At 69.6% G+C, this 57,671-nt stretch carries 46 protein-coding genes and 7 pseudogenes (1 of these 53 running past the window's edge); 25 read left to right on the top strand and 28 right to left on the bottom strand.

The features are described 5' to 3' along the window. On the bottom strand, positions 1–491 hold the start of the coding sequence (locus tag PV410_RS38985) for a LacI family DNA-binding transcriptional regulator (RefSeq protein ID WP_500331099.1). The gene continues 529 nt to the left of window position 1, outside the view; only the first 491 of its 1,020 coding nucleotides appear in the window; the start codon lies at positions 489–491; the stop codon falls past the left edge of the window. A gap of 385 nt (positions 492–876) precedes the next feature. On the opposite strand from PV410_RS38985, the gene PV410_RS38980 reads away from it, so the two are divergent. The 5 genes from PV410_RS38980 (at position 877) to PV410_RS38960 (ending at position 8,481) form a co-directional block, all read left to right on the top strand. Continuing rightward, positions 877–2,163, top strand: a complete 1,287-nt coding sequence (locus PV410_RS38980; protein ID WP_500331082.1) for an ABC transporter substrate-binding protein — start codon at positions 877–879, stop codon at positions 2,161–2,163. A gap of 12 nt (positions 2,164–2,175) precedes the next feature. After that, on the top strand, positions 2,176–3,138 hold the full coding sequence (locus PV410_RS38975; RefSeq protein WP_500331080.1) for a carbohydrate ABC transporter permease: 963 nt from the start codon (positions 2,176–2,178) through the stop codon (positions 3,136–3,138). Next, a complete protein-coding gene (locus PV410_RS38970) occupies positions 3,135–4,052 on the top strand; it encodes a carbohydrate ABC transporter permease (RefSeq protein ID WP_500331079.1) in 918 nt (305 codons plus the stop codon). The genes PV410_RS38975 and PV410_RS38970 overlap by 4 nt, the downstream gene beginning before the upstream one ends. Positions 4,053–4,141: 89 nt before the next feature. Then, entirely contained in the window at positions 4,142–5,395 is a 1,254-nt protein-coding gene (locus PV410_RS38965) for a glycoside hydrolase 5 family protein (protein ID WP_500331077.1), read from the top strand. A gap of 59 nt (positions 5,396–5,454) precedes the next feature. Next, positions 5,455–8,481, top strand: a complete 3,027-nt coding sequence (locus PV410_RS38960; protein WP_500331075.1) for an alpha-mannosidase — start codon at positions 5,455–5,457, stop codon at positions 8,479–8,481. A gap of 687 nt (positions 8,482–9,168) precedes the next feature. Here PV410_RS38960 and PV410_RS38955 read toward each other — a convergent pair. Then, on the bottom strand, positions 9,169–9,567 hold the full coding sequence (locus PV410_RS38955; protein WP_500331074.1) for a VOC family protein: 399 nt from the start codon (positions 9,565–9,567) through the stop codon (positions 9,169–9,171). Positions 9,568–9,660: 93 nt separating this feature from the next. Here PV410_RS38955 and PV410_RS38950 point away from each other — a divergent pair, with 93 nt between their 5' ends. Then, positions 9,661–10,653, top strand: coding sequence for a helix-turn-helix transcriptional regulator (locus PV410_RS38950; protein WP_500331072.1), 993 nt, complete (start codon positions 9,661–9,663; stop codon positions 10,651–10,653). Positions 10,654–10,737: 84 nt separating this feature from the next. On the opposite strand, the gene PV410_RS38945 is transcribed toward PV410_RS38950, so the two are convergent. Further along, complete coding sequence (locus tag PV410_RS38945) at positions 10,738–10,857, bottom strand: substrate-binding domain-containing protein (protein WP_500331070.1); 120 nt, start codon at positions 10,855–10,857, stop codon at positions 10,738–10,740. A 62-nt stretch (positions 10,858–10,919) separates the two neighbouring features. On the opposite strand from PV410_RS38945, the pseudogene PV410_RS38940 reads away from it, so the two are divergent. Then, a pseudogene (locus PV410_RS38940) lies at positions 10,920–11,390 on the top strand (transposase); the annotation flags it as partial. Between the two features lie 38 nt (positions 11,391–11,428). Here the strand turns inward: PV410_RS38940 and PV410_RS38935 are convergent. Further along, entirely contained in the window at positions 11,429–12,331 is a 903-nt protein-coding gene (locus tag PV410_RS38935) for a LysR family transcriptional regulator (RefSeq protein WP_500331068.1), read from the bottom strand. 122 nt (positions 12,332–12,453) lie between these two features. On the opposite strand from PV410_RS38935, the gene PV410_RS38930 reads away from it, so the two are divergent. The 11 genes and pseudogenes from PV410_RS38930 (at position 12,454) to PV410_RS38880 (ending at position 28,012) form a co-directional block, all read left to right on the top strand. Beyond that, positions 12,454–13,335, top strand: coding sequence for an NmrA family NAD(P)-binding protein (locus tag PV410_RS38930; RefSeq protein ID WP_500331067.1), 882 nt, complete (start codon positions 12,454–12,456; stop codon positions 13,333–13,335). Between the two features lie 264 nt (positions 13,336–13,599). Continuing rightward, positions 13,600–13,801, top strand: a pseudogene (locus tag PV410_RS38925) (IS481 family transposase); the annotation flags it as partial. Between the two features lie 773 nt (positions 13,802–14,574). Then, positions 14,575–15,036: a hypothetical protein gene (locus tag PV410_RS38920; protein ID WP_500331066.1), complete on the top strand. Its 462-nt coding sequence runs from the start codon at positions 14,575–14,577 to the stop codon at positions 15,034–15,036. Between the two features lie 105 nt (positions 15,037–15,141). After that, positions 15,142–15,439, top strand: a pseudogene (locus PV410_RS38915) (helix-turn-helix domain-containing protein); the annotation flags it as partial. Between the two features lie 47 nt (positions 15,440–15,486). Further along, a complete protein-coding gene (locus PV410_RS38910; protein ID WP_500331064.1) occupies positions 15,487–15,738 on the top strand; it encodes a hypothetical protein in 252 nt (83 codons plus the stop codon). A 115-nt stretch (positions 15,739–15,853) separates the two neighbouring features. Next, a pseudogene (locus PV410_RS38905) lies at positions 15,854–16,000 on the top strand (copper resistance protein CopC); the annotation flags it as partial. Between the two features lie 90 nt (positions 16,001–16,090). Further along, a pseudogene (locus PV410_RS38900) lies at positions 16,091–16,285 on the top strand (ABC transporter ATP-binding protein); the annotation flags it as partial. A 551-nt stretch (positions 16,286–16,836) separates the two neighbouring features. Further along, positions 16,837–20,163: an FtsX-like permease family protein gene (locus tag PV410_RS38895; protein ID WP_500331098.1), complete on the top strand. Its 3,327-nt coding sequence runs from the start codon at positions 16,837–16,839 to the stop codon at positions 20,161–20,163. 1 nt (position 20,164) lies between these two features. After that, complete coding sequence (locus PV410_RS38890; RefSeq protein ID WP_500331063.1) at positions 20,165–22,939, top strand: hypothetical protein; 2,775 nt, start codon at positions 20,165–20,167, stop codon at positions 22,937–22,939. After that, the gene (locus tag PV410_RS38885; protein WP_500331061.1) at positions 22,936–23,931 is read left to right on the top strand and encodes an ABC transporter ATP-binding protein; all 996 of its coding nucleotides are present in this window, start codon (positions 22,936–22,938) and stop codon (positions 23,929–23,931) included. The genes PV410_RS38890 and PV410_RS38885 overlap by 4 nt, the downstream gene beginning before the upstream one ends. Before the next feature lie 415 nt (positions 23,932–24,346). Beyond that, a complete protein-coding gene (locus PV410_RS38880) occupies positions 24,347–28,012 on the top strand; it encodes a S8 family serine peptidase (protein ID WP_500331060.1) in 3,666 nt (1,221 codons plus the stop codon). A 619-nt stretch (positions 28,013–28,631) separates the two neighbouring features. Here PV410_RS38880 and PV410_RS38875 read toward each other — a convergent pair. The 5 genes and pseudogenes from PV410_RS38875 to PV410_RS38855 form a co-directional block, all read right to left on the bottom strand. Further along, positions 28,632–29,109, bottom strand: a pseudogene (locus PV410_RS38875) (transposase); the annotation flags it as partial. Next, entirely contained in the window at positions 29,103–29,306 is a 204-nt protein-coding gene (locus PV410_RS38870) for a hypothetical protein (RefSeq protein ID WP_500331058.1), read from the bottom strand. The pseudogene PV410_RS38875 and the gene PV410_RS38870, both read right to left, overlap by 7 nt. A 197-nt stretch (positions 29,307–29,503) precedes the next feature. Then, positions 29,504–30,742 (bottom strand): acyl-CoA dehydrogenase family protein, encoded by a 1,239-nt coding sequence (locus tag PV410_RS38865; protein WP_500331056.1) that lies wholly within the window; start codon positions 30,740–30,742, stop codon positions 29,504–29,506. A gap of 441 nt (positions 30,743–31,183) precedes the next feature. After that, positions 31,184–32,263, bottom strand: a complete 1,080-nt coding sequence (locus PV410_RS38860) for a Gfo/Idh/MocA family protein (protein ID WP_500331054.1) — start codon at positions 32,261–32,263, stop codon at positions 31,184–31,186. A 52-nt stretch (positions 32,264–32,315) separates the two neighbouring features. Next, positions 32,316–32,927 (bottom strand): nuclear transport factor 2 family protein, encoded by a 612-nt coding sequence (locus PV410_RS38855; protein ID WP_500331052.1) that lies wholly within the window; start codon positions 32,925–32,927, stop codon positions 32,316–32,318. 408 nt (positions 32,928–33,335) lie between these two features. Between PV410_RS38855 and PV410_RS38850 the strand changes: the two genes are divergently transcribed. After that, complete coding sequence (locus PV410_RS38850) at positions 33,336–33,521, top strand: hypothetical protein (RefSeq protein WP_500331051.1); 186 nt, start codon at positions 33,336–33,338, stop codon at positions 33,519–33,521. 242 nt (positions 33,522–33,763) lie between these two features. Here the strand turns inward: PV410_RS38850 and PV410_RS38845 are convergent, their stop codons facing one another. The 3 genes and pseudogenes from PV410_RS38845 to PV410_RS38835 all read right to left on the bottom strand — a co-directional run. Beyond that, positions 33,764–34,150 (bottom strand): winged helix-turn-helix transcriptional regulator, encoded by a 387-nt coding sequence (locus tag PV410_RS38845; protein ID WP_500331049.1) that lies wholly within the window; start codon positions 34,148–34,150, stop codon positions 33,764–33,766. A gap of 259 nt (positions 34,151–34,409) precedes the next feature. Next, positions 34,410–34,607, bottom strand: a complete 198-nt coding sequence (locus PV410_RS38840) for a BBE domain-containing protein (RefSeq protein WP_500331096.1) — start codon at positions 34,605–34,607, stop codon at positions 34,410–34,412. 715 nt (positions 34,608–35,322) lie between these two features. After that, positions 35,323–36,351, bottom strand: a pseudogene (locus PV410_RS38835) (LLM class flavin-dependent oxidoreductase); the annotation flags it as partial. A 601-nt stretch (positions 36,352–36,952) separates the two neighbouring features. Here PV410_RS38835 and PV410_RS38830 point away from each other — a divergent pair. Together PV410_RS38830 and PV410_RS38825 are read left to right on the top strand one after the other, a co-directional pair. Further along, positions 36,953–37,339 carry a hypothetical protein gene (locus tag PV410_RS38830; protein ID WP_500331047.1) on the top strand — a complete coding sequence of 129 codons (387 nt, stop codon included), beginning with the start codon at positions 36,953–36,955 and terminating at the stop codon, positions 37,337–37,339. Then, positions 37,297–38,082, top strand: coding sequence for an MFS transporter (locus PV410_RS38825; RefSeq protein WP_500331045.1), 786 nt, complete (start codon positions 37,297–37,299; stop codon positions 38,080–38,082). The genes PV410_RS38830 and PV410_RS38825 overlap by 43 nt, the downstream gene beginning before the upstream one ends. On the opposite strand, the gene PV410_RS38820 is transcribed toward PV410_RS38825, so the two are convergent. The 8 genes from PV410_RS38820 to PV410_RS38785 all read right to left on the bottom strand — a co-directional run bounded on the left by PV410_RS38820 (position 37,984) and on the right by PV410_RS38785 (position 44,862). Beyond that, positions 37,984–38,901 carry an NADP-dependent oxidoreductase gene (locus PV410_RS38820; RefSeq protein ID WP_500331094.1) on the bottom strand — a complete coding sequence of 306 codons (918 nt, stop codon included), beginning with the start codon at positions 38,899–38,901 and terminating at the stop codon, positions 37,984–37,986. The genes PV410_RS38825 and PV410_RS38820 overlap by 99 nt on opposite strands. A gap of 354 nt (positions 38,902–39,255) precedes the next feature. Beyond that, positions 39,256–39,693 carry a hypothetical protein gene (locus tag PV410_RS38815; protein WP_500331043.1) on the bottom strand — a complete coding sequence of 146 codons (438 nt, stop codon included), beginning with the start codon at positions 39,691–39,693 and terminating at the stop codon, positions 39,256–39,258. 74 nt (positions 39,694–39,767) lie between these two features. Next, positions 39,768–40,433, bottom strand: coding sequence for a 3-oxoacid CoA-transferase subunit B (locus tag PV410_RS38810; RefSeq protein ID WP_500331042.1), 666 nt, complete (start codon positions 40,431–40,433; stop codon positions 39,768–39,770). Positions 40,434–40,483: 50 nt separating this feature from the next. Beyond that, on the bottom strand, positions 40,484–41,242 hold the full coding sequence (locus tag PV410_RS38805; RefSeq protein WP_500331040.1) for a CoA transferase subunit A: 759 nt from the start codon (positions 41,240–41,242) through the stop codon (positions 40,484–40,486). Between the two features lie 107 nt (positions 41,243–41,349). Then, complete coding sequence (locus PV410_RS38800; protein WP_500331038.1) at positions 41,350–42,204, bottom strand: fumarylacetoacetate hydrolase family protein; 855 nt, start codon at positions 42,202–42,204, stop codon at positions 41,350–41,352. A gap of 2 nt (positions 42,205–42,206) precedes the next feature. Beyond that, positions 42,207–42,671 carry a nuclear transport factor 2 family protein gene (locus PV410_RS38795; protein ID WP_500331036.1) on the bottom strand — a complete coding sequence of 155 codons (465 nt, stop codon included), beginning with the start codon at positions 42,669–42,671 and terminating at the stop codon, positions 42,207–42,209. A gap of 167 nt (positions 42,672–42,838) precedes the next feature. Next, on the bottom strand, positions 42,839–43,969 hold the full coding sequence (locus PV410_RS38790) for an NAD(P)/FAD-dependent oxidoreductase (protein ID WP_500331035.1): 1,131 nt from the start codon (positions 43,967–43,969) through the stop codon (positions 42,839–42,841). Positions 43,970–44,259: 290 nt separating this feature from the next. Then, complete coding sequence (locus tag PV410_RS38785; protein WP_500331033.1) at positions 44,260–44,862, bottom strand: VOC family protein; 603 nt, start codon at positions 44,860–44,862, stop codon at positions 44,260–44,262. A gap of 1,138 nt (positions 44,863–46,000) precedes the next feature. Between PV410_RS38785 and PV410_RS38780 the strand changes: the two genes are divergently transcribed. Together PV410_RS38780 and PV410_RS38775 are read left to right on the top strand one after the other, a co-directional pair. After that, positions 46,001–46,582: a TetR/AcrR family transcriptional regulator gene (locus PV410_RS38780; protein ID WP_500331032.1), complete on the top strand. Its 582-nt coding sequence runs from the start codon at positions 46,001–46,003 to the stop codon at positions 46,580–46,582. A gap of 543 nt (positions 46,583–47,125) precedes the next feature. Next, the gene (locus PV410_RS38775) at positions 47,126–48,610 is read left to right on the top strand and encodes a DHA2 family efflux MFS transporter permease subunit (protein ID WP_500331031.1); all 1,485 of its coding nucleotides are present in this window, start codon (positions 47,126–47,128) and stop codon (positions 48,608–48,610) included. A 782-nt stretch (positions 48,611–49,392) separates the two neighbouring features. Here PV410_RS38775 and PV410_RS38770 read toward each other — a convergent pair. Both PV410_RS38770 and PV410_RS38765 read right to left on the bottom strand, forming a co-directional pair. After that, complete coding sequence (locus tag PV410_RS38770) at positions 49,393–49,965, bottom strand: MarR family winged helix-turn-helix transcriptional regulator (protein ID WP_500331029.1); 573 nt, start codon at positions 49,963–49,965, stop codon at positions 49,393–49,395. Positions 49,966–50,521: 556 nt separating this feature from the next. Then, entirely contained in the window at positions 50,522–50,686 is a 165-nt protein-coding gene (locus PV410_RS38765) for a hypothetical protein (protein WP_500331027.1), read from the bottom strand. A gap of 254 nt (positions 50,687–50,940) precedes the next feature. Here PV410_RS38765 and PV410_RS38760 point away from each other — a divergent pair, with 254 nt between their 5' ends. Continuing rightward, a complete protein-coding gene (locus PV410_RS38760) occupies positions 50,941–51,159 on the top strand; it encodes a hypothetical protein (protein ID WP_500331026.1) in 219 nt (72 codons plus the stop codon). A 668-nt stretch (positions 51,160–51,827) separates the two neighbouring features. Here the strand turns inward: PV410_RS38760 and PV410_RS38755 are convergent. Together PV410_RS38755 and PV410_RS38750 are read right to left on the bottom strand one after the other, a co-directional pair. Next, complete coding sequence (locus PV410_RS38755) at positions 51,828–52,982, bottom strand: NAD(P)-binding domain-containing protein (protein ID WP_500331024.1); 1,155 nt, start codon at positions 52,980–52,982, stop codon at positions 51,828–51,830. 26 nt (positions 52,983–53,008) lie between these two features. Beyond that, on the bottom strand, positions 53,009–53,782 hold the full coding sequence (locus PV410_RS38750) for an enoyl-CoA hydratase-related protein (RefSeq protein ID WP_500331023.1): 774 nt from the start codon (positions 53,780–53,782) through the stop codon (positions 53,009–53,011). A 102-nt stretch (positions 53,783–53,884) separates the two neighbouring features. Here PV410_RS38750 and PV410_RS38745 point away from each other — a divergent pair, with 102 nt between their 5' ends. Then, positions 53,885–54,700: a copper resistance CopC family protein gene (locus tag PV410_RS38745; RefSeq protein ID WP_500331022.1), complete on the top strand. Its 816-nt coding sequence runs from the start codon at positions 53,885–53,887 to the stop codon at positions 54,698–54,700. A gap of 441 nt (positions 54,701–55,141) precedes the next feature. Here PV410_RS38745 and PV410_RS38740 read toward each other — a convergent pair whose 3' ends face one another. The 4 genes from PV410_RS38740 to PV410_RS38725 all read right to left on the bottom strand — a co-directional run bounded on the left by PV410_RS38740 (position 55,142) and on the right by PV410_RS38725 (position 57,207). After that, positions 55,142–55,714 carry a GNAT family N-acetyltransferase gene (locus tag PV410_RS38740; protein WP_500331020.1) on the bottom strand — a complete coding sequence of 191 codons (573 nt, stop codon included), beginning with the start codon at positions 55,712–55,714 and terminating at the stop codon, positions 55,142–55,144. Between the two features lie 295 nt (positions 55,715–56,009). Next, positions 56,010–56,342 (bottom strand): helicase associated domain-containing protein, encoded by a 333-nt coding sequence (locus PV410_RS38735; RefSeq protein ID WP_500331018.1) that lies wholly within the window; start codon positions 56,340–56,342, stop codon positions 56,010–56,012. A 349-nt stretch (positions 56,343–56,691) separates the two neighbouring features. Beyond that, entirely contained in the window at positions 56,692–56,823 is a 132-nt protein-coding gene (locus tag PV410_RS38730) for a helicase associated domain-containing protein (protein WP_500331092.1), read from the bottom strand. A 57-nt stretch (positions 56,824–56,880) separates the two neighbouring features. Beyond that, a complete protein-coding gene (locus PV410_RS38725; RefSeq protein WP_500331017.1) occupies positions 56,881–57,207 on the bottom strand; it encodes a hypothetical protein in 327 nt (108 codons plus the stop codon). Positions 57,208–57,671: the final 464 nt, after the last annotated feature.

Below are 57,671 nucleotides of genomic sequence, written 5' to 3'. Positions count from 1 at the left end.
CGCACCTGTGACAGACGGCGGTGCGCACCGGGGTCGGACTCGGGAAGGGCGCCGATCACCACGCCGGGGAGGCCGAGTTCATCGAGCAGGGCTGGGCGCGGATCGTCAGTGCGCGGGTCGACGACCAGTACCCCGTCGACGCGGTGCTCGGCCCACCAGCGACGGTAGACACCGCACTCGGCTTCGGTGTCCTCCACTACCTGGAGCAGCAGGCCCAGATGCCGCGGGGCCAGCACCTCCTGGATGCCCGAGACCAGTTGCAGGAAGAACGAGTCGACGCCCAGGGTCTCGGCGGGCCGGGCCAGTACGAGGCCCACCGTCGCCGCCCCTTCGCCGGACAGGGCCCGTGCCGCGGCGCTGGGTCGCCAGCCGAGCTGCTCGGCGACGCGGCGCACACGGTCGCGCGTTGCCTCGGAGACGCCGGGACGGCCGTTGAGCGCGAACGAAGCAGCGCTCTCGGACACCCCCGCCCGCTGGGCGATGTTCTTGATCGTGGGACGGCGGCGCCCGGCCGGACGGCCGTGCCCCGGCGCATCGGCCCCGCCTCTGGCCTGCTGCTCGTCTGCCACCGCGAGTGGTCCCCTTCCGTGCATGTGAGCACACATCGTACGGCCCCGCGCATGTTTCTCCGACCAGGGTGGACGGACGGAACTAAAGCGCTTCAGCGAACTTGCCCTAAAGCGCATTAGTTGCGAGCGCAAGACGCCTCTCACACTCGCTCTGACCTGCTCATATGCATCGACCAGGAAGAAACCTTCAGGGAATTCGTTGACTTTCCCCGCGACGGCTGGAATGGTCTCCTCCACGTGCGCACCCGGCCGGCCCAGCCCCGGGGCGTCATCCACGCGCAAGGTCCGAGCAAAGGAGCCGTCCACCGTGCGTTCCTCCTACAAGGCGGTAGCCACCGCCGTCGTCGCCGCCGCGACGTTCTCCCTCGCCGCCTGCGGGAGCGGCGGGGGAGATGCGTCCACCGACTCGTCAGGCAAGGTGACGGGCACGATCACCTTCCAGACCTGGAACCTGAAGGCCAACTTCGCGGGCTACTTCGACGGCGTCATCGCCGACTTCGAGAAGAAGTACCCGGGCACTCACGTCAAGTGGGTCGACCAGCCGGCCGACGGCTATGCGGAGAAGCTCAGTGCCGACGCGTCCGGTGGGACCCTCCCCGACGTCGTCAACGTCACCCCCGACTTGCTGGCGCCGCTCGCCAAGGCCGGTCTGGCCCTGGACCTCGACAAGGACGCGGCGGAGTACAAGTCCGAGTACCTTCCCGGTGCCTGGTCCGCCGACGTAGTCCCGGGCCTGGAGGGCACCTACGCCTTCCCGTGGTATCTCAACACCGGTCCGCTGTTCTACAACAAGGCGCTGTTCAAGGAGGCCGGGCTGGATCCGGAGAAGCCGCCGAAGACCTACGACGACCTGTTCGCCGACGCCCTTGCCATCTCCGAGAACAGCAAGGGCAAGGTGGCCACCCTGTCCAACGTGCCCACCATCGAGGACTTCGGCCGTTACGGGGCCCAGCTGGTCAACAAGGACGGCACCGCGTTCACCTTCAACGACGCCAAGGGCGTTGAACTGCTCACGCACTACAAGAAGCTGTACGACGCGCACGCACTGGACCCGCAGGCTCTGACCGCCACCCCCGAGTCGGCCGGCCACAAGTTCCTCACCGGCGCGGTCGCCATGAACCCCGGTAGCGCGCTGGACCTCAAGAACTTCAAGACACAGGCGCCGACGCTCTACAAGAACATCGGGATCACCGACCAGATAACCAACACCGGCAAGGTCAACGTCTACGTGCAGAGCATGATGGTGAACTCCAAGGCCAAGCAGAAGGCTGCCGCCATCGCCTTCGCCCACTTCGTCACCGACAACACACGGCAGATGGCCTTCGCCAAGCAGGTCGCGATCTTCCCGAGCACGGCCGGAGCTCTGAAGGACCCGTACTTCACGAAGGAGGACGGCACGGACGAGACCCGGGTGCGGATCGCGGCGGCCAGCTCCCTCGCCAACGCCGTGAACTACACCCCGGTGCAGTTCAGCGACCAGATGAAGACCGCCCTCGGCAACCAGGTGGCCAAGGCGCTGCAGGGCAAGGAGAGCCCCAAGGAAGCGCTTGACAACGCTGTCAAGGAAGCCAACCAGCTCCTCGCCCAGAGCTGACCGGGATACGCCATGACGTCCTCGACCGCCCCTGGCACGATCGCCGGCGGTCCGCGGGCAACGGCCGTCCGGAGCTCCGGCTCCGGCCGGCCGCGCCCCCGCGGGATCCGCCGCCACCGCTGGTGGAGTCCGTGGCTGTTCGCCGCGCCGGGCCTGATCGTGGTGTGCGCGTTCAGCCTCTGGCCGTTCTGCAGCACCTTGTACAACTCGCTGACCGACCGCCGGACGCTCGTCGGCGGCAGCTTCGTCGGGTTCGAGAACTACCGGGCCCTGGTCCACGACGACGCGTTCTGGATCGGGCTGCGCAACAGCTCCCTGTACGTGGCGGGCGTGGTCCCGGCGCTGGTGGTCCTGCCGCTGCTGCTGGCCCTGCTCGTACAGCGCCGCATCCCCGGTATCGCCTTCTTTCGCGCCGCCTTCTACACGCCTGTCGTCGCCTCGGTGGTCGTGGTCGGCCTGATCTGGGTGTGGTTGCTCGACGACCGCGGCCTGCTCAACTCCATCGTCACGGCGGTGGGCGGGAGCCCGGTCAACTTCCTGGGCGAGCAGTGGACCCTGCTGCTGAGCGCCATGGCCCTGACGATCTGGAAGGGTCTGGGCTACTACATGATCATCTACTTGGCGGCGCTCGCCGACGTCCCGCGCGAGCTGCACGAGGCGGCCGCGGTCGACGGCGCGGGAGCCCTGCGCCGCTTCCTCACCGTCACCGTTCCGGCCGTCCGCTCCACGATGGTGCTGGTCGCGGCACTCTCCGCGGTCTCCGCCTTCAAGGTCTTCACCGAGGTGTACGTCCTCGCCGGGCCGAACGGCGGCCCCGCAGGCGAGGACACCACGCTGGTGATGCTCGTCCAGCGCACCGGCACCGGACTGACCGGGCGGGTCGGGTACTCCTCGGCCATCTCCGTCGTCATCTTCGTGGTGGTGGTCGCGCTGATGCTGCTGACCCTGCGCGCCGACCGGAAGGAGGACGCGTGACCAGCGCCACCGACACCCCCAACGCTCCCGCCACCACGCCGGCCGCCGGTCGTCGGCCGCGACGCGGAGTGCTGGACGCCGACGGCCGCCGCGTGCGGGTCCCCGAGCTCGTACTGCGCTACCTGCTGCTGCTCGCCGTCCTCGCCATCAGCGTGGGACCGTTCCTGTGGCAGCTGTCGACGTCGCTGAAGGGCCCGCACGAGGACATCTTCAGTACGCCCCCTTCGTTCCTGCCGCAGCAGCCCACCCTGCACAACTTCGGGCGCGTCTCCGAGACCATCCCGGTGTGGGACTACGCGCTCAACTCACTGACCGTGGCGGTGTCCAGCGTCGTCACCAACTGCGTCGGCGCGGCGCTCGCGGGTTACGCCCTGGCCCGGCTTCAGCACCGCGGACGGCGCGCGGTCCTCCTGGCGTTCGTGCTGGCGATGCTGGTGCCCGTGGAGGGCCTGATCATCGCCCAGTTCACCTTCGTACGCGACCTCGGCCTGAACAACACCTTGATCGGCGTATTGCTCCCCGGCTCCGTCGGCGCGCTGAACGTGTTGCTGATGCGCAACGCCTTCCGCAACCTGCCCAACGAGGTGGAGGAAGCCGCATACATGGACGGCGCCAACGTCTGGCAACGCTTCTGGAGCATCGCCCTGCCATCCGCGCGGGGCACCCTGGCCGTCGTGGCGATCTTCGCCTTCATGGGCGCCTGGGACGACTTCCTGTGGCCCCTGGTGGTGCTGAGCGACCCCTCGAAGTACACCCTGACGGTCGGCCTGAACTACCTGCACGGCACCTTCGCCAACGACGAACGCCTGGTGGCCGCCGGGACCATCATCGCGGTGGCCCCCCTGATCGTGCTCTTCGGCGCCCTGCAGCGGTACTTCTTCCGCGGCGTCGGGGAGGGAGCCGTCAAGGGCTGACCGTACGACCCCGCCCAGCACACCGGCACCGCCCCATCCCACTGCTCCGCCCCCGGCGGAACAGGGCCCCACGAGAGTCAGGACACCCGATGCCCGCCCAAGGACCGCGCTTCGGCGCCAACTACACGCCCAGCCAGGGCTGGTTCCACCACTGGCTCGACTTCGACCTCGATGCCGTGCGCAGGGACCTCGACGCGATCGCGGACCTCGGCCTGGACCACGTCCGGGTCTTCCCGCTGTGGCCGGTCTTCCAGCCCAACCGCTCCCTGATCCGGCCCCGGGCCGTCGAGCAGCTCGTCGCGCTCGCCGAGGCCGCCGGCGAACGCGGCCTCGACGTCAACGTGGACGGACTGCAGGGGCACCTGTCCAGCTTCGACTTCCTGCCCTCCTGGACCCAGACCTGGCACCGGCGCAACATTTTCACCGACCCCGACGTCGTCGCCGGCCAGACCGCCTACCTGAGCACGCTGGCCGCCGCCCTGGACAGCCTGCCCAACTTCATCGGCATGACCATCGGCAACGAGATCAACCAATTCTCCGGGCCGCCCCATCCGGACCCCGACCCGATCACCCCGGCCCAGGCCGCCGCCTGGCTGCGGACCGTGCTCGCCGCATGCGAGGACGCCGCCCCCGGCAGGCAGCACCTGCACGCCGCCTACGACGCCGCCTGGTACCTGGACGGGCACCCCTTCACCCCCGCGCACGCGGCGAACCTGGGGGCGATGACCGCAGTGCACTCATGGGTCTTCAACGGCACGGCCCAGCGGCACGGCCGCACCGGAACGGCCACCGAACACCACGCCGCCTACCTCATCGAGCTGTCCAAGGCATGGGCCGGCGACCCGCACCGCCCGGTCTGGCTCCAGGAGGTCGGCGCGCCCGCACCCCTGATACCCGCCGAACACGCCGCCGACTTCACCGAGGCCACCGTCGCGAACGCCCTGGACTGCGAAGACGTATGGGGCATCACCTGGTGGTGCTCGCACGATGTCTCCCGAGACCTCGCCGACTTCCCCGAACTCGAGTACTCCCTCGGCCTGCTGACCAACGAGGGCAAGGTCAAGCCGGCCGGCGAGGCCATCCGGAGGATCGTGGGGGAGCGCCGCGCCGAACCGCGCCGGCCCGCCCCCCGGACCACCGCGCTCGCCGTCAACGTCGGCGACGACGATGCGGCCCCCGACCGCTCCGTGTGTGCGCCCGGAGGCGCGTTCTACGAGGCGTTCGTCCGACTCACCGCCGACGGTGTCCGCCCCGCCGCCGTGCTCGCCTCCCGCGCAGACGACGCCGCCCACCTTGCCGCACGCGGCATCACCGAAGTCGTCCGGCCCGACCAGGTGCACTGACCCGCGGCACTCCTACCTGACGTCACTCCTTCCGCACCACCCGCACAGGAGCCATCCCAATGCACGACGACCGCAAGCTGGTCGAAGCCCGCCTCAAGCGCGTCCTCGACGAACGCATCCGTCCCGCCCTCTACCCGGACTCGACACCGCTCGAGGTCGCCGTGTGGACCGCCCCGGGAGAGCCGGTACCCGTTGCCGAGGGCCTGACCGCCCCCGCAGAGCCGATCGCCGTCGGCGATCGCTGGGGCGCCCCCTGGGGCACCAGCTGGTTCCGTGTCTCAGGCACCGTGCCAGAGGCGTGGGCCGGGCGGACCGTCGAGGTGGTCCTGGACCTCGGCTTCGACGAGAACATGCCCGGGTTCCAGTGCGAGGGCCTGGTCTACCGGCCCGACGGCACCCCGGTGAAGGGTCTCAACCCCCGCAACCAGTGGGTCCGGATCGCCTCCCCCGCCAGCGGCGGTGAGCAGGTGCTGCTCCACATCGAGGCTGCCTCCAACCCGGTCCTGCTCGACTACCACCCCTTCCTGCCGACCCAGCTCGGCGACAAGGACACCGCGGGCAACGACCCCCAGTACACCCTGACCCGCATGGACCTGGCCGTTCTCGATGAGACCGTCTGGGAGCTGGTGCAGGACCTGGAGGTGCTCGGCGAGCTCATGGCAGAGCTCCCCGAGGACTCCGACCGCCGCCACGACATCCTGCGCGCCATCAGCCGCGCCCTGGACGCCATCGACCTGCAGGACGTCAACAGCACCGCGGCCGCCGCCCGCGAGCGGCTGGCCGGCGTCCTCGCCGTACCCGCCCGGCCCACCGCGCACCGCATCAGCGCGGTCGGGCACGCGCACATCGACTCCGCCTGGCTGTGGCCGCTGCGCGAGACCGTGCGGAAGGTCGCCCGTACCACGTCCAACATGACCGCCCTGCTCGAGGACGAGGGCGACTTCATCTACACCATGTCCCAGGCCCAGCAGTACGCGTGGATCAAGGAGCACCGCCCCGAGGTGTACGCGAAGGTCAAGAAGGCCGTCGCGGAGGGACGCTTCGTGCCGGCGGGTGGCATGTGGGTGGAGTCCGACACCAACATGCCCGGCTCCGAGGCGATGGCCCGCCAGTTCGTTCACGGCAAGCGCTTCTTCCTCGAGGAATTCGGCATCGAGAACGAGGAGGCGTGGCTGCCCGACACCTTCGGCTTCGCCGCCGGCCTCCCTCAGATCATCAAGGCCGCCGGGTCGAAGTGGCTGCTCACCCAGAAGATCTCCTGGAGCACCATCAACAAGTTCCCGCACCACACCTTCACCTGGGAAGGAATCGACGGCACGCGGATCTTCACCCACTTCCCGCCCGTCGACACCTACAACTGCTCGATGAAGGGCAGCGAGATCGCGCACGCCGCGCGGAACTTCAAGGAGAAGGGCAGGGCCCGGCACTCCCTCGCGCCGACCGGCTGGGGAGACGGGGGCGGCGGCACCACCCGCGAGATGATCGCCAAGGCCGCCCGGATGCGCGACCTCGACGGCTCTGCGACGGTCCACTGGGAGACGCCCCGCGAGTTCTTCACCAAGGCCGAGACCGAGTACCCCGACCCGCCGGTGTGGGTGGGCGAGCTCTACCTCGAACTGCACCGTGCCACGCTGACCAGCCAGGCCCAGACCAAGCAGGGCAACCGGCGCAGCGAACACCTGCTGCGCGAGGCCGAACTGTGGGCGGCCACCGCCGCCGTGCGGACCGGCTTCAGCTACCCCTACGAGCAGCTGGACCGGCTCTGGAAGACGGTGCTGCTGCACCAGTTCCACGACATCCTGCCCGGCTCGTCGATCGCCTGGGTGCACCGCGAGGCCCGCGCCACGTACGCCGCCGTCGCCGAGGAACTGCTCGGCATCATCGACGCCGCGCAGCGTGCCCTCGCGGGCCCGGCCACGGGCGGCGAACTGGTCTTCAACGCTGCGCCGCACACCCGTGCCGGCGTGCCCGCCGGCGCCGCCGCCCCCGTGGCCCCGGCTGCGGCCACGGCACCGCTTCCCCGCGACGGCGGCGGATTCGTCCTCGACAACGGCCTGCTCCGGGTGGAGATCGACGGGCGCGGCCTGGTCGTCTCCGCGTTCGACCTCAGCGCACGCCGCGAGGCCGTGGCCCCAGGAACGGCGGCCAACCTGCTGCAGCTCCACCCCGACTTCCCCAACCAGTGGGATGCCTGGGACGTCGACGAGTTCTACCGCAACACCGTCACCGACCTGACCGACCTGGAGGAGATGGCCCCGGCCGGCGACGGCACCGCGTCGGTACGCGTGGTGCGCCGCTTCGGCTCCTCCTCGGTCACCCAGCTGCTGTCCTTGGCTCCGGGCGCCAAGCGCCTCGACATCGACACGGAGGTGGACTGGCAGGAGACGGAGAAGTTCCTCAAGGCCGCCTTCCCGCTGGACGTGCACGCCGAGCGATACGCCTCCGAGACTCAGTTCGGACACGTCTTCCGGTCCACCCACACCAACACCAGCTGGGACGCGGCCAAATTCGAGGCGTGCAACCACCGTTTCGTCCACGTCGAGGAGCCGGGCTGGGGGGTCGCCCTGGTCAACGACTCCACCTACGGGCACGACGTGACGCGCACCGTGCGTAACGAGGACGGCGGGACCACCACCACTGTGCGGGTCTCGCTGCTGCGCGCGCCGCGCTTCCCCGACCCGGAGACCGACCAGGGGGTGCACCGCTTCCGGCACGCCCTGGTGCCCGGGGCCTCGATCGGCGACGCGGTCGCCGAGGGCTACGGCATCAACCTCCCCGAGCGCCGCGTGCCGGGCACAGCAGCGGTCGAGCCTCTGGTCGTCCTGGACAACGACGCGGTGGTCGTGAGCGCGGTCAAGCTCGCGGACGACGAGAGCGGCGATGTGATTGTCCGGGTGTACGAGTCGCGGGGCGGGAGGGCGACCACGCGGCTGCGGCCGGACTTCACGGCGGCCGAAGTCACCGCGACCGACCTGCTGGAGCGGCCGCTGCCCAGCGTGGCTAGCCCGGAGTTGGTCGACGGCGCCGTAGAACTCCTGCTGCGACCCTTCCAGATGGTGACTCTCAGGCTGACCCGTAGCAACTGATGACGGCACGAACGCGATGCCCGGAAGCCGTGCTCGGCTTCCGGGCAACGCCGACAGGGACTGAGCCGGGCACCGACCCGGAACACACAAGCGGCGGAGGACGGGCGGTCGCTGCACTCCTCGTGCCGGCCCGGTCACCGGCCCGATGGACAACATGCGGGTGTACGTGCTGGACGTCGGTCTGACGCCGGTGCCGACAGGGGCTTGCGTACTGGCTAGGCGACCGTGATCATTACCTCGGGCGAGACGTGGGCCCAGGCTCGCTTTCCTCGCCTACTCCCCACTGCGAGGCATGGCCACCTCAAGTCCACGGCGCGCTCGCGTGCTCGAAGAGCTGGCGGCGCACTATGACGCCACCACCGCACAGATCGCCCTCGCTGGCTGCTCGCCCGGTCCCCGTCCCTCATTGCGGTCTCCGGGGCGACCCGGCCGGAAACCGTGCGGAATTCGGCGGCGGCCGCGACGATCACCATGAGGCCCGAACACCTTGAAGAACTGGACAAAAGCATGGACCGCTGAGATCGCCGCGAGCCCTGGTCAGCCCGGCTCCTGATGCCACGGTCCGCTGTGGTCCGGCTCAGCGAAGGCCTCGGGGTGGGTGTGCGATCGGACGTCCGGCGTCAATCCGCAGGCACGAGCGCAGTCATCCTTCGGGGCTCAGCGGCGCGTGAGCGGCTGTGCCTGGCATCAACGTGCGAACTTCTCGATGGCCGCTGGGGTGACGGGGGTGAAGAAGTTGACGAGGTTGCCGTCGGGGTCGCGGAACAGCAGTGACCGGTTGCCCCAGGGCATCGTGGTGGGCCCGCTGACGAAGTCGGTGACGAAGTCGGTCAGGTTCTGGTGAACGCGGTCCACGTCGTCGACGAGGAACTCGGTGATCACGCTGTGGTTGTCCGCCGGTCGGGCAGAGCCGGGGGCGAACATCGGGACGGTGCGGGTGCCGGCGATCGCGAGAGTGGCGCCCGCGGTCTCGAGCTCGGCGAAGTCCGCGGTGGCCCACGTCGCCCGCGCCCCTGTGGCTCGCTCGTAGAACTCGACGAGGCGGGCCACGTCGCTGGTGATGATGCGGATGGAGACGAAATCCACGGGATCTCCTTGGCTGTGCTGAAGGGCGTGCACTCGGCAGGCTAGGAGAAATAGTGGACAGAATCGGTCCTGTATAGACCATAGACTGTGACCATGTCTCGCCCTACCGGCCGCGTGCTGACACTCCTGGAGCTGCTGCAGTCGGGCGGCACCCGGACGGTGGCGGAACTGGCCGACCGGCTCGGCGTCGAAGGGCGCACTGTGCGGCGATACGTGGACCAGCTGATCGACCTGAACGTGCCCGTGGAATCGGTGCGCGGCCGCTACGGCGGGTACCGGCTCGCCCCCGGGTACCGCCTGCCTCCGCTCATGCTCAGCGACGACGAGGCGCTGGCCGTACTGCTCGGCCTGGTCGCCGGGCGCCGCGCAGGGCTGACCACGACGGAGCGCACGGCGAACGAGACGGCATCGGCGAAGATCCGGCGGGTGCTGCCCAGGCACGTCGCCCGTCGGCTCGACGCCCTCCTGGAGGCTCTCGCCTTCACGGATCAGCCGGGCGAGTTCGCGACTCCGGACGCTGCGGTGCTGCTCGCCATCGCCGACGCGGTGCGCCACCGCCGACCGCTGTCGATCCGCTACGCCGACCGCGACGGACGGCGCAGGGAACGCACGCTGCACGCGCACGGGATCGTCGCCCATTCGGGCCGGTGGTACGTCACGGGCGTGGATGCCCGGATCGGCGAGGACAGGACCTTCCGGCTCGACCGCATCGCAGACGTGCGCACCCTGCCCGGCTCTTTCGAAGCGCCCGTGGGTCCCGATCCGGCGCAGCGCGTGTTGGCAGGCTTCGCCACGGCCGAGTACCAGCATGAGGTGACCTTGCGGATCCACGGGACAGTTGATCAGATCCGTGCTCACCTTCCCGCCGGCATCGCGAGCCTGGAGGAGCACCCCGAGCCCGCGGCGGCCCAGGACACGGAGACCGAGCGCTGGCTGCGCGTCGAACTACGGGCGGAGCGGCTCGACTGGTTGCCTCGGGTGCTCGCAACCCTCGACCGGCCGTTCGTCATCGAGCGCCCCCATGAACTGCGCGACCTCGTCATCGCGTTCGCCGATCGCCTCGCTTCCCACGCCCGACGAGTCTGACGGAGGGCGAGGTACCCCCATCATGGGATGGCGCAGCCAGCACGTCGCGCTGGCCGGTGCAGATGACGGTGACGGGGGGATGGGTCAGTTGGGTGGGGAAGCGGTGGGGCCGAGGGTGGCGAAGGTGGTGTTGTCGTAGTCGGCGATGGAGATGTCGTCGGGGACTTCGAGTCCGGCTTCGCAGACGGCGTGGAGGACACCCATGGCACGACGTCCGCGCAGGCGAAGATGGCGGTGGGGCGCGGGGCCTCGGCCCCTATGGCGTCGCCGGCAGGCAAGGGCTGGGCCGCAAGCGGAGCGTCATCACGGACACCCCCGGTCTCCTGCTGGCGGTCCTGGTCACCGCAGCCAGCGTCCAGGACTCCACCGCAGGTCAGACTCTCCTCGACCGGGTGGCCGCGGCCCACCCCACCATCCGCAAGGTCTGGGTCGACGGCGGCTACCGCAAGCACTTCGTCGAGCATGCCGCCACCCTCGGAATCGACCTCGAAATCGTCCAACGTGCTCCCGGAGCCAGGGGATTCACTCCCATCCCGAAACGCTGGACGGTCGAGCGAACGTACGGCTGGCTCATGCTCCACCGCCGCCTGGCCCGCGACTACGAATCCCTCCCTGGCAGGTCCGAAGTCATGATCCACCTCGCCATGACCGACCTGATGGCCCGCCGCCTCACCGGCGAGAGCACCATCTCCTGGCGCGACCCGACATCACCACACCAAGCCCGCATCACGGGATAAAACAACGGGACAAAACGACCTCTTAGTGGCGGTGGACCTCAGGCGGTCGTGCTCTGCATCTGGGGCTCTGCTTGTGTGCGGTGGGTGGCTGCGATCGTGCATGCGACGCGTACGAGGGCGGCAACGGCCGGGGAGCGGGCGTCCTGGGGCCACGCGATGGCCAGTGTGCAGTTCGGTAGGTCGCTGACCGGCCGGTAGGCGACCCCAGGTCGCGGGTTGCGTTGGGCGACCGAGGCAGGTGCGAAGAACACGATGCTGCCCGTTTCGACGAGGTTGAAGATCTCCGACAAGTTGGAGGCCGGCCTTGTCGCCCCGGGCTGGCGCGGCTCGGCGCGGCCGGCCTCGGCTGGCGCACCGCTGGGGAGTTTCCGGCCGGCCAGGTCCGCCAGGCACAGCTGGGTCCTGGCGGCCAGCGGGTCGGTGGCGGCCATGGCGACCAGGACTGGCTCGGTGATCAGCGGCTCGCTGTCCAGCCCGCGGTCGTCCATGGGGCAGAGCACGAGTGCCACGTCGGCCAGGCCATCGCGCAGTGCCTTGGGCTGATCGCCGAACCCTCCGAGGATCAGTTCGGGGGGCAGGGCGGCGGGGTCGGTGCTATAGGCGTCCAGGATCTGTGGCAGCAGGCCACCGTCGATGTCGGCCTTGAGTGCGATGCGCAGCCGGGGCGAGGTGCTGCCTGCGTGCCGAGCACGGTGGGCGGCGGCGGTGATCGCCTCCAGGGCGGTTCTGGCGTCGCGCAGCAGAACCTCCCCGGCGACAGTGAGCTTCACATGCCGGGTGGTCCGCTCGAACAGCGTCACACCGAGCTGCTGTTCCAGGTCCCGGATCGTGCGGGACAGCGGGGGCTGCGCCATGCCCAGCCGGGCGGCGGCGCGCCCGAAGTGCAGTTCCTCCGCGACCGCGACGAAGTACCGGAGCTGCCGTACCTCCAGATCATTCATATCCCCAGGGTATCAATCGCGACCAGGTTGGTCCTTCACCTGCAGCGTTGCTCTGGGTTCACTCGAGAGCACCTGCCCGGCGCCCTTGGGTGCGCCGTCGACCACCACGCATGGAGGCATTCATGATCACCATTACTACGCCGACCGGTGACATCGGCCGGCAAGTCCTGGACCGCGTTGTGGACAGCGGTGAGCCGGTCCGGGTGATCGTCCGCGACCCCTCACGCCTCCCGGAGCACGTGCGCACGCAGGTTGAGGTGGTGGCGGGCTCCCACGCCGACGCGGACACGATCGCGAAGGCACTGGAAGGCGCTGAGCGGCTGTTCTGGCTCGTGCCCCCGGCCGGATTCCGTGACGCCGGCCCCGCCAGGCGCTACTACCTGGACTTCGCTCGGGCAGTAGCCCAGGAGGCCGCGAGCCGGGGCGTACGGATGGTGCACGTCACCTCCCTGGGCCACGGCTACCAGGACGAAGCCGGACTCCTGTCGGCCGCGCTCGACATGGACGAGCTGATCGCGAGCACCGGCGTGCAGTACCGGGCCCTGGCACTGCCGTTCTTCATGGAGAACCTGCTCCGTCAGGCCCAGACGATCACAGAGCAGGGGGTGTTCTCCATGGCGAACGCCGCGGACCAGCCGCTGTTGACCGTCGCCACCCGGGACGTGGCTGCCACGGCGGCAGCGCTCCTGCTGGACACCGCCTGGAGCGGACAGGCCCGCGTTCCACTGGTCAGCCCCGACAGCCTGACCCCCGCCGCCATGGCCGAGATCATCTCCGAGACCTTGGGCCGCACGGTGCGCTATCAGCAGGTCCCGCTCGCGGACTTCCAGGCCCGCATGGTGCAGCGCGGCGCGAGCCCGGCGCTGGCCCAGGACATGGCCGACATGGTCAACGCGCAGAACAACGGAATCTACGATGCCGAACCCTGCGACCCCGCCTCCGCCACCGCCACCGATTTCCGCCAGTGGTGCCAGGGCATCTTGCTGCCGTCCCTCCAGTCCTGATCAGCGCGCCGGTCGGTGCCCGGCACAGCCGCCCAATCGAGCACCGAAGGAGGCGGCCCCGCACTTCAGCATCGGGCGATGCCGCCCTTCGAAATGGTCAATAGAGATCGCGCGCCGCGAACGGGATGTTTGGCAGATCGTCCCGTTCGCGGCCTTGCTCTCTAGAATCCAAACCCCCAGAGGCGCAGGTGTCCCACCCCCATGCAGGGTCGAAGACCTCCGGTGTGGTGGAGCTGTCTAGGACTGCACCACACGGAGGTCTTCGTGTCCCACCGTATGGCCCGGCTGACCGTTCAGCAGGCGGCTGCTGGTCGCGCGTGTCTGCGTGGGACGCCCAGTCGCGCATGTGGCCGCCAAATGGGGCATCTCCCGCGCCACGGCGGGTGGTCACCAGCCGCAACAGGCTCCTAGGACTGGTGGCCCAGGAGGGGCCTATCCTCACCGTGCCGCGGGCCGGTTGCCGGCGTCAGCCGCGGTGCTACTCGTCGTTGCCCAGTCCCAGAACAGCGCACCGCTCCTCAGCGGAGCATGCACGCGGCGAGTGCGGGGCCTTGGGCTCGCAGTGATGCTGTCCGCCAAGGCAGCACGGCGCCTCACACTAGGTTTCACTTTGCCCGCAGGGCTCTTGGCATCAGTCCGATCCATATGCTGTCGCTCTCGCGGAGTACGTTGACCGGGTCGGTCCGGGGTTCCCAACCGATGGGTACGACGTAGTACCGGCCGCCTCGCTCGAGCAGCAGTCGCAGTCCCGTGTAGCGATAGCGCAGCCGGTACTCCGATCCCAGATCCTGCTCGTGTCCCGCTCACGCTCCCGCGACCATAGGCTCATCGTTGCAGACCTAGATCTGCTCCTGTGCCCTTAGGGACGAAGCCGTGATCGTCGGCAACGCCGCATCCGACGGTTGCTTCCCGCGCCACGGGGCCAACCGAGAAGGTGTCGGGGACGGTGTGCTCAGGCGGCCTTGAGCGCTGCGACTTCCTGCGCCCGACCGGCCAGATTTCGCACGGACGGCCGTGCGGTGCCGCCCGAGTTCGTTGCGCATCGTGGCGAAGTGGTCGTCGCCCCGGACCGACGGGTGGTTGGCCCGCGAATCCTTGCGGGCAGAGGTCGCCGTGGGCGGCCCATGTCTCGACTTGGCCAGTTGAGCGCAGATCAGCGGCGGGAGGGGTCGCCGACGAGCTGTGGGGTACGACATCGGACGGTCGCATCAGCCAAGCAACGCCGAGAGGGGAGGCGACATGGTCCCGGTTCTGGTTCTCGTCCCGGCCGTCGCGTTGGTGGTCTTTGCGTGCATCTTCGTTGTGGCACGCGAGAGTCGACGGCGTGCGCTTCGGGAACAGTCCTACCCTGATCACGTCCGGCGTCGTCTTCAGGCGCGCAAGGCGGGGGGCCATGTGGTCGATGCAGTCGGCCCGGGTGCGGAGCCAACACCGCGGCTGCGGCAGGCGGCGTCGGTCGGTGACGAGGATGACCGCACCGGCCAGCTCCTGGACGAGCTGTGTGCGATCGGCCGCGGTCAGGGGTTTCTGACCCTGCGGGGGAAAGACCGGCGGACCCGGGAGATCGGTGCCGAGTTGGACGAGATGGGCGGGAAGCAAGAGATGCTCGACGCGCACAGCGTGGTGCGGGCCCGACTTGGCCCGCTGTGCGCACGCGAACTGGAGGCCGCGTGGGATGGGGTCGGTTCGTGGCTCGGATAGCCGTCCACCGGGTTCAGAGGGCCGAGGCAGGGTGAAGGCCGTGGTCACCGCAACTCATAGTGCCACCCACACTTCGGTATTCAGTCGCATGTGATGATCTTGGTCGTGTCTGGGTTGATCACGGCGTCGGAGCCTTCTTGGATAGGCACGTTCAGCGGGCTGAGCCCGGGTGTCTTCGGCAAGTTGGTGGCGCAGCTGCGGCGGGATGGCATCGACGCCCCGGGTGCGGGCCGGCCGTGGCAGCTGGCGTTGGAAGACCGGGTGCTGCTGGTGGCTGCGCACGGGCGAACGAACCTCACCATGCGCCAACTCGCTCCGCTGTTCGGGGTGTCGAAGTCGGCGGCCGACCGCGATAGCGAAGACCTCGGCCCGAAGCTCGCCCTCCAGACCCCGCAAGCGGTTCGTGTAGGACGCCGCCCTCATGGTGGACGAAGCCAGCGTCAGCAGCAGTTGGGGGCGTGCCGGCAGCAGTACGACCAGTGGGCGGCCGGTCAGCTGGCGGAGATCCGCGGCCACAACGCCGGTATCACGCAGCTGGCCGGCGCCGTTCGCGACGGGGACCCCGAGGCGGCCGTGGAGTACTTCTCGGCCGCCTTGTATGCCTCGGCCGGCTGGCCGGAAGGTCTGCCGCGCCAGCTGACCGCCGCGTACGACGCGCCGGTGCGGCAGCCGCGCCTGACCAGGCTGGGGGAGTACCGATGACGGTCACCGCTCCATGCCTGCGCAGCTGGGCCTTCGTGCTCCTGGCTGCCATCGGCCTGCTGTTGGGCACCACCGCTCCGGCCGCGCGCACGCCGCGCTGACACACAGCACGCCCGTGCACGGAGCGGTGACCGCCCGGCCACCCACCCGGGTCGTCCTGGTCTTCTCCGAGAAGATCGCCCTGAACAGCGACGCCATCCGCGTCCTGGACCCCACCGGCAAGCGCGTCGACGACGCCCACCCCACCCCACAGGGCGGCACCGCCTACGCCGTCGGCCTGCCCACAACACTGGCCCACGGTACCTACACCGTCGCCTACAGCGGTCCGCACGGACCGCGGGGCCGGGGCACCCCGGCCCTGATCGTCGCCGACGAACCCACCGGCCAGCTCGACGCCGACACCGGCCGCACCGTCATGGAACTTCTGCGCGCCGACGTCCACAGCGAGGGCGTCACCGCCCTCGTTGCCACTCACGACCCCGAACTCCTCGCTCTCGCCGACCGCGTTATCGAACTAAACGACGGCACCCTCGTCGACTCCGTCTGAGGCGGGCGCATAGTCGGCTCCGCGCGCTCCGTCGTCAGATGTCCGGAGCGCCCGCGCCCAGTCGTCAACTCCGCCTTCCCCGATTCTACTTATAAAAGATTAGCTACTTACCTGCCACTTTGTGAGGTGGGCCGCTACGCGCATCATGGACGCGTGACGGGGTGATGGCCCCGATCGGGAGCCCGACGTCGCGGAGAAGACCCATTGCACAGCGCCCTACCCGACCCAACCCTGTGTCCGCGTCCCAGGGGGTCCCGCCGTAGGGGAGGCTGGACCGCTGTCGGTCGCCCCGGCCTCGACAGGACTGGTCGGGGATGGGAGCGGCGCACAACGGCCGGGCGAGCCACTGAGCCGGCCACCCCCTCCGGGATACCAGGCCTGCGCCGGGTGGCGTCGACAACCTCTGCCGCAGGCGGGTGCCCGGGCTTGTTTCGGATTCACATCCTGAGCGAACAGCGCCCCGGCGATTCGCGCATCTCGTGCCCGCGCACGGCGTCAGCTGTTCTTGCGCGGCACCACCTCTGCCGATCGGGGGCACGGTGACGGGCTTGGTGTTGCTGCGTCTGCGCGCCCATCGGCTGCTGCTGGGCGCGGCGCTGTTGTCCATTGTGCTGACGACCTGCGCGGTGGCGGCGCTCGCGACGTTCAGCGCCGCGATCGGCGACGCGGGCCTGCGTCGGGCACTGCAGGAACAGTCGGCGGGCCGGACGCTGATCGATGTGAAGTCCGGCGTCGGGAGCCAGGACCCGGCACGGATGGACGCCGCGGTGCGCCAGGCCGTGGCGGGCGCCTACGACGGACTGCCGGTGAGCGTCGCCTCCACGACGCGCTCCGGCCCGTACGGTCTCCCGCTGAGCCTGCGTCCTGCGGGCTCGCCCCGTACGGACGACCCTGACCTGACGCTGCTGGCCACCTTCGACCCGTCCCGGGTGACGCTCACCCGGGGGGACCTGCCCGGGCCGGCGCCCGCCGGAGAAGCGGTTCCGGTGGCGGTGCCGGAGACCGTCGCTACGGCTCTGCGGCTGCGGCCCGGAGACATGATCACGCTGGCCGACCGGCTGGGCGGGCCGTCGCTGCGCGTGCGCCTGACCGGCGCGTACCGAGCCACCGACGCCACCGCCCTGTACTGGCGGCTGGACCCGCTTGCCGGACGCGGCGTGCGGACGCTGGCGTTCACCACCTATGGGCCACTGCTGACCGACCCGCGGTCGTTCTCTTCCGGTGCCGTTCCCGCGGCCGAAATGCAGTGGCAGACCGGCGGGGACTTCTCGGCCATGACCGTCGGCCGCATGGACGACGTGCGGCTGGCCGCCGAGCAGACCCTGCGGAGCCTGGACCGCCTGTCACCCGACGGGACCGTCGTCGCCGAGAGCGACCTCCCCGACCTGCTCGAGGACCTGAACGGCACCCTGTTGGTCAACCGCTCAACCCTGCTGATCAGCGCCCTGCAGCTGGGACTGCTGGCCGCCCTCGCGCTGTTCCTGGTCGCCGGGCTGCTGGCCGCCGAACGCTCCGGGGAGCTGGCGTGGCTGCGCGCCCGCGGCGGCTCCCGCGCCCGCGTCACCGGGCTCGCCGCGACCGAGGCCCTACTGCTGGCCCTGCCCGCAGTCGTGCTTGCGCCGCTGCTGGCTGAGCCGTTGGCGCACCTGCTGGCCGCACACGGGGCTCTCGCCCGCGCCGGGGTGTCGCTGGAGGCCTCCGCTTCGACTGCCTGGCGGGTGGCCACGGTCGCCGGGCTGGCCTGCGCCTTCATCGTGCTGGCCCCGTCGCTGCGACGCCCGGGGACGTACGCGGGGGAGCAGGCGGCGGCCACCGGCCGGCATTCCCTCCCCGCCGCCGCGAGGGCAGGCGCGGACATCGGCCTGGTGGTCGTGGCGGGCCTGGCGTTCTGGCAGCTCTCCCTCCGCGGCGGCGGATCGGGCGTGCTCACGGCCGACAGTGGTGGAGCCCTCGGGCTCGATCCGGTCCTCGTGGTCGCACCGGCGCTGTGTCTGCTGGCGGGCGCAGTGCTCACCCTGCGTCTGCTGCCGCTGGTCGCCCGGCTGGGGGAGCGGCGCGCGGCACGAGGCCGGGGGCTGGCGGCGGCGCTGACGGGCTGGCAGCTCTCCCGGCGGCCCGGACGCGGGACCACGCCCGCACTGCTGCTGGTCTTCGCCATGTCGATCAGCATCTTCGCCGTCGGGGAGAGCGCGAGCTGGACGCGCTCTCAAAGTGACCAGGCAGACTTCGCCGTGGGCTCGGATCTCCGTGTGACCGGAACATCCACCACGCCCTTCGGGCAGGGCGGCGTGTACGACGAGGTACCCGGCATCACCGCGGTGATGCCGGTCAACCGCAGCGAGGCGCCGCTGCCCAGGGACCGCGAGGCAACCGTGCTGGTGATGGACAGCACGGCCGCAGCGGAGGTGATGAAGCTGCGCGACGACCTCGCCGACCGGCCGGTCGCGGACCTGGTGCGGCCGCTGCGGCCCGACGGGGCCTCCGGACCCGACGCCGGGTTCGTGCTGCCGCAGGGCGCGGCGCGGCTGCGGTTCGTCGTGAGCCTTGAGGCCGTGGGAGCCGACGGCCGGTCGGTCGCCGGCACCGTCACCGACCGCATATCGGCGACCTTCGTCGACCGTTACGGCGCGCCGTACACCTTCGCTCTGGGACAGGTTCCCGCGGACGGCCGGCGACATGTGCTCGAGGCGGACTTCGCGGCCGAGGCGGGCCGGGCAGCTGGTGCCCGACCGGCCGGTCCTTTGCGGCTCAGTGGTCTCAAGGCCGATTACCTGGTGCCTCGCCGGGCCGAGCACCACCGTCTCTCGCTCACCACGCTGACCGCGGTGACCGCAGGCGGAGTGCCGGAGGCCGTGTCCGTGCCGAACGGCACGGCCTGGAGTGCCCGCACCCGGATCGAAGCCCCGGATTTCGAGGAGGACCCTGCGCACGGCTACCGCAACTCGCGGGTGGAAACGCCACGCTCCGACAGCGGTACTCCCTTGACCGTGCGTTACGACACAGGGGCGGAGCCCTTCCAGGACTACGTCCAGGGCGGCTCGCACGGTGCCATGGTGAGCGTGCGAGCCGGTACTCCGTTCAGGAGCGAGGTGCCCGCCCTGGTCACCGACGCGTTCCTGCGTGCGGTCGATGCCCGAGTGGGCGACAAAGTGAACGTCGACGTGCGGGGTGTGAAACTGACCGTCCGCGTCGCGGGAACGCTGCGTGCCTTGCCCACCACCCGCGCCGTGGCGCCCGACAGCGACGGCGGTGCGGTCCTGCTGGACCTGCAGACGGTCAACCGCGCGCTGGCGGGGCTGGACCGGGGCGGGTTGCAGCCCGGTGAGTGGTGGATCGCCACCGATCCGCATGCCGGTCCGCAGGTGGCGTCCGTCCTGCGGGCCCGTGGTGACATCACCTCCGTCCTGGTACGTGCCGAGCAGCGGGACGAGTTGCGGAGCGATCCGCTCGGCGCCGGTCCCCTGTCGGCTCTGCCCGCCGCAGTGGTGGCGGCGTCGCTGCTGGCCGCGCTCGGGTTCGCGGCCACGGCAGTCGGCGCGATGCGGGGGCGGGCGCAGGAAGTGGCGATCCTGGCCGCTTTGGGTGCCCCGCGGCGTTCGCTGTCCCGGGTGGTCGCCGCCGAGCAAGGTCTGTTGGTGCTGGTCGCGGTGGCGGTGGGGGCGGTGCTGGGTGGCTTGCTGACCCGGCTGGTCGTGCCGCTGATCGTGCTGACCACCGGTGCGGACAGTCCAGTGCCCGCGGTGCGGGTGGAGCTGCCGCCCGGTTCGTTCGTCGGACTGCTGGTCATCGTGGCCGTGGTGCCGCTGCTGGTCGTCGCGTTGACAGCGCTGCGGTCGGTGGACCCCGTTAAGGCGCTGCGCCGTCAAGGAGGTGAGTGACATGACCCAGTCGCGGACTTCTCGCGGTCACGGCGATGTGTCCTGGATCCGTGCCCGGTTCCGGGCCGCCCCCGGTGCGACGGTCGCTCTGGCCGTGCTGGTGCTGGTGACGGCGTTCCTGGCAGCCGCGCTGCCCCGAGTCGTGGACGGGTACGAGAACGACACGCTGCGCGACATGCTGCGACGGGCACCGGTGGTCGGCCGCAGCGTCAGCATGTCGCTGGACGTGTCGCGGATGGCCTATCCGTACAACGCCGAGGCGCTGTTGACCCCGGACGCGCTGGCCGCGGCCGAGGAAGCGTTCCAGCAGGTCGTCCGGCCACCGCTGGCGCTGGACAAGGGCCAGACCATCTACGGTGTGCGCAGCGCGCGCGCCAACCCGGTCACCGACCCCGGGCTGCCCCGCATCACCAAGAGCCTCGCCCCGGAGATCACGCTGGTCGCCCAGCAGGACCTCGCCGCCCGCATCCGGGTCGTGAGCGGGCGGCTGCCCCGCCCCGGCGGCAACGACAACGGCGTCATCGAGGCAGCCGTCACAGACCGCACCGCCAAGGTCATGAATCTGGCCGCGGGCAGGCTCCTGCACATACCCGGCCCGAGCGGGGAGGCCACGGTACGCATCACCGGAATCCTCACACCGCGGTCGCCCTCGGCAACCTACTGGAGATCCCAGCCGGACCTGCGCGCGCCGAGCGTGATCGCGCTCCCCAGTCAGCCCGATCCGACGTTCCACTGGCATTTCACCGCGCTCATCGACCCGAATGCCGCGGCTGCGCTGCTCGGTCTCCGTGACGGCGCGCAGGCGTACTGGCATCATCCGGCCGACATCGACACCCTCACCGCGCGCGACGCTCCTGCCGTCCGCGACCGGATCGCCGCGCTCAACGCCGGCCCGGACGCCACCCGACTGCAACTGCTCGCCCGGCAGCACGGCCTGACCGTCGAGGAGGACGGGCTCGCCGACGTGCTGACGCCCTTCCTCCGCGAGCGTGCCGCGGCCCAGCCGCTGATCATGGTCGCTGCGGTGGGCATCGGCACGGTCGCCGCCGTCGTGCTCATGATCGCCGCCGGACTCCAGGTGGCCCGGCGCCGGGCGGAGCTGACGCTGCTGCGCGCCCGGGGCATCGCCCTGCCGGGCCTGGCCGCCCGACTGTTCGGCGAGAGCACGGTGGTAGCGGCGCCGTCGGCGGCCCTCGGCCTGGGACTCGCGCTGGCGCTGTTCCCGGTCGAGCGCTTCACGCCGTCCGTGGTCTTTGCCGCGACTGTCGCCGTCGTGGGGTCTCTCGCCCTTCCCCTGCGCGCTCTGGTCGTGGCCGGCAGGCCCCGTCCGGAGCAGCGGGAGGACCTGGTGGCGGTGCGTCCCTCGCGGCGCCGGACCGTGGGCGAAGTGACGATCGCCGTCATCGTGGCCGGCGCGGTGATCGCGCTGCGCCGCAGGGGGACCGCCGACGGCGGGGCGGATGTGCTCATGGCCGCGGCCCCGGTACTGGTGGCAGTGGTGGCCGCGCTGGTGCTGCTGCGCGTGTATCCGCTGCCCGTACGACTCCTGGGCCGACCCGCCGCACGCCTCGAGGGCGCCGTGCTGCTGATCGGTGTGGCACGCGCCGGCCGTACTCCCGCGACCGCGGCGCTGCCACTGCTGGCGGTGATCACCGCTCTGACCGTGACCTCCTTCGGGGGCGCTGTCCTCGCCGGCGTCAAGGAGGGGCGCGACCACGCCGCGGTCACAGCGGTAGGCGCCGACGCCCGGCTGGAATCTTCGGCCGCCCTCCCGAAGGGGCTGGAGGCTCGCATCCGCCGGGTCCCCGGAGTACGCGACACCCTGGACGTGCGGATCGAGAGGGGACTGTCGGCCACGTCGAGCGGCCTGCCGTACGCCCTGATCGTCGCCGACCCGCAGCGGTACGCCCACCTCGCCGCGGAAACCGGCCTCGGCGCCACCCTTCCGGCCGGGGCGCTGGCCGCCGACGACGGGCGTGAACCGCTGCCCGCGGTCGTCTCCCCCCGTCTCGCTCGCGCATTCGGCGGGTCGACGGGCGAGGTGCCGGCGTCCGCCGGCCTGACCCGGGTGCGGTTCGTCGCGACGAGGGAAGTCTCGCCGGCCGCGACGAGCGGGGACTTCGTGATCGTCTCGGCGGCAGCCATGCGCCGGGCCCACCCCGACGCGCAGCCCCAACTGCTGGAGCCCAACGCGCTCTTCGTGTCCGGTGCGGACCTCGACGGCACGGCGCTGCGCACCGTGGCGCGCGAGGCGGCGCTGCCCGGTATGCAGGTCTCCTTGCGTTCGCAGGAGCGGGCCGCGTACGGGCGGACGACGGCGTTGCAGTCCGGCGCACGGAGTGTGTATCTGGCGGCGGTTGCGGCCGGTGCCGGGTTCAGTGCGCTGGCGTTGATGTTGTCGTTGCTGCACAACGCGCCGCAGCGGCGGGCACTGCTGGCCCGACTGCGCACCATGGGCATGACCAGCCGTCAGCGGCAGGGTCTGGCGGTCCTGGAGATGCTGCCGCAGGTTCTGCTCGCAGCGGTCGGCGGCGTCCTGGTCAGCGCCGTGACCGTGCCGCTGCTACGGCCGGGCGTCGACCTGACGGCGCTGGCATTCAGCACCACCACACCCGCCACCGACGTCTCGGCAGCGGTACTGCGCACCGACCTCGCCTCCCTGCTCCTGCCGTCAGCCGCGCTCATCGCGCTGGCCTGCGCGGTCCTGGCAGTACAGGCCTGGGCCACCGGACGACGCGGCGAAGGAACGGAACTGCGGATCGGGGACCGAGCGTGACCGACGACACCATTGAGTCCACCACCGGCACCCCCGTTCCCGCGGAAGGTGGGGTGACCCTGGCCGAGCTCGAACGACGCGCCACCCAGCGCCGCGAACGCCCCGCCTACGGCCAGGAAGCTCTCATCGCCTGCGACCGCCTGGTTCGCATCTTCACCGCCCAGGGCGACGAGGTTCAAGCCCTGCAAGGCCTGGACCTGCTCGTCGCGCGCGGCGAGCTCATGGCCCTGGTAGGTGCGTCTGGCTCCGGCAAGTCAACTTTGTTGAACATCCTGGCCGGACTGGACACCCCCACCGCCGGCGCCGCCTCCGTCGCCGGCTTCGACCTCCTCGACCTGGATGGCGGCAGCCGCCTGCGTTACCAGCGCGAAGTCGTCGGCTTCGTGTGGCAGCAGACCTCCCGCAACCTCTTGCCCTACCTCACCGCCCTGCAGAACGTCGTGCTGCCCATGCGCCTGGCCGGCGGCGTCAAGGGCCGCAGACAACGTGCGGCCCGCGCCGCCGAACTGCTCGATCTGGTCGGTATCGCCCACTGCGCCGACCGCCGGCCCCAGCAGATGTCCGGTGGGGAACAACAACGCACGGCCATCGCCGTCGCCCTGGCCAACCACCCCGCCCTGGTCCTGGCCGACGAACCCACCGGCCAACTCGACTCCGCCAACGCCGAACAGGTCTTCGCCGCCTTCCGCACCGCCAACCAGGAACTCGGCACCACCGTCGTCATCGTCACCCACGACCAGGCCGTCGCCCAGGCCGTCGACCGCACCGTCGCCGTCCGCGACGGTCGCACCGCCTCCGAGGTCCTGCGCCACACCACCGTCGACGACCAGGGCAACACCGTCACCCACGCCCGCGAGTACGCCACCGTCGACCGGGCCGGCCGTCTCCAGCTCCCACGGGACTTCACCACCGCCCTCGACATCAGCCACCGAGTCCTGCTCGACCTCGAGCCCGACCACATCGAAGTCCGGCCCGACCGGCACGACAACTGACAACACAACCGGCAAGCGGGTCGGTTGCCACGTCGGCCGGCATCGGCACATCACCCTCGCAGTGCTGGCCCACGTCTGCCTGCCGTCGCCGCCGGCCACAAGCGACACATGGTCCCGACAACAGGCGGAGCACGACGTGCCCCGACTGAACATCAGCATCCACACCGAACGCCGCCGTCCTCAACCGGCGACGTCGCTGTATCCGCATTCCCCTCGACCAGCACATCCGCTCGAGGGACCACCGACGAAAGGTGTTTCTCTGATGGCTTGGACCCGCCTAACGGCGGCAATATCGGCGGGATTGATGGTGGCCACCGGAGGTGTGCAGGCCGCCGCCGCGTCAGGGACGGATGCCTCCGGGACCGCTGCCCGCCCCGCCGCCGTGCCGAAGCCCCACTCCGCGACCGTGCGTCTGGTGACCGGTGACCGGGTGACCGTGACGACGCTGCCCGGAGGACGGCGCACTGCTTCCGTACAGCCCGCCCCCGGGCGCGAGCACATGCCGTTCAAGACACTGGAGGGGGACGACAAGGCGGCGCTGACGGTCATGCCGTTCGACGCCGAGACACTGGTCGCCGCCGGCACCCTGGACCGCCGGCTGTTCGATGTGACGGCCCTGATCGCCGACGGCTACGACGTCACCCACACCTCCGCACTGCCGCTGATCGTCTCCTCCCTGCCGGAGCCGTCCCGCGCCGGGGCGAGGGCCACCGCGCAGGCGTCGAAGGCCGCGGCGGCCACCGCCGACCGCCTGGTGTCGCTCAACTCGGACAAGGCGCCCTCCCGCAGCCTGGAGAGCATCGGCGCCCGATCGGTACGGATCGCCGACCGCGACCTGGGCACGTTCTGGAATACGCTGAACTCCGGCGGGACCTCGGACGCCGCCCGTGCCGCGGTCACCCCGCGGATCGCGCTGGACGGCAAGGTCAAGGCGGTACTGGACCGCAGCACCGCGCAGATCAACGCGCCCGCGGCCTGGAAGGCCGGCTACGAGGGCCAGGGCGTCAAGGTCGCCGTACTGGACACCGGCGTCGACTCCGAGCACCCCGACCTCGCCGACCGCATCGCGGGGGCGAAGGACTTCTCCGGGAGCGCCAACACCGAGGACCACTTCGGTCACGGGACCCACGTCGCCTCCACCGTCGCCGGTACCGGTGCCGCGTCCTCCGGCACCCGCCGCGGCGTGGCGCCCAAGGCCGACCTGCTGATCGGCAAGGTCCTCGACGACAACGGCTACGGCTCCGAGTCGGGCGTCATCGCCGGCATGGAGTGGGCGGCCGGCGAGGACGTCAAGGTCGTCAACATGAGCCTCGGTGCGGACATGGAAACCGACGGCACCGACCCGATGAGCCTGGCGCTCAACGCGCTGACCGCGTCCACCGACACGCTCTTCGTCGTCGCCGCCGGCAACGCGGGCCCGTCCCCGTCCAGCGTCGGCTCGCCCGGCGCCGCCGATGCCGCGCTGACCGTCGGCGCCGTCGACCGCGACGACTCCCTCGCCTCCTTTTCCAGCCGCGGCCCCCGCGACGGCGACGGCGCGGCCAAGCCCGACGTGACCGCCCCGGGAGTCGGCATCGTCGCCGCCCGCGCGGCCGGCACCACCCTGGGCACGCCGGTCGACGCTTACTACGTGGCACTGGACGGCACCTCGATGGCCACGCCGCATGTGGCCGGTGCCGCAGCGCTGCTGGCCCAGCAGCACCCGGGCTGGTCCGCACAACAGCTCAAGGACGCTCTGATCAGCACCTCGCATACAGTGCCCGGCACCGGTGTGACCGAGCAGGGCGGCGGCCGGATCGACCTCGCCGCGGCGACCGGCCCGGTCACCGCCACCGGCACCGTCACCCTGCCGTCGCTGCAGGCCGACGACACAGGGCGATCGCGGCAGGCGGCCACCGTCCGCTACTCCAACACCGGTGACCGCCCGATCTCGTTGACGCTGGGCGTCAGCCTGGCCACGACCTCCGGACGTGCGCTCCCCGACGGCGTGGTCGCCGTCGGCTCCGGCACCGTGCAGGTGGCCCCCGGCGCCACGGCCGAGGTCCCGCTGCGCACCGACGCGGCGCGCGCCGTCCGCGGCAAGTACTACGGATACCTCACGGCGCGGGCCGCCGACGGCACCGTGGTCGGCCACACCACCGTCTCCCTGGTGGTGCACGCCCCGCGGCACCTGCTGACCGTGGTCTATCGCGACCGGACCGGCCGTATCGTGCCCGGCGCGGCCCCGACCATCTGGGGTGCCGACGGGGTCGTGGACTACACCGACCGCGAGACCGGCGTCGCCCTTGTCGAGGAGGGCACCTACCAGCTCAGCTACGACTTCTACGACGCCGCAGAGAACGGTGTCGCCGAGTACGGCGACGTCGTCGTCCCGGAGGTGAAGGTCGGCAAGGACACGACGGTGACGCTGAGCGCCGTCAAGGCCACCGAGGTCAGCTTCCGCACACCGCGCCCGGCCAAGCGGTACGGCATCATCAGCCCCACGTACTACCGAGAGATCGACGGCCACAGCCGGACGGCGGGCCTCATCGTCTGGCCCGGCGACCGGTACCTCACCTCGCCCACCGCCCCGGTCACCGACGGCGCCTTCGAGTTCACCCTGCGGGCGCAACTGGCCGCCCCGCAGGTGGAAGCGGAGGTTTCCGGCCGGCCGCTGGGGCTCACCCCCGTCTACGAGCCGTACTCCCCGCCCCTCGGTGACCAGGGCGCGCGGCTGACCGCCGTGTACGCCGGCACGGCGCAGGCCCCCGCCTTCCGCGGCGTGCGCGGCAAGCTGGCCGTCGTGCAGGACGACAACTCCGGCGGCTATGACACGTACCTCCTGGCGCGAGCTGCGGCGGACGCGGGAGCCAAGGCGTTGCTGGTGGTGTGGGCCGAGAGCCTGAACCCTACGGCGGACTGGCGGCCCATCGGCGACCGGCTGGCCCTGCCGTACGTGCGGGCCTCCTGGACGGAGGGGACGGCGCTGCTGAAGCGCATGGCGAAGGACACCACGACGGTGACGCTGTCCGGCACGGTGGTCAGCCCTTACATGTACGACCTCGTGATCGCCAAGAGCGCCGTCCCCGAGCACCCGGTGTTCGAGGTGTCGGAGCATGACAGTGCGCGGGTCCGCGCCACGTACACCCGTACCGGGGCCTCGGCCTGGGCGACCGAGCAGCGCTTTGGATGGCGTCCGTACCAGGACACCGCCTGGAACCAGTGGAGCCGCTTCGTCCCGGTGGGCCGGGACCGCGTGGAGTACGTGACGGCCGGGGACACCCAGTGGCAGCACGCCGTGGCGTACGGCCCCGTCGACGACCTGGGCTCCCCACTGCAGGGCGGCATGCGCGACGACGCGCACACTTACCGGCCCGGTCAGCAGGCCACCGAGCGCTGGTACGGCGCGGTGGTCCGCCCCTCGATCCCGCGCGGCGGGCACCTGCCGTCGGTGCGCACCGGCAACACCCTCGCGGTGTACGTGCCGGAGTTCAACGACTCCTCCGACACCGTCCACTGGTCCTTCGCGCAGACCGGGGGCTTCGACACCATCGGCGACACGGCCGTCGCGGAGCTGTACCGGAACGGGCAGCGGATCGCCTCCTCCGAACGCGGCGCGTGGGGCAACTTCGAGGTGCCCGCGGGTGACGCCGCGTACCGGCTGGACCTGGCCACCACCCGTACGGCGGACAACTGGCGCTTCGGCACCGGCACCCGCACGTCGTGGTCGTTCCGCTCGGCGGCGGCCGACGCCGACGCCCTGCTGCCACTGCTCCAGGTCGACTACGACGTCCGGGCCGACGCCTTCAACGCGCTGGGGCCCCAGCGCAGGCACACCATCGAGCTGACCGTCCGGATGCAGGACGGCATGGCAGCACCGCGCGGGGTGTCACTGAAGGCCGAGGCCTCCTATGACGACGGGCGGACCTGGACCAAGGCCGTCACCACCCGCAAGGGCAGTGTGTTCAGCGCCACGGTCGAGCGGCCCCTTCGGGTGCGCGGCGACGCCTATGTCACCCTGCGCGTGACCGCGACCGACGCGGCGGGCAACAGCGTCCGCCAGACGGTGGACCGCGCGTATCTGCACCACGGCACCGCATGATCGCCGAGGCCGGCGGCACGTGCCAATCCGGCTGATCGCGGCGGGTGCCAGGGTTCGCTCCCTGGCACCCGCCGCGCTTGTGCGGGGCAGTGGCGGGCATGCGCGGCGGCACGACAGACGGCCGGAGCCTGGACGCGGGCTCACTCAGCGAGGTCTTCGACGGTTCGCCGTGGAGTCACCGCGCCGTATGCAGATGGCGCCGGCACCCCGGAGAGCCGTTACCGGACGGACGTAGGTCGCCAGCCGGCGTCATGAGAGGCGACTCGCGGCGTACCTGGCGCGAAGCGGCGCGTCCAGGCCGCGCACCATCAACACTTCTGGTGTTCCCGTTCCCGCCGAGACGCGGCCGGGTTCCCGGACGGTCAACCCGCATACGTCTGAGCTTGGGCATTCCGCTCAAGTCGAGTGTCGGATTACGCGCATTGGCGTAGCACTCCAGCTGTGGATCGTGGTCTTGCTGGGCCGGTGCGGATAAGGGTGCGGCCACAGTTGATACACGGTCCGAGGACGCTGCGTGCGGGTTGAATTTTTCCTTACCTCGATGCGGCTTTGTTCCCGCAGCTGTGTGAGGGCCTCCTGCAAGGCCGGGCTGGGACCCAAGTCGTGTGCATCCTGAGGCGGTGAGCTCCTTGCGGGGCGGACGTCTGGTAGGCGTTGCGAAGGTGCCGCCGGCGCCGATGCAGGCGAGATCGGCCACGGCGGAGTGCCGAGCCGGACGCAGGTGGTCACGATGCGGTGAGTGCGGGCCGCGGTCAGGTCGTGAGTCCGGCCGGGGAGGGCCGGAGAGATCCACAGGATCTCGCCCTGGGGATCGGTGATGAGTTGGCGGAGTTCGCCGGAGTGGTCGGCGCGACCGTCGCCGATGCGGTCGCACTCGGCGAGTGTGCCGTCGACCAGCACGTACTTTGCATCGGCGGGAGAGGAGATCGATGATGGATCGGACGTAGGCGTGGGCGCTGCCGACCGACGTTGATCCGGAAGCCGGCCGCGATCTGGGCGAGGGAGTCGTGCCTGCGCAGGTACACCAGCGCGACGAGCGCTCGCTGGGAGGGCCGCAGCTTGCTGCGGCGGTCACCCTCCCGGGTGACGATCAGCATGGCGACTCACTCAAGCAGTGCGTGAGGCAGGTCCAGTGCGGAAGGATATGTAACCAACGAGGCTCGCCGGCGGCAGGGTTGAGACGCCAGACATCTCGCTCAAGCACCGAGGGGCCTCGCTTGTCGACGAAACGGCAGTACCGCGCCTTGAGCTTCTTGATCTCTTCGACGTCCGCCAGCCTCTCGTATGCGGTCATGGCGCTCTCCATTGGTTTGCGATGTGTTGGGTCTGGGACGGTGGACTCCGTCGACTTGGGGACCACCCCCCTTGCCGCGCGTATCTGCGGCGATTTAGGTGTGAACGGGTCGGACGGCCCGTTTCCGGGCAGGGCCTGCCGCAGGCGGATAGGGCGGCGCCCGCCCCACAGGGCGCAGACCCCATCCGGCTGCCGGGTCAGACCATGAGGCTCACTCGTTCGTTCACATTCAGCAGTGTCTTGCCATAGACCTCCAGGCCGACGACAGGGATCAGGCCGGCGTGGCGGGCTGCGGTGTTCGCATCACGCCAGATGCGCTGCAGGGTGTTCGTCTCGGCGAAGGCGGAGGCACCGTGCGCGTCCAGCAGGATGCCGATGGCCTCGAGGATCTGGCGGGCCGCGTAGCCCGCCCGGGCCCTGATGTGGGCGCGCGCGGCATAGTCCAGTGGGCCGGCGGCGGCCGCCTGGTCGACCTGCGAGGTCGCGCGGTGGGTCAGAAGCCTGGCTGTCTCGATCTTCAGCGCGGCCTCGGCCACCTGCATCTGGATCCCCACCGAGTCCGCCTGCCGGTTGTGAACGGTGAACGACAGCGGTTTGGACACCGCAGCACGTACCACCACGTCCAGAGCCGACTTGCCCAGCCCGAGCAACGGACCAAGCAGGCACAGCAGCAGCATCGGGCCGAACGAAGCGCCGTACAGCTCCTCCTCGCGGGACGAGCGCGGGTAGACCCCCTCCGCCGCCTCCGTGACCGAAAGGATTCGGTGCGCGGGAACGAACACATCTTGCGCGACGAGGGTGTTGCTGGCGGTACCCCGCATCCCGGCGGTGTGCCAGGTGTCCTCGATGACCAGTTCCGAGGCGGGAATCAGCACCAGAGCCTGATCTGCGACCGCACCATCCTCGTCCTGCAGGAGTGCGCCGACCGCCGCCCAGGTTGCGTACGGCGCGCCAGAGTTGTACGACCAGCGGCCGCTGACCCGCCAGCCGCCCGCCACCCGCTCCCCGATGCCTGTCGGCGCAGCCACACCGGTCACCCGTGCATCAGGGTCGGCTCCGAAGATCTCCTCCTGGGCCTCATCCGGAAACAAGCAGGCCAGCCAGTTCGTCACGGAGATGATCATCCCGACCCAGGCCGCCGAGCCGTCGGCTTCGCCGAGCGCCTCCGAGACATCGGTCAGGGTGCGCAGGTCCGCCTCCTGACCGCCGTATCGCCTCGGTATCAGCAGCCGGAAGACGCCGGCGTCGGACAGCGCATGGACGATCTCGGCTGGTACGACGCGGTCCCGGTCACCGCGACCGGCGTGCTTCCGCAGCAGCGGCTGCAACGCGGCCGCCGCTGCGACCGACTCGGACCTGGGACCGGCCTCGACCGGCCCGTCGGGCACGCCGTGGAACGTGGAGCTGTGCATACGTGTCTTCTCCGTCGTGGTCATTGAGTGTGCTGCTCGAGACGCGGCGCCGCCGGCGGAGACAGCAGGTGTGCCGCTTCGCCGCCCCGGCGCCGGCACGAGACCCGCCGACGCCTTGACCCGAAGGGCGGCCCAACCGGGCGGGGCGGGATGTCAAGCCGGCATTGCCGGCAACGCTGCCGACACCTTCGTCCGTGGATGGCAAGTGCCCCATCCGTGGTGACGTCCGGTTGTCGCATGCCCTGGCAGCCCGTGTTGAACTGCTGCCCGGGTGCGTCAGCCCGGCGAGAGGCATGGGCGCCAGCACGGGCGAACCCGGCCCGAACGCTTGGCGCGCCGCTTCATGGGGGTGAGAGGCGGAAGCGACCTTATATCGAGCGTTCGTTAAAGATTTGCGCCATGGTGCCTCGCGGAGCGGGGAGGGAAACGGTCTCCCGCGCGACGTCAGCCGAGGGTCTGCGCGTTCTACTGGCGGGACGAGTTCTTGATGGTGTTCATCAATTGGTGGCGTGTGTGGGCATAGGTGAAGTCGGGCGCTGTGTGGGTGCCTTCGCGGAGGTCGCGTCCCAGGTGGGTGTAGAGCGCGGCGACGTTCCGGGCGGGGCCGACGAGGCCCTCGGGGATGTCGGCGGAGTACTCGGCGGGGACTTCGAGCTCGGAGACGGTGGCATCGTCGCCGAAGCCGGCCTGGAGGGTGAGGTCGGTGACCTGGATGTTGCCCCAGGGGGCGGTCAGGACGATGTCGCCGTCGGTGCCGTTGATCTCCCAGCGGAAGTTGTCTCCACGTGAGACGCCGCCGCGGTAGAAGACCGAGGCCGCGGCGCCGTTCTCGAGGGTGCCGATGACCGAGATCTGGTCCGGGGCGGTCACCGGGACGATGGTGTTGCCGTCGTCGGTGACGGTCACTTCCGTGCGGCCGCGGACGAGGTTGGCCGACAGGTGGTCGAATTCTCCGAGAGTGACATTGAGTGCGTCGATGGCGTGCAAGGCGGCGCCGGACAGGGGGGTGGCGCCCTGTGTCTCGTCGTACCAGTAGGTGTGGGCCCTGGTGGTCTGCCCGTTCCAGACCATGCCGGAGGCGACGAGGGAGGTGCCGATGACCCGGCCGATCCTGCCGTTCTGGATCAGGTCGCGCGCGTAGCGCAGTTCGGGGTGGTAGCGGCCCTGCAGGCCGATGGCGGTGCGCACCCCGGCGGCGTCGGCACGCTGGGTGAGCTCGGTGGCATCCGCCAGGTTCAGGGCCAGCGGCCATTCGCTGTAGACGGTCTTGCCGGCGTCGATCGCGGCCGTGATGAGCTCCCTGTGGTGGGGGACCTTGACCGCCACCACGACGATGTCGATCCCGGGGTGGGCCAGCAGGGTGGCGTGGTTGTCGAACGCCGCCTCCACCCCGAATTCCCGCACGGCCGCCTCTGCGGACTCGCGGCGGGAGGTGCTGACGGCGCGCAGTGTGAAGTCCGGCAGGGCCTTGAGGGCGGGGATGTGGCTGATGGAGGCCCAGCCGCCCGGGCTGCCGCCGATGATGCCGACGCCGATGGTGCTCATGTTGTTACTCCTGAGGTGACGGGCCCTGTGCGGGCCGAGGGGGTGGTGAGTGTTACTTCTTCGGCGCGGTGGACGGCGTCCAGTTGGGGACGGTATCCACCCGGAACCGGGACAGCACGGTGCTGGAGATGTACCAGTGGCCGTGGATCCGCCGATAGGTGTCGCGGTACTCGCCGTAGCCGTGGAAGCCGTTCTTGTAGCTGGATCCGGCCGGGAAGCTCACGTAGTCCTCCATCGCCCAGATTGCCGTGGCGCGGTCCCCGTGAACCTGGATCTCCGGCAGAAAGCCCTGGTGGGCGGTGGGGGCATCCCCCAGGAGCGCCGCTGTCTTCTCGGCGAGCTCCTTGCCGCTGCTGTACTTCGCGCCCACGTCGATGGTGGGGTGGGCGGTGAAGAGCGCGGCCAGCTTGGACCACTGCTTGCTGTCGAGGTAGCGGAAGTAGTGCGCCTTCACCTGCCGGATGTCCTCGATGTCGGCGAGCCGCTGCACCGTGGCCGCGTTGTGCGCCGCAGCGGACTGCGCCGGATGGTGCGCGGCGGACGCGGGCTGGGATGCCCAGGCCGCCGCGCCCGCGCCCCCGCCGGCCAGCAGTGCGGCCACGGCGGCGGCGCCGACCACACGTGAACGCCATGCGGAAGGCGTGCGGGATTCCTGCTTGCTCATGTTGTGTCCTTTCGGTGCCGCATCCGTGCGTGGGCGGCGTTCGTTGAGTCCTGGGCCTGGGAGTTAGCGACTTGGCGCTCACCGAGGAAGCGCCGCACTACCGGTCGGTCGCGACCCGGCCACGTCAGCCAGTGAACCCTATGTGGAACGATGCGTCAAAAAAATAATCGAATTTTCTGCCTTAAATGTGAGGAATATTTGTAGCGATCGTTCGTGGCGAAGATCGACGGCGACGAACGACGAACCTGTCTCGCTCGTCGCCCATGGGGGCCGCTCACGCAGTGAGTCCCGACGTTCACCTCGCCGGCTGGCGACCGATTGGATCCGACGCCCTGGTCGGCCTTCGCGCGCCTATGCGGGGGTCGCGTCGCCGGTGGTGACGCTCCCTGCGGGACTCTCGCCGGACGCATGGTCGTCGGTCTGCCCGATGCGGGGAATCAGGAGGGAGACCGCGGAGGCGGCGAGAGCGGCAAGTGCGAGGGTGGCGAACGCCCAGGTGTAGCCGCTTTGCGCAAGAAGGTCCGCGAGCTGGAAGAAGAGCGTGAGATCCTGCGGAAGGCGGCCAAGTATTTCGCCGGGGAGACGCGCTGGTGAACCGCTTCCAGTTCGTTGCCGACCACCAGCGCCGCTACGGCGTGAAGCGGCCAGCCTCGGACATCGCAGCCCGATCGCCTACGAGCGAGCATTCCGAACAGCATCAACTACGCTGGCCAAAGCCGCATAACCCGTGTTCAGGATCCGGGGTCAAGGCCCGTACATCCGGATGACAGGACGGGGCGCCGGGTTCTCACCCGGCTCCATGGCGGCAATGCGCACGTGCCGCTACCGCCCTGCGGTCAGCCGGGGTGGTGGGCGGGCGTTTGCGCCGTGCCCGCCGGGACGGAGCGGCGGGCCATCCACTGGACCAGGGGTTGGAGCGCGTTCAGCAGTGCTTGGCCATCCGGGGTCAGGCTGTAGCGGATCTGCACGGGCGTGGTCGGCATCACCGTGCGCTCGATCAGCCCCTCGGCGGCCAACTCCTTCAGACGCTGGGTCAGCAGGCGGTCGGAGATACCACCGACCATCGTCCGGAACTCTCCGTGGCGGCGGGCACCATGTGCGGCGGCCGCCAGAATTCCTCCTGTCCAACGTCGCCCGACAAGCTCCAGCGCGCCCAGCAGATTCGGGCAGGTGGTGTCGTCGATGGTGCGTTCTGTGCCCTGCGCGGACGGTGAAGCATGCATTCGGAAACTCCAATTCAAGGTCGGTTGCTGTTGACGGAGACTGAGGGAGGGCCGGAGAGTCAGCACACCTTCCGGCATCGGACGGCAGGGTCGGCACGTCGTTGCACGACGGTTGCTGCATCTGAATCTCGCTGATGGCATCCGTTCTGCTGCCGCCGTTGCCAACGCGGCCAGTGACGAGCGCCGTTTTCTCATCCTCGGGAAGGACAGCGGTGCCCGGTGCGGGCCCGGGGGAGCCCGGGACGGAAGGACTTGAGGGTCAGCGCCGGGTGGGGGCTGCTCCGCCGGGGTGGGCGGCACCGTCGGAGGGCGCCGCGGGCGGGATGGCGAAGTTGCGATTGAAGACGTTGTCCGGATCCCATGCGGCCTTCAGGGCGCGGAGCCGGGTGAGGACGGGCTTGGGGAAGGCGTCTACCAGACGGGTCGGGTCGGTGTCCGTCTCGAAGCTGGAATACATGCCGTTCAGGTGCGGGTACAGCCGTGCCCAGTGGGCGTTCATGCGGGTGACATGGCTGGAGGCGGTGGCGGCGATGACGGAGAAGTTCTGGGTGCGGTGCGACCAGGCCATGGCGTCCTCCGGGACGTCGTGAACGGCGCCGCCCATCGAGCGGAACTGCATGACCATGACGTCGCCCGACTTCATCGCCTTCTCGATGATGCCGGCGGCCTCCGGGGTGATGTGCCAGCAGCCCGCTGCGGGTGTTTCCCAGGCCCTGGCCGCGGTGCTGGTTCTCGGGCGGGGCGACGATCGTGTGGTAGGGGACGAGCTGCGCCCTCTGGTCCAGGACCGGGCCGGCGACCAGGAACGGGGTCAGGGCGTTCTGCGCGTCCTCGGTGTCGTCTCCCGCGTAGACCAGGGTGATCTGTGCGGTGACTGGCCCGCCGCGGCGGCCGGGGAACATCGATATGAAGCTGGTGATCTCCCGCGGGGCGGCTTCGACCAGCCGTCCCCATTTCAGGAGGAAGTCGGCCGTGTTGGTGGCGTCCACGACCAGCGTGGCGTAGGCGACGCTCTCGAACTCGTACGCCTGCAGTTCGAAGGCGGTGACGATGCCGAAGTTGCCGCCCGCGCCCCGGATCGCCCAGAACAGTTCCGGGTGGTGCTCGGCGTCGACGTGCAGCCTGCGGCCGTCGGCGACGACGATCTCGGCGGCGGTGAGGTGGTCGATGGTCAGGCCGTGCTTGCGGGCCAGGTAACCCAGGCCGCCGGCGGTGGCGGGGCCGCCGACACCGACGTCGCCGTAGTCGCCGGAGCTCATGGCCAGTACGTGCGGTGCGAGCGCGCGGGCGACATGTCCCCAGCGTGCGCCGGGGCCGACGCGGATGAGTCCGGTGGCCCGGTCCAGGACCTCGGCGCAGTTCATCTTCGACAGGTCGATGATGATGCCGGCGTCGTTGGTGGACCGGCCGCTGATGCCGTGGCCGCCGCTGCGTACCGAGAGCGCTACGTTCTGAGCGCGCGCGCAGGCGAGGGCGGCAACGACGTCGTCGGAGTTCTCGGCCCGGATGACCAGGGCGGGCGATCCGGGATGGACGTAGCTGTGGCGGACGTCCTCATAGGCCGAGTCGCCCGGCTCGACGACCTTCTTCGCCAGGGATTCGGGGACCGCGTCGTGGTCGATGGTGTCGCGCCGTTCGGCGAGGACGACAGCCGTTCGGTCGGGCACCGTGCCGGTGTCGGCGGGGGCGGTCGACCGCTCGCGGGCGACGGCCTCACGCAGGGCGGGCGCCACCTCCTCGCCGAAGGTCCGGATCAGCCGGGCGTCGTCGCGGCCGATGTCCCAGGCGCCGCGGAGGATGTCGATCGCCTCGTCGAGAGCCTCGACGCCCTGCCCAGGGCTCAGACGGGGTCCCCCCATGCCGTGAACGGCGTCGGGGAAGGCGCCCGCGCCGAGTCCGAGTCCGAATCGGCCCTTGGACAGGACGTCGATGCTCGCCGCCGTCCGGGCGAGCATCGTCGGTGGCCGCAAGGGCAGGTTCGTGACGTTCGCCGATACGCGGATGCGGCTGGTTCTGGCCGCCACCCAGGTCAGCAGCGTATAGATGTCAAGAAAGTCCGCATTGTACGGATGATCCTGGAACGTGCCGACGTCCAGCCGGGCAGCCTCCGTGAGTTCCGCAAGCGCCACGGCTTGCGCCGGGTCCTGTGCGGTGGGGGTGATGAATGTGCCGAGCAAGAGTTCGTGGCCGTAGTCGGGCATGCACTTCCCCTGGATGGGCTGTCAGGTAGTTCATCTGCCAGATGTATGGTATTGGAAGCAACACATCTATGAAGCTGCGCATTCCCGGCGTCTGGGCGAAGAGACGGACGACTACCGCGGGGCACCGGCGAAAGGTCGTCGCATGCCGCGTGTGTGTGGGCAGGACACCTCACGCGCTGGTGTACTCAGGCCGCGGAGCGCCGCCGGCCGCACCGTGCGCGCGCATTTTCGGTGCGGCTGATGATGTTGCACCCGATGGTTATGAGGCGGTGTTGCCGGGGTGCAGGCTGGTCGGCGGCCGGTGAACTGCCGGCACGGTCCGGAGCGATCATGCTTGCGAGGAGGCGGAGGCGTTCCTCGGAGGTGCTGCCTGGCTGTGCGTGGTAGGTGATCAGCGTTTGACCGGTGCTCGATATGAGCAGCTTTTCGTAGCGCAGTTCCAGCGGTTCGGCCTGGGGTGGCGGAACAAGGTCCACCGACTCGCTCGGCCAGCCGCTCGCAGAGGGCGATCGGATCGTCCGGACCCACGGCATGTGCGGCCGTTGCCGCGCCTGCGCCATCGACGGCGAGCCGAGCCTGTGCGAGAACCTGCGCCGTTTACATGACCGAGAGCGCTCACACCTACCCGTTCCTGCACGGCGGCTGCTCCGAATACGGGTACGTGTACCCGACCGCGGGCCGGGTCCGCGTACCGGACGATGTCCCGGACGCGGTGGCCTCCGCCGCGGCGTGCTCGCTGCGCACGGTGATGCACGGCTTCGAACGGCTCGGCCGCATAGCCGCGGCCGACACGGTCGTGGTGCAGGGCGCCGGACCGGTCGGACTGTTCGCCGTAGCCAAGGCGGTCGCCGAGGGTGCGCGCCGGGTCATCGTGATCGGCGGTCCCGCCGAGCGCCTTGAGGTCGCCGCCCAGTGGGGCGCCGACGTCACGGCATTGATGTCACCGTGCTGCTGCCCGGGATCGGCATGTACCTGCTGCTGTCCGTGAGTACCCGCATGATTCAGGCACCGTCGACGACCGGAGGGCTCGACAAGTCCGTCGTGGTAGCCGGTCTTCTCATGCTCCCGCAGGCGCTGGGAAGTCTCGCCGCCGGATGGATCACCCGCCGACTGGGCAGGTGGCTCCCGGCACGCTGGACGCTGCCGCTCGCCGGCGTCGTGATGATGTCCGCGATGGCGTTGTTCGCCCTCTGGCGGCACAGCCTGCCGGGCCTGGTGGCCGCGATGCTCCTGGCGGGCATCGGGATCGGCATCATCTTCTGCACCGCACCGGCGCTCATCGTGGAGAACACCGGCAGCGATCAACGCGGCAGCGCACTCGGCTTCGACCAGGTCTTCCGTTACGTCGGTTACGGCTTCGGCAGCGTGCTCCCGGCACGCGCTCGTCGGCGAGCTCTCCCGGCCAGGCACCGCGACAATCGGCCCTCACTTCACCGCGACCGTGTTCCCCACCCGTACCTGGCGGTCGGGAAGCAACACGTGATTGGCACCGGGCGGACACTGGCCCCCGCGGCCCGGAAACTCAGCGCGCCGCGTTCCACGCGTCGCGCTGAGCGGTCCGTTCCCCTGAGGCGGTCGTCCCGCGGAGCGAGAGACCGGAGATCGGTGACGCGGCTGGCCGCCTCAGGCGGTTCAGAACTCCAGGACGAGGCGTCCGCGGACGCCGCCGGCCTCCATCAGACGGTGGGCCTCGGCGGCCTGTTCGGGAGGGAAGGTGCGAGCCACGCGTAGGGTCAGCCTTCCAGCTTCAGTCTGTTCACGCAGGTCATCGAGCCGGCTGCGGTCGCCCAGGTAGTCCGGGACGAAGGCCATGTGCATGCGCAGAGACCGCCGCCGCATCTCCTCGGGGCTGACGGCGCGGGATCCTTCGCCGAGGACGGTGACTATGACGCCGCCGTCATGGACGGCCGGGGCCACCACCGCCGAGCCGATGACCGCCGTGTCGATCAGCCCTGCTACTCCCGCCGGGACTGCTCGCAGGATGTGCTGGGCAACATCGGCCCCTCGCGGTACGACGATGTCGGCACCGAATGAGCGCACGAGTTCCTCATCGGCCTGGGAGGCGTCCGCGACGACGGTGAGTCCGTCCGCCTTGGCCATCTGGGTCACGTAGCCGCCGACGGCTCCTGCTGCGCCGGTGACCGCGAGCGTCTGCCCCCGTGAAAGCCCGGTCAGGTCGACAGCGAGCCGCGCGGTCAGCCCGTTCATGGGCAGGGTGGCCGCCTCGGCATGGGTCGTCCCCTGCGGCGCACGGGCGACCTGCGCCGCGGGCAGGACGACGTATTGCGCGTAGGCGCCGCCCAGGGGACCCCTCGGGTCGGCCATGGCCATCACCCGGTCTCCGAGACGCAGATCGGTTTTCACATCGCTGCCGATCTCGTCCAGCACCCCGGCTGCTTCCATGCCGGGGACATAAGGGGGTGCGGGGGAGGTGGGTCCCAGCGCGCCATTGCGCAGGTAGCGGTCGCCAGGGTTCACCGTGGCGGCGTGGACCCGGATGCGTACCTGTCCGGGACCGGCATGAGGCTCGGGCACCTCAAAGACGCGCAGGGCTTCCGGCCCTCTTCATGATTCCTCTTCATGGGCCGAAGTCGCGTATGCGTGGTAGGGAGGGGTCGTGTCCGGCCGGGGCATCCGGCCGGGTCAGCCGAAGACGTGTACAGCCCGTTCGGCTGAAGCACTTTTGATGAGGTCCATCAGCTGGTGGCCTGTGTCGGCGCAGGTGAAGGCTGGGGCTGTACGGGGCCTCACCGCAACCGGCGTCGGACCTGTGGACGTGCGCACTGTCACGCCGATCACCGGCGACACGCAGAATTCCCGCCGCGCGGTTGAATGCGCCCCAAAGCGTCGGATCCAGCGCGCCTGCACGTGCTCTATGACGTAGACGACATGCACGTATCAGGATCAGGCGGATGAAATCGGGAAAACGGATCTGCCCCGAAGATGGCGTGTCACTTCGTGAGCGGTGTCTGGCTGTGCGATATCGCAGGCGCGTCGCCGAACTCCCCGGATGGGATTTGGGGGCCGGTGGGTGCGTCCTGCGCAGACATCGGTTGGGAAGACGTCGTAGATCCGGTTCCAGCCGCTCTCGGCCACAGCGTAGACCTCCGGATCATCGCAGATCGCCTCCTGAATCCGTCGGCCCATTTCTTCCATAGCCGCGCTCATCGGGCCGCCGGAGACCAGCGGATGTGCCACTGCCGTCTGCAGACCGACCATCACGATCCAGGCGTCCGCCCGCGACAGATTGAGCATGACAGGTGGCATGTTCTGCCAGCGCTTGTATGCGCTGGCCATCAGATGCACGCCCGTCGCGTCGCGTTCGTTCTGATCGCCGGCCATTGCCGCCCTCTTCTATTTTTGCACCACTTACCTGACCGTGGACTCGCGACAGCTGACGGGCACGTTGATGTCGCTCACCGCAGCGGGTCGGCAACGGAGAACGGCGGCTCGGTTGCCGCGCGCACCGTGTCGACAGTGGCGCCGCGACCGAGTTCCACCAGATGCAGGCCGTCGGAAGTCACGTCGAACACCGCGAGCTCGGTGATGATCCGGTCGACGACCCTGCGGCCGGTGAGCGGCAGGGTGCATTCCCGGACGATCTTCGGAGACCCGTCGCGGGCAGTGTGTTCCATGACCACGACAACCCTGCGGGCGCCGTGGACGAGATCCATGGCGCCGCCCATGCCCTTGACCATTTTCCCGGGAATCGTCCAGTTGGCCAGGTCTCCGGAGGCAGACACCTGCAGGGCACCGAGGATCGTCGTGTCGATGCGGCCGGAACGGACCATGCCAAAGGACGCCGCCGAGTCGAAGTAGGCGGCGCCGGGCAGCACGGTGACGGTTTCCTTCCCGGCATTGATCAGGTCCGCGTCCACCTCCTCCTCGTACGGGTAGGGGCCGACGCCGAGGATCCCGTTCTCGGCATGCAGCACTACGTGCACGCCGGGGGGAATGTGATTGGGGATCAGGGTCGGCAGGCCGATGCCGAGGTTCACGTACTGGCCATCGGTCAGTTCCCTGGCCGCGCGTGCGGCCAGCGCGTCGCGCAGATCGCCGCTGTGGGTTTCGGTGGTCGTCACTGTTCCTCCTGCGTCGTGTTGGTGGCGGGTGTGGGGTGTCGAGGGGTGAGTCAGACGTCGCCCGGCACGCGCACCGTGCGGCGCTCGATGCGCTTGTCCGCGACGTCGGCGGCCACCACGCGGTCGACGTAGACGCCCGGCAGATGGACGGCGTCGGGCGGAATCTCGCCGGGCTCGACGATCCGCTCGGCCTCCACCACGGTCGTCCGGCCGGCCATGGCGCACAGCGGATTGAAGTTGCGGGCGGCGGCGTGGAAGACGAGGTTGCCGTGCCGGTCTGCGACCGCCGCCCGGACGAGCGCGAAGTCGGTGGCGATGGCCTCTTCCAGCAGGTACCGGCGGCCGCCGAATTCCCGCACCTCCTTGGGCGGGGAGGCGACCGCCATGCTGCCGTCCGGCGCGTAACGCCAGGCCAGGCCGCCCTCTTCCACGAGGGTTCCTGCACCGGCCGGGGTGTAGAAGGCCGGGATGCCCGCGCCGCCGGCGCGCAGCCGCTCGGCGAGGGTGCCCTGGGGCACCAGCTCCACCTCGAGCTCGCCTTCCAGGTACTGGCGGGCGAATTCCTTGTTCTCGCCGACGTAGGAGGAGGTCATGCGGGCGATGCGGCCGGCCCGCAGCAGGAGTCCCAGGCCGCCGTCGTCGACACCGCAGTTGTTGGACACCACGGCCAGACCGGAAGTACCTGCGGCGACAAGAGCGGAGATGAGGGTGGAGGGGATGCCCGAGAGTCCGAAGCCGCCGACCGCGAGGGTGGCGCCACCGGGGATATCGGCCACCGCGTCGTGTGCCGAGCCGACCACCTTGTCCATCTGACTTTCCTTCACTTCGAATTGGGCGCACGCGCGGGATCATCACCGTGTTGGCACACGGCTGGAGCACGTCTGCCGCCGGACCTGGTCGGCGGCAGACGTACCGTCTAACGGGTGGCCGTGGGAGCCATGCGTACGGGGTTGCGGAGCCGGCCCAGCCCCTCGATCTCCACGGTGACCACGTCACCGGAGCGCAGGTATCCGCCGGTCGCCAGGGCGACGCCGCCGGGTGTCCCGGTCAGCACCACGTCGCCGGGCAGCAGGGGCGTCGTGGCCGAGACATGCGAGATGATTTCCGGGACAGAGAAGATCATCTCGCTGGTACGGGCGTCCTGGCGCACCGCGTCGTTGACGTATGTGCGGATCGCCAGGTCCAAGTCGGTGCCGGTCTCGTCCACGGTGACCAGTGCCGGACCCATGGGCTTGAAATGCGGGAAGGACTTTCCCCTCCGCACTCCGTCGATGTCGGTGACGACGCCTTCGGTCATCGCCGCCAGTTGTACGTCGCGGGCGGAGACGTCGTTGACCGCGATCAACCCCGCGACGTGCTCCCACGCCCGTCCCACCGGGATGTCCCGCCCCGGCCTGCTGATCACCACGGCGAGTTCTGCCTCGTAGTCGACCTGCGAGGGGGCCTCGGCCGGCAGCCAGATGGGGTCGTGGGGCCCGGTTGCGCTCATGCCCGTCACAGTGATGAAGACCGGGGCAGTGGGGGTGGGCATGCCGGCCTCCGCCACGTGGTCGCGGTAGTTCGCACCGGCGATCACCACCGTGCCCGGGGCCGCCACCGGTGGCAGGAGCACCGCCTCACGCATCGGTATTCTGCTGCGGACACGGGCGGATCGGGCACGTTCGATGCCCTCCGACAGCACATCGGTGACATCGAGGTGGGGGAGGTCCAGCAGGGCGAGTTCATCACCCTCGCCGCGGGCCAGCCCCGCGGTCGTGCGGTAGAGGCGCACGGTCATTCACCTCCCGCGATGATGTCCACGACCCGCCGGGCGATGCGCCAGCGGCCGTCGTCGCCCTGCACGAACCGGTCCGTGAGCAGCGTCACCGCACGAGGCACCGGAGCAGTGCCCGCCCGCTGGTCTGCTTGCCGGTACAGATGCAGGTACGTCTGCGCCTCCGCCTCAGTGGGCGACAGCAGCCGGAACGAGGAGGCGGCCGGGACGTGGACGCCCTGCTTGGCGCTCTCCTCCTGCCGGGCCTGCATGGCTGCGGCCAGCCCGGCTCCCGAGAAGGACCACGGACCCATCACCATTTCACCGTCCGGGGTGAACAGTTCCACGGTGCGCGCGGCCTCGCCGTCGTCGACCCATCGGAAGATCGCGTGGATCACGTCCAGGCACGCCACCCGGGCCCGCAGGGCCGCAAGGTCGGGTTCGGTACCAGGCTGCCGCTCCGCCGCGGTGGTTGGTTCAGCCATCACTGAGCCTCGTCTTCGGGATGAGGGGTTGTGCGTCGTTGAGTGAGCCTTCTCGGTGGCCCCGGTGGAGGGTGACCCCGGGCGTGGCTGACACGCCCGCGATCTGGCGCGTGGGGTGTCACCCTCCTGAATGCCGGCTCACCCGATGGGTGGCCGTTGCGGCAGGCTCAGTGGCCGAGGGCCCAAGCGCCCTCGGTCAGGCCGAGCTTGTCCGTGTACATGTCCACGAGCAGGTGGTCGCCCTTGAGCTGCGCGACCGAGGCATCGTCGAGCAGATCCTCCTGGTTGACCAGCCAGCCGGTTCCCTTGCCCGGGCCGAAGGGCACGACGAGGTGCGGGAAGGGGTCTGCGAACGTGGCGTCCTGCCCCTCCTCCTCACCGACGATGTGCCGCCGGATGTTCTTTGCGGCCACCTCCGCCTGCAGGTCGGCGAGGAACGCCGTCGGCAGGCCGAGACCGGCGATGTCGCCCACCGCGTAGACGGTCTCGTGGTCCTCGACCCGCATGTCGTCGCCCACCCGCACGGTTCCCGAGGTGTTTCGGGCCGCTGCCAGGCTCCCGGCGAGATAATCGGAGGGCACCGTCCCGCCAAAACAGCGCAGCCACAGGTCCGCCTCGATCGTCTGGCCCGTGGTGGTCTGCGCCGTGAACGGCGCCACCACCCCGGCCGGCGCCTCGGGCAGTTCCGTGAGGCCCTCTCCCAGGCGCAGGTCCACTCCGGACTCGGTGATCATCTTCCGCAGTGCCGTCCGCAGCTTTTCGGGGTAGTTGCCGCCGAGCACGTCCGAGGAAGGATCGAGGAGGGTGACCTTCTTGTCCGGCCACTGCGCCAGGATCTCACCGGCCATCTCGATACCGACCGCACCCGCGCCCAGGATCACTGCGTGGTCCGCCCGCTCCAGCTCCTTGGCGGTCCTGGCGTAGTTGTCCTTGGACCTTTCGCTGCTCTCCTCCGCGTCCTTGGCCGGGAAGGGGTACCGCGATCCGGTCGCCAGCACCAGGAAGTCCGGACGCAGGACCTCACCCGAGACCAGTTCGACGCGGCCCGGCTCGACTCGTGCGGCCCGATCGTGCACCACGCTGCCCCGCGTGAGCAGGCGTTCGTAGGACATGAAGATGTTGGGCGCCCAGTCCGGCTGCACCGTCGCGCGCAGTGAACCGATGTTGTGGCGGAAGGAGTCGCGCGGCTCGACGAGGACGACGTCGGCGATGTCGTCCAGCTCCCGGGCCGCACGGATGCCGGCATAGCCGCCTCCGATCACCACGACACTGGGACGGCTGTCGGATGCCTGGGACATGTGCTGTTTCTCCAAATCGGTTGTCGCGGCCACACGTTCGTTTGCTGCCGCTGCGGGAGCTGCTGGGATCCACTGCGTGGTGCTCGTTTCAGACCGTCGCGATCAGCAGCGACGGTCGGCACACGACGTCCCGCCGGGACATCAGCCGCGGGGGAGGGGAGGCTGGTGCGGCGGGCGGCTGTCCGTCCGGGATCGTCCGCCGCACCAACCAGGGCCCGCGCGAGGGTCGCCGCGGGCAACCTGCCTCTCGTGTACCCGCACAAAGACGAGAGGCAGGTGCTTTTAGGAAATCACCAGGTCGGCTTGACCAGGTCCTCGAAGGATTCGCCGGCCCGGAAGCGCTGCACCAGGTCGTCGAGGTCGATCGGGGCGCCACCGGGGCGGCGGAGCCAGACCTCGCCCTGCATGAAGTCTTCGGCCTCCTCCGCCGTGGTGAAGTTGTCGATCTGCAGTTCCACCAGGTTGTCCTCTGGATCCCGGTAGTACATCGAGGTGGTCACGCCGTGGTTCATCGCCAGAACCGGCCATATCTCGGCAGCGGCCAGCCGCTGGTAGGTGTCCAGCAGCTCCAGGAGCGTGTCGTAGGTGAAGGCGATGTGGAACAACCCCGTGGCAGGACCGGCGAGCGCCTGGAAGATGTCGGTGTCCGCGGTGATGGGGACGGGCCTCTCCCGCTTCACGATCGGTCGGACCGGCTCGGCCTGGTCGGGGTTCTCCAGGTCGCCCATATTGGCCAGCGCGATCCGGTGGTGCTCATCGTCATAGGTGATAAAAGCCGAAGCAGGGTCCTCGTGCATGACCTTGCCGTCGAGCACGGTCACATACCATTCCCGCATTTCCTTCAGGTGCTGCGTCCGCAGGACCACATGTGCGAGCTTGGCAGGAGACGCCATCGTCTTTCCTCCTTGTGGTGGGACGGCCATTGGGCCGGACCGAGGTTGACCGCAAGCCTGGGCGCGCGGCCGCACTCAGGCTGAAACTGCCGCCAGGGCCACAACAGACCCCGTCAGCGCAGACCGGCATCCCGGTCACGCCGCACGACAAGAGCGCGGTGGGCAGATGTGAAGGCCTGCGCGGGTCGAGGCGTCACCTCGTCCTGGATGCGTTCGCCGTCGACCCGTCCCAACCCGTCATGCGGACGGCCGCCACGGTGACCAGCCGTCGCGTCAGCAACGGCGGACGGGGCTATCGGCCGGTGAGGGCCGGATGTGCTCGGTCATGCGTCCCATGGTGCGGCCGACGCCTGCGGCGGCCAAGAGGAACATTAGTCACTAATGAAAAGTAAGTTTCAGTATCGCCCGCGGACGCGCAGTCCGCAGACGCCACTCGGGTGCCCAGCGCGGCGTGATCGTGTCGCGGACACCGCCTTGCGCTCCTCAAGGGGGCAGCGGAGCGTGCTATGGGTGGCCGTCAGGATGTGAACAGGGCATCGTCCGTATCGGACAGACTTGTCTGTTAGCTTTGATGCGCCGGGGCCAACTGACCCCGCTCATCGACGGCACCTTTGCCGCGGGCAGGCTTGAGCAGAACCCGGCGATACCCGCCGCTGCCAAGGACGCGGCGTGTGCCGCGGTCGAGCGGGCCTGCCCGCCTGCCGCCTGAGCGCACGGCCGATTCATCCGCTCCGTCGCCGGCGTTCGCGCCGTGGACGGGGAGCTCGATCGGTAGGCGTCGTGGACGCCAGGACCACCCGCATCTGCGGTGCCTCACTATCCAGCCCTGAAGCCGGAGAGGTCATCGGCGCCATCCCAGCCTGCGGTGGCCGCTGGCCTTGGGGGAGTGCACGGCGCTACAGGACTGCGGCCCGAGAGATCACCCCCGGCCTTCGCGCATGCCGGGAGGACCCGCTGCAGGACCCTACAGGCCTCGCGCTGGTGGCGACCGCCGGATGACGTCGCACGACGTGCCTTCAAGGCCAGATGTCCCCCCACCCGTGCCCGCAAAACCTGTCCAGGAGCAGTCGGCGATGACCAGCCGCAAGACCTCCACCTTTATTTGCCGAACGTTCCATCAATAGGTACGGTCAGGTTTATGGCACGTACTCGCGAGTTCGACACCGAAGCCGCCGTCACCGCGGCGATGCAGGCGTTCCGGCGTACCGGATACGGTGGCACCTCCGTGCGGGACCTGGCGAGCGCCATGGAGATCGGCAGTGGTTCGATCTATGCGGCCTTCGGCAGCAAGGAAGGTCTCTACCTGGCTGCACTGGACTTGTACCGGCGGCGCTACGCGCTACCGTTCATCGAGATGCTGCGCGCCGGCGGTGACGCGAGGGAGACGATCCGTGCGGCTTTCGCGGCGGTGATCGACGAAGTGACCTGCGGTCCCGGCCAAGCGTCATGCCTCATTGTGGGGGCGGCGATGGAGCGTGCGCACAGCGATGCGCAGGTGGCCGAGCGGCTTCGCGCAACGACGCAGCTGCTGGAGCTCACACTCTTCGAGGTCATTGCCGAGGCGCAAGGGCGGGGCGAGATCCCGGCCGGTCGGAGCGCCGCAGACCTCGCCGGATTCCTCGCCATGACCTTCCAGGGCTTGCGGGTCATGGGGGCCATAAATCCGGATCGGGCCGCGCTGACGCGGGCCGCGGAGGTCGCCCTGAACTGCCTTCGCTGACTCCGCAGCGCCGGGTGCCGACCAGTCCTGTCACCGCACGACAGCCGGGCATTTACCTGCCCGCTTAATTTAACGATCGTTCGTGTTAGAATGGAGGTGGGATGCCCGGTTCGGCGGAGGGGTCAGGACTGGGCCCCATCTCGCCGTGACGTCAGCACGTCGCGACAAGGTTCGGCGCGGGCCGCCGCAGCCGCGTGCAACGACCGTGAAGAGCCTTTGATGCAAGCCGCCAATTGCCTCCTGGCCGGAGTGTAGGGCGCGGACACCGTTGTCCGCTTCCTCCGGGTATCCGAGTCGTGCGGGGGTCACGACGCGCCCGCCGAACTCCGTCACCTCATGTGCGGCAACGACGCCCGCATGGCCTCCCGGCTCGCCCCGGACCCGGCCCGGCGGAATCAAGATGGCGCCCGACGTCATGTCATGTCCCGGGCCTGACCTACGCCATCGAGCGCGCCTGCACCACCGGCACGGCGCAGACCTTCCACTCACGCGGCCCGGCTGAAAGAGCCTGGCCGCAACCGACACCTTCAAGGAATGCCAGTCATGTCTCAAGACGTCCACCATCCCGACCCCCGGCGCTGGTTGGCCCTGCTGTTCATCGCCATAGCCCAGCTGATGGTCTTCCTCGACGGGGCGATCATGAACATCGCTCTGCCGTCTGCTCAGCATGACCTCCACTTCACCGACGGCGGCCGGCAATGGGTCATCACCGCCTACGGCCTGGCCTTCGGAGGTCTGCTCATTCTGGGCGGGCGCCTGGGCGACCTCTGGGGCCGCAAGAGGGTGTTCGTGATCGGGCTGGTCGGCTTCGCCCTGGCCTCGGGCGTCGGCGGCGCGGCGCAGAACCTGTCCACGCTCCTGACTGCCCGCGCCCTCCAGGGCGTCTTCGGCGCGCTCCTCGCCCCCGCCGCCCTGGCGCTGATCTCGCTGGCGTTCACCGATGCCAAGGAGCGTGCCAAGGCCTTCGGCATCTACGGCGCCATCGCCACCGCGGGCGGCGCCCTCGGCCTGCTGCTCGGTGGCGTGTTCACCGAGTACACCGACTGGCGCTGGGGGTTCTACATCAACCTCCCCATCGCGGCCATCGGCATCATCGGCGTCCTGGCCGTCGTCCGTGACGCCGGCGCGCACATGGGCCGCGGACGGCTGGACGTCCCGGGGGCCATCCTCGCCAGCGGCGGTGCCGTCGCCCTGGTGTTCGGCTTCGCCAAAGCGGAGAGCGACGGCTGGGGTGCCGGTGTGACGATCGGCATGTTCGTCCTGTCCGCCCTCCTGCTGGCGGCCTTCGTCGTGCTGGAGGCAAAGGTGAAGTCACCGCTGCTGCCGCTGCGCGTCCTCACGGAACGCAACCGCGCGGGCTCCTATCTTTCCTTGGCTTTGTCCGTCATGTCCATGTTTGGGATGTTCCTCTTCCTCAGCTACTACTTCCAGCTGGTGAAGGGATACTCGCCGGTGCAGAGCGGTGCGGCCTTTATCCCGATGGCCGCCGCGCAGGCTATCGGCTCTACGCAGATCGGCGCCCGCCTCTCGCACCGGGTTCGGCCCGGCCTGCTGATGGGTGTCGGCTACGCGGTGTCCGGCGCCGGTGTGCTGCTGCTCGCCCTGCTTGACGTCGATTCCTCGTTCGGCTTCATCGCGGTTGCCGAGATCGTGGTGGGTGTCGGAATCGGCACGGCGTTCATGCCCGCGTTCAGCCTGGGAGCCCACGGTGTCGAGCCCCGCGATGTCGGAGTCGCCTCCGCGATGACCAACACCGCGCAGCAGATGGGCGGCTCCATCGGCACCGCGCTGCTGAACACCATCGCCGCGAGCGCCACCACCGGATACGTCGCTTCCCACCACCGCTCCACATCCCTCACCAACCTGTCGCTGGTGCACGGCTACTCCATGGCCTATTGGTGGGGCACCGGATTCCTCGCTGCCGCTGCACTGGTCGCGTCCTTCGCCGTCAACGCCGGCAATCCGAAGCACCAGTCGAAGGTCGCGGCCAGGAGCGCGGAGACCTCGGAGCTCCAGCACGCAGAGTGACGAGAACAGACCCGGGGCCGCGCGCGATCGTGGATGCGGTCGAGCTGCGGATTCTTGAACCGCTCGAGCAGTGGTGGGAGATGCCGGCGACGGTGATTGCCGAGCGGATCGGCTGGGACCGGCCTGGGTGTGCTCAGGGCCGGGAACCGAATCTGCGGCCGGCCTATCGCCCGGATCCGGCTCGCGGACGGTTTATGAGCCGGGCGAGATCGGTCTTTGCGACCTGTGGTTCCCGCCCGCCGACATCCCACTGGGCTTCGGGCAGGTCGGACGGCCGCCGGTGTTGGTGGTCGCGGGCTATTGGCGGTGGATCACTGCGCGGATGATGCCTTCCCGGTCCGGAGCCGACTTGATCGCCGGGCACTGGCGGCTGCTGACCGAGTTGGGGGCGGTTCCGTGGGTGCTGGTCTGGGACAACCAGGGAGCCGTCGGCTCCTGCCGGTCCGGTGACCAGCAACTCACCGACGACTTTGCCGCGTTCGCCGGTCTGCTGGGGATCAAGTCTTGCTCTGCAAGCTGCGGGACCCGGAAGCCAAGGGCCTGGTCGAGCCGGCCAACGTCTATCTGGCGTGTCAGCTGCCATGCGTCCTACTGTGACGCTGGCCCCTCGGTGAGGAGGCAGGGGTCGCAGTTTCCGGCGGGGTTGTCGGTGCGGCGCCGTCGGCCATATCCCGGTAGCGCACCACTCCCGGGTGGTACTCCAGGAGATGAGTAACGCCCGAGGCCGCCTCCCCACCCTGCGAACCCGTGCGGTCACCGGTACGTGTCATCGCCTTGCGAAGTCAGGTGATGGATTGATGCCGCGTGCGACCACCCGGCGGCCGGTCGGGTTTCTGGGAGACATCGACGTCGGCGACCGCCTGCGAGGAGTGCCCCATCATGGGGTCGTCCGGGCTTACGTGGTGGGCCAGGGTGCGCAGCAAGGTGCGGAATGTGGTCCGCGCCTCCTCGGGCAGAACGTCCAGGAGCTGCTGCTCGGCCAGGCCGACCGGGCCGCTGAGTTCCTCCCAGCGCTGTCTTCCGTGCTCGGTGGCGACGATGCGCCGACTCCTGCGGTCGGCGGGGTCCGGCTTGCGTTCCACCAGGTCAGCCCGCTCCAGGTCGTCCAGGAGATACGTCATGATCGTGCGGTCGATTCCTAGTCGTTTGGCCAAGGCCCGCTGGCTGTTGGCGTGGCCCTGGAGGGCAGCCATGAGCGTGAAGTAGCCGCGGGGGCCCCCGGGGATCTCGGCCACGGCCGCCTCGACGACTTTGGCGTAAGCGCGGAAGACCACACCGAGGGCAAAGCCGAAGTTGTCCTCCATGTGGACCCCGGCTTCCGGGCCCTCTGCACTGTTGCTGCGCTGCGAAGTCACAGCGGCCACTTTAGTTGACGAAGACATTTGTTTCGTCTGCACTATAGAGTGCAGATGCGCGACATACGGTCTTCTTCGATTCCCGGCACAGGCGCGCACCACCCGGCCGGGAAAGGTGAACGCTCATAACTCCGATCGACAGACCGGACGTGCTCATGTAGCTGAAGTGGATCTACGAGAACACCCGTCGCGATCGACAACGTAGGAGGCCCTCACCTGGTAGACGCCTGGTCCGCGCTCCGTGACAGCGGCGTTGCTGGAGCGCTGGCATGTCTCCTCCGGCGCCGCCCACTCCGGCCAGGACGGAGCGCCTGGTGCCGGGTTCGACATCACGCCGTGTGCCCGGCCGGCCCGGCGGGCAACCGGAGCCTGCTGCTGGCGGAGGTGCGGTGTACGTTGGGTCTGAATGCGCGCCGGCGGCAGGACCCGGTTTGTTCACGCCTCGTTCCGAGCAGGAGTCAGCCCCTGCGTCGCCCTGCTTGGCGGTTCGGCCGATGGTGTGCCTGCTCTACACCCGCTACCCGGGCCCCACACCCGCAGCCGCCGCCGCTGCCCTCTATCGGTCCAGGACCCAGGTGCCCTGCCGGGTACGTGGCGCCTGGAGCCAGGGGATCCACTGCTTGGCACCGGCGGCGGACGCCTGCCGATCGCGCAGGAACTGATGGGGGTCTACGACCTGACCGGACTGCCGTATGCCGAGCAACTGTGCTGGTACAAGCACCGCTGCTCCACGCACGCCGGCAATGACGCGGCCGCGGACCACACGCGCACCGAATGGGAGCCCTTCGACCCGAGTGCGCCACCGCCAGTACATCCGCGACCGGCCCCCAATCCCTAGGAACCGCCGCTCTGCCTGAAGGCGCGGCCACCGGCATCCCCCTGCGGTCGACGCTGCCGCTCCAGCAGCCTCATTCGTAGCTGTCGAGACCGTTCTCCGTCCATCTGTGAGGCGCGCATGCCATCTGTGAGGCGCACATGCCCAAGACCTTGGTCGGTACGTCCGACCCTGATCAGCCCCCGCCCGGGCCTGTGCTCTATGCCGAGCACGTCGAGCGCATGGTCCTGGCAGCCGTCCTCCACCACCCCCAGCTCACCCCGTACTTCATGGCTGACCTGCGCCGTCACGCGGCTGCGCTCTCCGAGGGCTTGCCGCCTGTGCCGATGCGCGGCTTCCTCACCGACGACGACACCTGACCACCCCCTGCGCGTCTCAACCGCGCTCTCACAGATCGATGAAGCTCAACGATGCTGAAGCCCACTGACGACCAGCCGGACGGCATCGTCAACGCCGTCTATGCGAAGGGAAGCGCTCCGCCCCACCAGCAGGGCTAACCTCCTGTCGCTCCCTCCCGGTTATCGACCGTGAAAATTGAGAGATGGGCGGTACCGCCCGGGAGGCGGCGAAAGCCGGTGCCGCGCACGCGCTGAAAGTGGCCGACACCATCGAAGCGTTCTGCCAGTCGCCACCGCAGCCCCCACCCCATCGCCCGCCGCCCGCGTCTGGCTGACGGAGCGAAGCGTGCGGCCGGCACCGGGCCCACCCCTACCGAAATCCCCGCCCCCGCCCCCAGCGTTGGGCCTACCACCGGGACCGTGACCGGTACAGAGTCCAGCCGGGGTCACGGCCGGTGTCCGCCCGGCCTTGCGGGGGGCCCGAGGAGTTCGCGGCTCCCACGCAGAACGCCAACGCGCCCAACTGACCCGTCACCAACGCGTTTCGCGGTTCTGCGGTCGTCGGCCAGCCGTGGGCCCACAGTCGGCGACGGTCGCAGCGAAACGTCGACGCGGCACCGGCTCGCACATATGCGTGTTCGAGATGGACCCAGGCCCATGTGAGCTTCGATGCAGACTGGAGCGCCACTTCAGCCCGTACGTGCCAGCATGTCGCGCATGATCAGGGCGGCGGATGCCGGAGCGGCCTTGACGAAACCGAAGAACGGCCCGAAATCCTGCGCCGCGGAGAAGCCGGTGAGATACAGCCCAGGAACGGTGCTCTGGAGGGCTTCGTCCAGCACTGGAGAGCCATTTCGCATCTTGATGCGTTCCACCAGGTCCGCCAGGAACGGGACGCGGGCCAGTTCGACCGCGTATCCAGTGGCGAAGATCACCTGATCCACGGTCAAGGACTCAGTGTTCGACATCGTGATCCGCACCGGCCCGCCGTCCACTGTCGGCTCCGCCAGGACCACTGCGGTCTCCGGCCAGATCCGGACGTCGGCCGCATCGAGCCGCGCCGGCAGCCACGGCTCCAGCGTGCCGCGGCCGGCCTCCCAACATCGCGCCAGGATTGCTTCCCGTACGGGAACCGGCAAGCGGCGCCACCATCCGGAACCCCGCATCGTGGCCTCAAGGTAGTCGTCAAAGAACGTCCAACTCACCGACGCGAAACGGGGCATGGGATGGCGGTGCACCACATCGACGCGAGCCGCCCCGTGTTCACCGATCAGAGCCGCCCACTCATACGCACTCTGTCGGCCTCCGACGATGAGCACACGCTGCCCGGACAGGGCATCGAAGCGGACCAGGTCACAGCTGTGGGACGCGCGGCCCGACGGGATCGAGCCGCCCCAATCGGGTAGTCGGGTGAAGTAGCTGATACCCGCCGCGGCGACCACGACATCGGCGCGTATCCGCCCGCCGCTGTCGAGCTCTGCGTAAAACGTGCCGTCCCGGTGGGTGAGGCGCGTGACCAGGTCCTGCCTCAGGGTGATGCCTTTGGCGCGGCGGAACCAGTCGGCATACTCACGAAAGAGCTCCACGGGAATCGGATCAACCTCTTTGGGCGAGAGGGCCCGTTCCCGCAGATAGGCCTCCAGGGTGTAGACGCCGGTGGCGTCCAGATGCCAGTCGATGCCCGAACGCAGCAGCATTCCCGGCGGCATGTGCTCGGACCAGAACCCCATCGGCCGTCCGACCACGACCGCATCCACGCCTCGGTCACCTGCGAGCGCGGCCGCCGACAGCGCAAACGGCCCCCCGCCGATGATGAGCATCGGCACCGACGTGGAATCCTGCATCGTCGTCTCAGGGCTCCGTTCATTCGTCACTCGGGCCACACCGGCGGCCTCTTCTCCAGGAAGGATGCAATGCCTTCGCGAGCTGCCGGGGTCTGAGAGGCATCAGCCATGACCTCGCAAGCGATCTCATAAGCGTCGGATTCGGGACGGTCCAGCTGTGCGTAGAGGGTTCGCTTCCCCAGCGCCTTGCTGGCCGCGCTGCCACGACTGGCCCGGGCGAGGAGTTCCTCGACCGCCTCGTCCAGTTCGCCGTCGGGGACCACTCGATTGACCAGTCCCCACTCCAGGGCGGTACGGGAACCGATCACCTCGCCGGTGAGGGCCATCTCCATGAGTCGCTTGCGTCCGATGGAGCGGGCCACCGGCACGGCAGGCGTGTGGCAGAACCACCCCCCCTTGCCGCCGGGAAGTGCAAATCCGGCACACTCACCCGCCACCGCCAGGTCACACGATGCCACGAGCTGACAACCTGCGGCCGTGGCCAAACCATGCACTCTGGCCACCACCACTTGCGGTGCGGACTGAAGAAGCCGCATGACGTCCGTACACAGATGCAGCAGCTCCCGAATGCCCTTGGCGTCCTGTGCGAGCACGTCGGAGAAGTCATGCCCGGCGCTGAAAACCGGTCCATTCGCCGCCAGAACAACACCTACCGCCGGAGAGCCCGCCACCTCGGTCAGTGCCATCTGCAACTCGCGAAGCAGCTCCCAGCTCAAGGCATTTCGGCGTTCAGGCCGATTCAGGGTGATCCAGACGGAATCCCCTTGACTGGCCACGACGAGATTCTCATATGCGGCCACAAGATGATTTTATCGTAGATTCTGGCGATCTATCCCGAATGGGCGAGGCGTGGCCGAGTCGGCGTCTCGCGCGGAGGGTGTGATCGGGGCCTAACATTTGGAATGACCGATCGTTCCAGCTTGGATGAGATGCCCCGGGCCTGCGCGGGGGTGAAGGGGTGCAGGGCGGGGCGCGTCAATCCACTGGCCCACGGCACCTACACCGTCGCCTACCACGTGGTCTCCGCCGACAGCCATCCCGTGGCCGGCGCCTACACCTTCTCCATCGGCGCAACCTCCACCACCTCGGTGTCCGCCTCCGGCACCGGCAGCGCCTCCTCCGGACCGGTCGCACACGCCTACCTCGCCGGCCGCTTCGGCGCCTACGCCGGACTGCTGCTCCTCGTCGGCGGCGCCTGCAGCGGGCCGGTGCGGCACAAAGCCGCCTGGAAACAGGGGACGGGAATGGGTCACGCATCCTCCTCGGCCCGCAACGCAGTCAGCAGCCTCTGGCGGAACACTTGGGTCGTCGAAGGGAAGACCTGCCGTCTGCAGGGGAGCGCAGACGGCAGGGCTTGGCCGCCGGGTGCGGCGAGCCTGCCCCGACGCTCGCACCTGCTTTGGGCTCCCGGGCTGCGCGGCCCGGATATGTGCCACGGCGGTGGACGGGAGATTGCCCGACTGTCCCGCGCGGGCGTGCCGTCCCGGCGCGCGGCCCGCCCCTTTTCCGCGGCTGAGCTTGTCCGCAACGCGCCCGGCGGCGCCTCCGGACGCCCCAAGCGTGTGCTCGGGAGCGTCCTGGGCCACCAGGACCCGCATCACCAGCCCGTCGCGCCCGTAGGAGTACCCCGGCTCGGTGGAAGACCTCAGCCCAAGGCACCCGTCAGCCGCCGCAGCAGTGGCACCCGGACGCGACCCAACTCCGCGCCCCGGCCATGATTTCGTGCGCTTCCGGCGGATGATCGAGCCGCCCCACACCTTGGTGGACAGCTGGTGCACCCCAGATCGGTCGCGACTTCCCCGGGCACCGGCCCAGTGGTACGCCGAAGGAGAGACGCCGGTTTGGATAGTGCCCTGTCCATGCGAGGCCGGGGCACTTGCCCGGGGACACGGGCGAACAGTGCCAGAGGTGCGTGGTGGCTTCGCTCACCGGTGACGACAGCAGTTATTCAGTGCTTCGGAAGGCACCCGGGCCGCAGCCTGTTCGATGTTCACGACAAGCGACAGCACCCGAGTACGCAGATGAGAATGTTGGCGCTCCATGCTCCAGCGGCGCGGATGGGCGGGATCGGTGGGGCAAGCCAAGACGTTGAGCTCGCCGGAGCGAGTCACGGTGACCTCGGTGGAGGTTGTGGACTGAAAAGCCGGCAAGTCTCGGTCCTATCGACCGGCCGTCGGCGTGCTCGTCGGGTGCCACTCGCGGCGGAGGAGGCCGAAGACCCAGGAGTCGGAGACGTCGCCGTTGACGACGCAGTCCTCGCGGAGGGTGCCTTCGCGGACGAAGCCGAGCTTCTCCAGGACCCGGGCGGACGCCACGTTGCGGGTGTCGGTCTCGGCCTGGACGCGGTTCAGGTCCAGGGTGTCGAACGCCCACCGCAGGACGGCGTGCGCGGTCTCCGTGGCGTAGCCGTGGCCCCACGCGGCGGCGCCGAAGACGTAGCCCAGGGACGCGCTGCGGAAGTCCGGGTTCCATCTGGTCAGGCCGCACCAGCCGATGAACGCGCCGTTGGAGACGCGGTCGACGGCCACCCGCGCTCCCGTGCCTTCCTCCTCGATCATCCGGCAGGTCGCGATGAAGCGCTGGGCGCGGGCCGGTTCGGTCCACGGCGGGGAGTCCCAGTAACGCAGCACGTGGGTGCTGCTGTGCAGCGCGTAGAGCGGCGCAGCGTCGGCGTCGGTGAACGGCCGCAGTCGCAGGCGAGCGGTGTGCAACTCGGGGGTGGGCAATGTCATGCGGAGCATCCTGTCGCGTCACGCTCGCCCTCGACCATCCGTTTACCCGGACGGTCGGGGGCGCGTACGTCCCGGTGACGCCGAACGCGCCGCATGGGCGGCGAGTGCGCAGTCCCTCGCCGGCATGGCGAGTAAACGGCGGCCGGGGGGGGACGTTGACCAGTCTCGTCCTGTACCGGACTCCGGACGGATGGAGGTACGCCGTTCACTTCACCAGGTCGGCTGGTATTGCCGACGGCGCGCTCACCGGTCCTCCGCCCTCGGCCGAGCCGGACATCGCGCTAGCGCCCCTGGTTCAGAAGGCGGGGAATTCACCCACCGCCGGCTCGACGCCCTCGGGCATGCACCCGATCAACGTGACTACGCCAAGAGGGTGCTCGGTGCCGTCGATGGTCTCGATGTGGGGGCGGGGGACGTTGAGGTGTCCTTCCCGTTGGGCGTATTGGCGGGCGGCGGTGAGGTTGGCGGCCCAGATCTGTGCCCGGGTGCGTCTCGGCTTTGCAGCCCTCAGGGCCGGTGTGCGTTCCTCCGGAGCGGTGGTGATGCCGAGGATCTCGGTCAGGAGCCATTGCTGGACGGTGGTGAGGGTGTCCCACTGGGTTTGCTGAGTGTGGATCCAGCGGCCCATGTCTTCGCCTTGGATGACGAGCTGGGCGTCCCGGTCAGGGAGTGTGCCGCCGGCGGTGTGGTAGGTGCGGGCGAGGTGGAAGCAGCGTTGCCACACCACGGGCCAGGTGGGGCACCAGGCGGGGTCGATGTCTTCGGGTGCCTGCCGCCGGTCGCGATTCAGCCCTGCGGCCTTCCGGCTACCAGCTGCACTGCTGCGGCGGGCTGCTGCGCGCTGGTTCTTCAGCCATTGGCCGATGGGGTAGCCCTGCCAGGTGGCGTCGGTGGGGCGAGGAGATGGCCGTGTTCGGCGGCCCCGCCTCGTGCAGCGGCCAGGCCCTCGGTGAAGGCGAGCTCCCCGTGGCTCCAGATCATGCCGAGCTCGTCGACTGCTGAACCCGTTCGGCGTCGAGAAGGCTGCGGGTGTGGGCTTGGCGCTGGCGGGTGATCCGCATACCGAGGGGGAAACCGTCGGGAGTGCGGTGTCCGTAAGGGACGCGCAGGTCGCCGTGGTAGGCGAGGGCTGCCTGCAGGCCGCGCCGCCAGAACTCGGACTCCGGCTACAACACCCGCAGGCTGATGAACGCCGCCAGCTGCGCAGGGTCCCGCGGCGCAGAGAACGACAGCAGCCCACTCGCCGGCGCACTGACGCCTCCCACCGCGCCATGCCCTCCACCGGCAGCCCCAGATGGGGCGGACCGCCGCCGGGAGGCCGCCTGCGGGGTGGCCAGCTGCTCGACGGCCTCGGTGTCATGTGCGCGCAGTGCGCTCAGGGCCTTGGTCAGGCCCTCGTAGGAGCGGGAAGAGACCATGTCGTCGGGCTCCTTGCCGGGGCTGAGGAAGACCGGGACGACCAGGGAGGCCGTATTGCCTTCGCCGGGCTGCATACGCAGGGCCCGGCCGACGGTCGGCCGCGCACCCAGTCCCCCTTGCTGGCTAAAGGGGCGGGAACGACGTAGGGCCAGGTCCCCGAAGCCATGGGGCCAGCGGTGAGAACCGGGGCTGGCTGTGCACCCGCTGGGTGCTTGTGCCCAGGCCCGCGGCCCGTCAACCCGGCGCTGGCGGCCCCGCGGTTGTCCCCGTTCGCAGCCGATTACCTCAGTGTCGAACACGCAGAAATCTGTGTTGGCTGGAGTAGACATTGGACGGTGGTGTGGTTATGGTTTCTCTCGTAGCCCAGAGGGACCAGAGGGCCTGGCAGAGACGAACTGCCGGTCAGCAGTATCCGCAGTACAGCTAGTTGCAGTGTGCAGGACGGTGCGGTGGTGGAGTTCCGAAGCCAGAGCGGTTGCAGGACGGCGACGGGACTGACGCCGGACCGGGTGGCCCGCAGTGATCAGGGGCCGCCGTG

The organism is Streptomyces sp. PA03-5A (genome assembly GCF_033792725.1).
Taxonomy (GTDB): domain Bacteria; phylum Actinomycetota; class Actinomycetes; order Streptomycetales; family Streptomycetaceae; genus Actinacidiphila.
The sequence above is the reverse complement of the archived record's forward strand: the minus strand, read 5'-3'. Positions and strand labels throughout refer to the sequence as shown.

Excerpts from the sequence above, each read along its gene's own strand:
- PV410_RS38975 (WP_500331080.1), top strand. The coding sequence starts at position 2,176 with ATGACGTCCTCGACCGCCCCTGGCACGATCGCCGGCGGTCCGCGGGCA.
- PV410_RS38965 (WP_500331077.1), top strand. The coding sequence starts at position 4,142 with ATGCCCGCCCAAGGACCGCGCTTCGGCGCCAACTACACGCCCAGCCAG.
- PV410_RS38960 (WP_500331075.1), top strand. The coding sequence starts at position 5,455 with ATGCACGACGACCGCAAGCTGGTCGAAGCCCGCCTCAAGCGCGTCCTC.
- PV410_RS38950 (WP_500331072.1), top strand. The coding sequence starts at position 9,661 with ATGTCTCGCCCTACCGGCCGCGTGCTGACACTCCTGGAGCTGCTGCAG.
- PV410_RS38945 (WP_500331070.1), bottom strand. The coding sequence starts at position 10,857 with ATGGGTGTCCTCCACGCCGTCTGCGAAGCCGGACTCGAAGTCCCCGAC.
- PV410_RS38935 (WP_500331068.1), bottom strand. The coding sequence starts at position 12,331 with ATGAATGATCTGGAGGTACGGCAGCTCCGGTACTTCGTCGCGGTCGCG.
- PV410_RS38930 (WP_500331067.1), top strand. The coding sequence starts at position 12,454 with ATGATCACCATTACTACGCCGACCGGTGACATCGGCCGGCAAGTCCTG.
- PV410_RS38920 (WP_500331066.1), top strand. The coding sequence starts at position 14,575 with ATGGTCCCGGTTCTGGTTCTCGTCCCGGCCGTCGCGTTGGTGGTCTTT.
- PV410_RS38890 (WP_500331063.1), top strand. The coding sequence starts at position 20,165 with ATGACCCAGTCGCGGACTTCTCGCGGTCACGGCGATGTGTCCTGGATC.
- PV410_RS38870 (WP_500331058.1), bottom strand. The coding sequence starts at position 29,306 with ATGACCGCATACGAGAGGCTGGCGGACGTCGAAGAGATCAAGAAGCTC.
- PV410_RS38865 (WP_500331056.1), bottom strand. The coding sequence starts at position 30,742 with ATGACCACGACGGAGAAGACACGTATGCACAGCTCCACGTTCCACGGC.
- PV410_RS38860 (WP_500331054.1), bottom strand. The coding sequence starts at position 32,263 with ATGAGCACCATCGGCGTCGGCATCATCGGCGGCAGCCCGGGCGGCTGG.
- PV410_RS38855 (WP_500331052.1), bottom strand. The coding sequence starts at position 32,927 with ATGAGCAAGCAGGAATCCCGCACGCCTTCCGCATGGCGTTCACGTGTG.
- PV410_RS38850 (WP_500331051.1), top strand. The coding sequence starts at position 33,336 with ATGGTCGTCGGTCTGCCCGATGCGGGGAATCAGGAGGGAGACCGCGGA.
- PV410_RS38845 (WP_500331049.1), bottom strand. The coding sequence starts at position 34,150 with ATGCATGCTTCACCGTCCGCGCAGGGCACAGAACGCACCATCGACGAC.
- PV410_RS38840 (WP_500331096.1), bottom strand. The coding sequence starts at position 34,607 with ATGTATTCCAGCTTCGAGACGGACACCGACCCGACCCGTCTGGTAGAC.
- PV410_RS38830 (WP_500331047.1), top strand. The coding sequence starts at position 36,953 with ATGACCGAGAGCGCTCACACCTACCCGTTCCTGCACGGCGGCTGCTCC.
- PV410_RS38815 (WP_500331043.1), bottom strand. The coding sequence starts at position 39,693 with ATGGCCGGCGATCAGAACGAACGCGACGCGACGGGCGTGCATCTGATG.
- PV410_RS38805 (WP_500331040.1), bottom strand. The coding sequence starts at position 41,242 with ATGGACAAGGTGGTCGGCTCGGCACACGACGCGGTGGCCGATATCCCC.
- PV410_RS38795 (WP_500331036.1), bottom strand. The coding sequence starts at position 42,671 with ATGGCTGAACCAACCACCGCGGCGGAGCGGCAGCCTGGTACCGAACCC.
- PV410_RS38790 (WP_500331035.1), bottom strand. The coding sequence starts at position 43,969 with ATGTCCCAGGCATCCGACAGCCGTCCCAGTGTCGTGGTGATCGGAGGC.
- PV410_RS38785 (WP_500331033.1), bottom strand. The coding sequence starts at position 44,862 with ATGGCGTCTCCTGCCAAGCTCGCACATGTGGTCCTGCGGACGCAGCAC.
- PV410_RS38780 (WP_500331032.1), top strand. The coding sequence starts at position 46,001 with ATGGCACGTACTCGCGAGTTCGACACCGAAGCCGCCGTCACCGCGGCG.
- PV410_RS38775 (WP_500331031.1), top strand. The coding sequence starts at position 47,126 with ATGTCTCAAGACGTCCACCATCCCGACCCCCGGCGCTGGTTGGCCCTG.
- PV410_RS38760 (WP_500331026.1), top strand. The coding sequence starts at position 50,941 with ATGCCCAAGACCTTGGTCGGTACGTCCGACCCTGATCAGCCCCCGCCC.
- PV410_RS38755 (WP_500331024.1), bottom strand. The coding sequence starts at position 52,982 with ATGCAGGATTCCACGTCGGTGCCGATGCTCATCATCGGCGGGGGGCCG.
- PV410_RS38745 (WP_500331022.1), top strand. The coding sequence starts at position 53,885 with ATGACCGATCGTTCCAGCTTGGATGAGATGCCCCGGGCCTGCGCGGGG.
- PV410_RS38740 (WP_500331020.1), bottom strand. The coding sequence starts at position 55,714 with ATGACATTGCCCACCCCCGAGTTGCACACCGCTCGCCTGCGACTGCGG.
- PV410_RS38735 (WP_500331018.1), bottom strand. The coding sequence starts at position 56,342 with ATGGGCCGCTGGATCCACACTCAGCAAACCCAGTGGGACACCCTCACC.
- PV410_RS38725 (WP_500331017.1), bottom strand. The coding sequence starts at position 57,207 with ATGCAGCCCGGCGAAGGCAATACGGCCTCCCTGGTCGTCCCGGTCTTC.